The organism is Micromonospora cathayae (assembly GCF_028993575.1).
In the GTDB taxonomy this organism is placed as follows: Bacteria; Actinomycetota; Actinomycetes; order Mycobacteriales; family Micromonosporaceae; genus Micromonospora; species Micromonospora cathayae.
Window position 1 is genome coordinate 3,010,380 of the sequence record NZ_CP118615.1, and the last position, 56,280, is coordinate 3,066,659.

Sequence of the window (56,280 nt, forward strand, 5' to 3'; positions counted from 1 at the left end):
GCGTCACCCAGGTGATCAGCCAACGGATAAACCGGACCGACGGGGAGAACGAGCGGCTCGGCCGCAGCGAGGAGAATCGACAGTGACTCGGGAACGGCCGACGGCGCTCCTGGTGGATCTCGACGGCGTGCTGCGCCGCTTCGACCCGGCGGTCGCGGCCGGGGTGGAGCGGCGGCACGGGCTCACCCCGGGGGTGCTCACCGACATCGCGATGCACTGGGGGCGGCTCCAGCCGGTGCTGGTCGGGCAGGTCAGCCACGCCGACTGGCTGACCAGCGTGGCGGACGCGCTGGCCGGGCCGGCCGGTGACCGGGAGCAGGCCCGGGCGGCGGTGGACGAGTGGCAGGCGTACCGGGGCGAGGTGGACGCCGAGGTGCTCGGCTTCGTCCGCGAGGTACGGGCCGCCGGGATCCCGGTCGGTCTCGCCACCAACGCCACCGACCTGCTCGACGCCGACCTGGCCGCGTTGGGGCTGGCCGACGAGCTGGACGTGGTGGTGAACTCCTCGATCCTCGGGGTGCACAAGCCGGCGAAGGAGTACTTCCGGGCGGCCTGCCAGGCGCTGCGTACCCCGCCGGACCGGGTGCTCTTCGTCGACGACGACGACCGTATGGTCAGCGGCGCCCGGGTGGCCGGACTGCCGGCGTACCGGTGGAGCGGGCCGGCGGGGTTGCGCTACCTGCGGGCCGCGTTGGCGTACTGAACCGGGCGTCAGTCGCCGGTCACGCCGTCGAGGCGTTCCCGGATCAGGTCGGCGTGGCCGTTGTGCCGGGCGTACTCCTCGATCATGTGCAGGTACACCCAGCGCAGGTTGAACGTCCGGCCCTTCGGCCTGACCTCGGTGAACGTCTCGTCGAGCGACCGGCCGACCACGGCGGCCCAGGCCAGTTCCACCTCGCGGTGGAAGACGGCCAGGTCCGCCTCGGCGTCGGCGTCGGTGACGTCGAAGTCGGCGTCCGGGTTCTTCTCGGTGAAGTACGGGTAGTCGACCGTCTGCCGGGCGAAGTTCTCCCGGAACCACCAGGCTTCGACCTCGGCCATGTGCCGGACCAGTCCGAGCAGGGTCAGCCCGGACGGGGCGACGCTGGGTGTGCGGAGCTGCTCGGCGGTCAGCCCCGCGCACTTGAGCAGCAGGGTCTGCCGGTGGTAGTCGAGCCAGCCCTCCACCATGGTGCGTTCGTCGCCGACGTACGCCTCGGGGGTACGGGTGATCTGCGGTGCTGTCCAGGTCATCGGGTCATCCTGACGGCAGGGTCCGACAACCGGCGACCGGATTTCGCCCCGACGTCCCGGCGGCCCCGGCACGTCGCGGTGCTTCCGGCGTTCCGGTGCCCCAGTGCCTAGGGGACCACGACGACCGGCCAGCGGCCGGCCCGGACCAGCCGGGTGGCGACCGAGCCGACGAACCGGTGCCCGGCCTGCTCGGACGAGCCGACCACCACCAGGTCGGCCCGGGTCTCGTCGGCCGCCGCGCGCAGTTCGGCGTACGCGTCGCCGCGCCGGCACAGGAAGGTGACCGGCAGTCCCAGCTCCTCGGCACCCTGGCGGCACTCCGCCCGCAGGTCGGCGGCCAGCTCGTCCTGGGTGCGCTGGACCGCGCCGGCCACCACCCCGTCGGCCAGGGCGGTGTAGGGGGCCGGGGAGCTGACGAAGACCACCACCAGCGCGGACCCCTGCCGGCGGGCCAGTCCGGCCGCGTACGCGGCGGCGCGCAGCGAGGTGCGGGTGCCGTCCACGCCGACCAGCACCACGCGGGGGCCGTCGGTGCCGCGTTCGAACGGCAGCGGCCGGGCGCGCGGGCCGTACTCCTGCCGGTCCACCGGTGGTCCCACGGTCATCGTCGGCCCCTCAGCCGCGTTCGCCGGTGCGGATCACCGCCGCGCCCGCCCCGACGGCCACCGTCGACTCCTGCTCGACCTCGTCGGTCAGCGGGTCGGTGTGCCGCCGCAGCGGGACCTCCTTGATGAAGCTGACCGCGATCAGCGCGATCAGCGCGAACGGGGCGGCGGCCAGGAAGATGTCGCCGGCGCCGTGGCCGTACGCGCTCTCCACGACGGTCCGGATCGGTCCGGGCAGGGTGTGCACGTCGGGCAGGGTGCCGCCGTCGGCCGTGCCGGAGGCCGGGACGCCGAGCCGGGTCAGGCCGTCGGCCAGGTAGTCCTTCACCCGGTGGCCGAGCACCGCGCCGAGGACGGAGACGCCGACCGCGCCGCCGAGGCTGCGGAAGAACGCCACCACCGAGCTGGCCGCGCCCAGTTCGTGCGCGCCGACGGTGTTCTGCACGGCGAGCACCAGGTTCTGCATGGTCATGCCCAGGCCGACGCCGACGATCGCCATGTACGTGCTGAGCAGCCAGAAGTTGGTGTCGTAGCGGAGTGTGCCCATCAGCGCGAAACCGACGGTGAGCAGCGCCGAGCCGGCGACCAGGTACCGCTTCCAGCGGCCGGTCCGGGTGATCACCCGGCCGGTGACGGTGGAGGAGACCAGCAGGCCGAGGATCATCGGCAGGGTCATCAGGCCGGCCATGGTCGGGCTCTGGCCCCGGCTGATCTGGAAGTACTGGCTGAGGAAGACCGACGCGCCGAACATGCCGACGCCGACCGCGACGCTGGCCACGGTGGCCAGGGTGATGGTGCGGTCGCGGAACAGCCGGGGCGGGATGACCGGGTCGGCCGCCCGGGTCTCGACCAGGACCGCCGCCGCGCCGAGCAGCAGCGCCCCGACCACCATGACGGCGGTCTGCCAGGAGATCCAGTCGTACCTGTCGCCGGCGAGGGAGACCCAGATCAGCAGCACCGAGACGGCGGCGGTGATCAGGGTGGCCCCCCACCAGTCGATGGTCACCGGGCGCTTGACCACCGGCAGGCGCAGCGTCTTCTGGAGCACCACCAGGGCGGCGACGGCGAACGGCACCCCGACGTAGAAGCACCAGCGCCAGCCGAGCCAGGAGGTGTCGACGATGACGCCGCCGATCAGCGGGCCGCCGATGGTGCCGACGGCCATCACCGCGCCCAGGTAGCCGCTGTACCGGCCGCGCTCGCGGGGCGCGATCATCGTCGCCATGATCACCTGGGCCAGTGCGGTGAGACCGCCGGCCCCGATGCCCTGCACCACCCGGCAGGCGATCAGCTGCCCGGTGGACTGGGACAGGCCGGCCAGCACCGAACCCAGGACGTAGATCACCAGGGAGAGCTGGACCAGCATCTTCTTGCTGGTGAGGTCGGCGAGCTTGCCCCACAGCGGGGTGGTGGCGGTGATGGCGAGCAGCGTCGAGGTGACCACCCACGTGTACGCGGACTGCCCGCCGCGCAGCTCGGTGATGATCCGGGGCAGCGCGTTCGAGACGACGGTGGAGGAGAGGATCGCGACGAACATGCCCAGCAGCAGGCCGGAGAGGGCCTCCAGCACCTGCCGGTGGGTCATCTCGCCGCCGGTCGTCCGAGGGGGCGCGGCGGCCTGGGTCATCGTCACTACCTCCAACGGCGAGAAGTTGCTCGGGGCAACCGTAACTTTGGTTGCCTCGGGCAACAACTTCTGCGCTGGCGTCCCTGTTCCCGCCGTGGCCCAGGTCTCAGCCCGGCGGGGCGGGGCTCACCGCTCGGGCGTCCAGTTCTCGTTGAAGTGGTGCAGCAGCCGGGCGAACTCCGCCAGGTCGTCGGCCGACCAGCCGGCCAGGGACTGCTGCAACTCCTCCACCCGGCTGCCCCGGGCCGCGTCGAACCGGCGCTGCCCCTCCACGGTCAGGCTGAGCCGGGCGGCCCGCCGGTCCTCCGGATCCGGCTCGCGACGCACCAGGCCCAGCTCCTCCAGCCCCCGGATCTGCCGACTGAGCGTGCCCTTGCCGACCCCCAGCCGGACGGACAGGTCGGTCAGCCGGACCGCGCCGCTGCGCCGCAGCCAGAGCAGCAGCCCGTACGTGTTGGGCTCCAGGTGCGGGTGGACCTCCCGGACGACCCCCCAGGAGACCGCCCGGCCCCGGCGCAGCAGCGCGGTCAGCTCGTGTTCGACCGTCCGCAGCAGCTCGGGCAACTGGTTGTCCACGGCACCGAGCCTACGGGGCCCCGCCCAGTGCCGGGGTCGACGTCCCAGGCCGAGCCGGGGACCTCGACACGGGTCCTAGCCGCCGGCCGTCAGCCGCTGCTGCGCCACCGTGCGTAGCTGGCCGTCACCGGTGGTGCCCTCGATGGTCACCTCGGCGGCCCGGCCCCGGTGCAGCAGCGTGCCCACCGCGTTGCCGAAGTACGGGCCGGCCAGCTTCTTCCAGCGCACCGCCGACCGGCGCACCCCGGCCGACCGGGACAGCGCCCGGACCGCCGCCGACGGCCCGGCCGACCAGCCCAGCCGCATCAGCGGGCGCATCCCGGCCGGCACCTGGTTGTGGATCGGCGAGCAGGTCAACTGGTGCACCGGGGTCGCCATGCCCGCACCGAACCGGGCCCGGGCCACGTACGAGTGGTGCACGTCCCCGCCCAGCACGCTGATCGACGCCGGTGGCGCGTACGCCGGGCCGGCCCCCACCCGGTCACCGGGCGCGCCGGGCGTCCCCGACCCGATCCGGGCGAACAGCGCCCCGAGCGCCTCGAAGGAGCGCTGGAAGGCGGCCCAGTGTTCCAGGTCCAGCGCCCGGCGCAACTGCTCCGAGACCTTCGCCACCCAGGGGCGGCGGGACGCGGCGAGCTTCTCGTTCCACGCCTCGACGTGGTGGATGCCCGGCGGCAGCAGCCACGGCAGCGACGACCCGACCACCAGGTGGTCGTACACGCCGTGGGCCTGGTCGACGAACCAGGACCACTCGCCGGGCGGCAGCATCGCCCGCAGGCCCGGCTCCAGCACCCGGCTGCACCGGTTGTCCAGCATGACCAGCCGGGTGCGGCCGATGTCCAGCGCGTAGCTCCACTGGTACTGCACGGTGCGCCAGCGTTCGGTGTCGTGCGCCAGGTCGGACTCCTGGTCGACCCGGTGCCCGAACTCCTTGAGGATCCCGGTGGCGTCCCCGGCGGCGGTGACCTTGGCGTAGACCGGGTCGGCGGCGATCTCGTCCGGGTCCAGGTTGCCCAGGTGCTGGTAGACCCAGTAGGAGGCGAGCCCGCTGCCGATCCGCTCCGCCCACCAGGGCTGCTCGCGCATGTCCGCCCGCCAGGCGGCGGAGGTGTTCCAGTCGTCGATGATCTCGTGGTCGTCGAAGATCATCACGCTCGGCACGGTGGCGAGCAGCCAGCGGATCTCCGGATCCCGCCACGACTCCAGGTACAGCTTGGTGTACTCGTCGAAGCTCACCACCTGGTCCGCCGGGGCGCCCTTCGGCCGCCGCCGACGTCGACGCAGCAGCCGCCGCACGGTGGGCGAGGTCACGTCGGCGTAGACCTGGTCACCCAGCAGCACCAGCAGGTCGGGCCGGTCCGCGTCGTCCGGGTCGGCCATCAACCGCCGGGCGTACGCGTCGAGGGCGTCCGGGGGCAGCTTGCGGGTGGTGGCGTGCTGGGTGGTCTCCCGGCAGGAGCCGAAGACCAGGCGTACCGGCTGGTCGTGGTCGTCGGCCGCGCGGGTCCGGATCACGCTCGGCGGGTACGGGTCGCGCGGCTCCGGCCAGGCCACCTCGTCGTCGACCAGCACCTCGTACGTGGTGCTGCTGTCCGGGGTGAGCCCGTCCACCACCACCAGCGCGTAGTGGTGGTCGTACGCGGAGAAGGTGGACGCGCTGCCGGCGGCCCCGTCGGCGGTGCGGACCCGGACCACGGCCGGGGCGCTGGTCTCCACCCAGACGGTGGCCCGCGTGCCGACGACCCGTCGCAGCAACGGACCGATGAGCAGGCGGGGGCTGGGCATGGAGACCTCCGAGGCGAGAGCGGCTCACCATTTCTACCCTGTCGGCGCACCCGCCACCCACCGGACGATACCGGCGAAGTCGCAGCTCCACCGGCCATCGGGCGCGGTGGCTGAGCCGACCGCGCCGGCATCTGACAGGATTTCGTCCATGGCGGATTACCTCGTAGTCGCACTGGTCCTGCTCGGTGTGCTGCTCCTGTCGGTGGTGGGGCTGGTGGTGCCCAAGCTGCGCAAGCGGCCGGAGCCCCCGCTGCCCCGGACGCAGGCACCGACCCGGGTCGAGGAGCGCCCGACCGCCCCGCCGGCCGAGACGTCCGGTGCGGTGGTGGTGGAGCCGCCGGTGGTCGAGGTGCCGCCGGTGGTGGAGGCGCCCCCGCTGGAGGTCCCCGAGCCGACCGCCGGCCGGCTGGTCCGGCTGCGCTCCCGGCTGTCCCGTTCGCAGAACGCCTTCGGCAAGGGGCTGCTCGGCCTGCTCAGCCGGGACCGGCTGGACGAGGACGCCTGGGAGGAGATCGAGGACAGCCTGATCACCGCCGACGTCGGCATCGACGCCACCCGGGAGATCGTCGACCGGCTGCGGGAGCGGACCCGGGTGCTCGGCACCCGGGACACCACCGAACTGCGCGCGCTGCTCGCCGCCGAGCTGGTCAACGCGCTCGACCCGACGCTGGACCGGTCGCTGCGGACCGCCCCGAAGGAGGGCGCGCCGGCGGTGCTGCTGGTGGTCGGGGTGAACGGCGCGGGCAAGACCACCACCTGCGGCAAGATCGCCCGGGTGCTGGTGGCCGACGGGCGCAGCGTGCTGCTCGGCGCGGCGGACACCTTCCGGGCCGCCGCCGCCGACCAGTTGGAGACCTGGGGCGGCCGGGTCGGCGCGGAGACCGTCCGGGGCCCGGAGGCGGCCGACCCGGCCAGCGTGGCGTTCGACGCGGTCAAGCGGGGCATCGAGACCGGGGTGGACACCGTCCTGATCGACACCGCCGGCCGGTTGCAGAACAAGATCGGTCTGATGGACGAGCTGGGCAAGGTCAAGCGGGTGGTGGAGAAGCACGGCCCGATCGACGAGACGCTGCTGATCCTGGACGCCACCACCGGCCAGAACGGCCTGGAGCAGGCCCGGGTCTTCACCGAGGTGGTCAACGTGACCGGCGTGGTGCTCACCAAGCTGGACGGCACGGCCAAGGGCGGCATCGTCATCGCCGTGCAGCGCAAACTCGGCATTCCGGTCAAACTGGTCGGGTTGGGTGAGGGCAAGGACGACCTGGCCCCGTTCGACCCGGCCCAGTTCGTCGACGCGCTGCTCGGCACCGAGCCGCTCGCCCGGGACGCGTAACCTCGGGTGACCACTGACGACCGCGTCCACGCCGGCTGGCGTGACCAGCGCCATCCGGCACCGGGCCTGGGGAGACCGCACGTGACCGCACAGGAGATCCCGCTGCACGGCGGGAACGTCAGCACCGTCGTCAAGGTCGGCGACACGGTCCGCCGCAACGCCGGGCCGTGGACCCCGGCGGTACACGGCCTGCTGCGCCACCTGGAGTACGTCGGCTTCACCGGCGCGCCCCGGGCGTACGGCATGGACGAGCGGAACCGGGAGATCCTCTCGTACATGGAGGGGGAGTGCGGGGAGTACCCGCTCGCCCCGCACTGGGTCACCGACGAGGCGCTGGTCACCGTGGCGACCATGCTGCGGATGTTCCACGACGCCCAGTACGGCTTCGTCCCGCCACCCGGGGCGGTCTGGCGTTCGTTCGGCCCGCCCCCGCCGGACACCGAGGTGATCTGCCACCACGACGCCGCCCCGCACAACGTGATCTGGCGACCGGACGGCACCCTCGGGCTGATCGACTTCGACCTGGCCTCGCCCGGCGCGCGGATCTACGACGTGGCGTACGCGGCGTGGACCTGGGTGCCGATCTTCTCCGACCGGGACTCCTACACCCTCGGCTGGAAGCGGCCGGACCGGCCCCGTCGGCTGCGCCTGTTCGCCGACGCGTACGGGCTGATCCCCCGGGACCGGCACCGGCTGATCCGGACCATCCGCAAGCGGATCGTCGACCACGTCGAGGGCATCCGGCGGATGGCCGCCGCCGGCGACCCGGCGTTCGTCCGGATCGTGCACAAGGGGCATCTCCGGCGTCCGATGCGCGATCTGCGGCTGCTCGACTACGAACGGCACACCCTGGAATGGGCGCTGCGGTAAGTGCGCGTTTCTTCACACGTTCGAAACAACTCGTGACGGACCGGAAACCGGGCCGGGACCGAAGGCGAAACAGCCGGGGCGGAACCTTTCGCGCAACCGGCGTACGGGCGACGCTGCCCCGGAAGCCGCGAAGGAGGGAACCTCACCTTTAGGAGGCCAGCGTGCCTGAAGCACCGACGATCGATACCGGCAACACCGCGTGGTTGCTGATATCGAGCGCGATCGTGCTGCTCATGACGCCGGGTCTGGCGCTGTTCTACGGCGGTCTGAACCGGTCCAAGGGCGTGCTCAACATGATCATGATGAGTTTCTCCGCCATGGGGCTCATCAGCATTCTGTGGTTGTTCTACGGCTTCAGCCTCGCCTTCGGTGAGGACAAGGCCAGCGTGATCGGCGACGTCGGTCAGTACCTCGGCACCAAGACCTTCATGGCCGAGACCGACCTGTGGGGCGAGACCGGCATCCCGCTCTACGTGTTCATGGCCTTCCAGATGATGTTCGCGATCATCACCGTCGCGCTGATCAGCGGCGCGATCTCCGACCGGGCCAAGTTCTCCGGCTGGCTGATCTTCGCCGGGGCGTGGGCCACCCTGGTCTACTTCCCGGTCGCCCACTGGGTGTGGGGTGGCGGCTTCATCGGCGCCAAGCTCGGCGCGCTGGACTTCGCCGGTGGTACGGCGGTGCACATCAACGCCGGTGCCGCCGCGCTGGCCCTGGTGCTGGTGCTCGGCAAGCGACTCGGCTGGCCCAAGGAGGCCATGAAGCCGCACAACGTGCCGATGGTCGCCCTGGGCACCGGTCTGCTGTGGTTCGGTTGGTTCGGATTCAACGCCGGTTCCGAGCTGACCGCCGACTCGACCACCGCCATCGCGTTCCTCAACACCCAGGTCTGCACCGCCGCCGCGGTGCTCGGCTGGCTCGTCGTGGAGAAGGTCCGCGACGGTAGGCCGACCCTGGTCGGCGCGTCCTCCGGGGCCATCGCCGGTCTGGTCGCCATCACCCCGGCCTGTGCCTTCGTCGCCCCCTGGGCGGCGGTCCTGCTCGGCCTGGTCGCCGGTGCGGTCTGCGCCCTCGCCGTCGGCCTGAAGTACAAGCTCGGCTACGACGACTCGCTCGACGTGGTCGGCGTGCACTTCGTCGGCGGCTGGATCGGCTGCCTCTGGATCGGCCTCTTCGGCACCAGCTCGGTCAGCTCGCTCGTCGCCGACGAGGGCCTGTTCTACGGTGGCGGGGTCGCCCAGCTCGGCGTCCAGGCGCTCAGCGCCCTGATCGTCACGGTCTACTCCTTCGCGGTGGCCTTCGTGCTCGGCTTCGTGATCGAGAAGACCATCGGCTTCCGGGTCTCCAAGGAGGCCGAGGTCGACGGCATCGACATCGCCGAGCACGCGGAGAGCGGCTACGACCTGTCGCCGTCCACGGGCAGCGCCGGTGGGGCCTTCGCGATGGCCGGCATCGGCGGGACCGCACCGGCAGCGAAGCCGGCGGAGCCCACCACCCCGGTCAGCGAAAAGGTCGCCGGTTAACGTCTACGCGATGGAAGGGTTGGACATGAAGCTGGTGACCGCGGTCATCAAGCCGTACCAGCTGGACGCGGTGAAGGAGGCCCTGCACGCCCTCGGCGTGGCCGGCCTGACCGTCAGCGAGGTCCAGGGGTACGGCCGGCAGAAGGGGCACACCGAGGTCTACCGGGGTGCCGAGTACACGGTCGAGTTCCTGCCCAAGATCCGGGTCGAGGTGCTCACCGACGAGATCGACGTCGAGAAGGTCGTGGACGCCGTCGTCGGCGCCGCCCGGACCGGCAAGATCGGCGACGGCAAGGTCTGGGTGACCGCCGTCGAGGACGTGGTCCGGGTGCGTACCGGCGAACGCGGCCTCGACGCCCTCTGACCGGCGTACCGTCATGACCCCGTCGACCACGGAGAACGCGTCCGGAACCCCCGGACCCGACACCCCCGTGGTCGACGGGGTCGACGGCGTGGGGGAGGCGGCCCGCCGCGAACGGGCCGACCGGTACGACCGCTGGCTGTCCACCCTGCTGCCGGACCGGGACGGGGTGGCCCTGGTCGCCGTCGGCGGGCTCGGCCGACGGCAGTGCGCCCCGCACGGCGACCTGGACCTGGTCCTCGTGCACACCGGGGTACCCGGCATCGACGAACTGGCCGCCGGCATCTGGTACCCGGTCTGGGACGCCCGGCTCCGGCTGGACCACTCGGTGCGTACCGTCGGCGAGGCGCTCTCGGTGGCCCTCGACGACGTCAAGGTGTCCCTCGGCCTGCTCGACGCCCGGCACGTCGCCGGGGACCGACGGGTCGCCGACGAACTGGTCCGCACCGCCGCCGACCAGTGGCGACGCACCGCCGTCCGGCAGCTCCCCGCGCTGCGGGAGACCACCGAGAGCCGCTGGCAGGCCCACGGCGACCTGGCCTTCCTGCTGGAGGGCGACCTGAAGGAGGCCGCCGGCGGGCTGCGCGACGTGGGCATCCTGCGGGCCATCGCCACCGCCGGGCTCACCGACGCGCTGCGCCCCGCCGTCCGGGCCGCGCACCTGCGCCTGCTGGACACCCGGGACGCCCTGCACCAGCAGGTCGGCCGGCGGGTCGACCGGCTCCTCGCCCAGGAACGCGACGGCGTGGCCCGGCTGCTCGGACTGCGCCAGCCCCCGTCCGCCGGGCCCGACACCGGCGGCCACGACGGGGACGTCCTGCTCCGCCGGGTCGCCGGGGACGCCCGCACCGTCAGCCACGCCCTCGACGACGCCTGGCGGGCCGCGGACCGGCTGCGCGGCCGCCGCCGCGGCGGCGACCACCGGCCGGTCCGCCGCCCGGTCGCCCGGGACGTCGTCGAACACGACGGCGAGCTGGTGCTCGCCCGGACCGCCATCGGGGCCCGCCCCGACCCGGCGCTGTCGCTGCGGGTCGCCGCCGCGGCGGCCGTCACCCGGCTGCCGATCGCCCGCGCCACCTGCGAGTGGCTCGCCGCGTACTGCCCGCCGCTGCCGTCGCCGTGGCCGTCCGAGGCCCGCGCCGCGCTGGTCACCCTGCTCGGCGCCGGTCCCGGCCTGATCCCCGCCTGGGAGACCTGCGACCGGTACGGGCTGGTCGACGGCTGGCTGCCCGTGTGGCCCCGGCTGCGCAGCCTCCCCCAGCACAACCCGGTGCACCGGTGGACCGTCGACCGGCACCTGGTGCAGGCCGCCGCCGAGGCCAGCCGGTACGCCCGCGAGGTCGACCGCCCCGACCTGCTGCTGATCGGCGCGTTCCTGCACGACGTCGGCAAGGGGCTGCCCGGCGTCCCCGGCGGCCCGACCGACCACAGCACGCTGGGCGCGCCGGTCGCCGAGGCGGTGGCGACCCGGATCGGCCTGCCACCCGCCGAGGCGGCCCTGATCGGCACGCTGGTCCGGCTGCACCTGCTGCTGCCCGACGTGGCCACCCGCCGCGACCTGGGTGACCCGGTGACCATCACCCGGGTCGCCGAGGCGGTCGGTGACCCGACCACCCTCGACCTGCTGTACGCCCTGGTCCGGGCGGACGCGGCGGCCACCGGCCCGGCCGCCTGGTCGGACTGGAAGGGTCGGCTGGTCGCCGACCTGGTCACCCGGGTCCGTACCGCCCTGGACACCGGCGTGCTGCCCGCCCCGCCCGCCCCGGACCCGGCGCTGCTGGCCGAACCGCTGCCGGTGGTGCACCTCGACGGGGAACGGGTGGCGGTGGCCGCGGCGGACCGGCGCGGCCTGCTCGCCACGGTGGCCGGCTGCCTGGCCCTGCACCGGCTGGAGGTGCTCACCGCAGACGCCTCCATCCACGACGGGCGGGCCCTGGTGGAGTGCCGGGTGCAGCCCCGCTACGGGCTGGCCCCCGACCCGGTGGCGCTCGCCGCCGACCTGCGGCGCGCCCTGGTCGGCGACGTGTCGGTCACCCAGCGGCTGCGCGGGCGCGCCCTCGCCGCCCGGGCGACCGGCGCGGCCCCCCGGGTGGTCTGGCACCGGGACGCCGCCACCGACGCCGTGCTGCTGGAGTTGCGGGCCGCCGACGCCGCCGGGCTGCTCTACCGGGTGACCAGCGCGCTCGACGCGGCCGGGGTCGAGGTGCGGGCGGCCCGGATCTCCACCCTCGGTGGAGACGTGGTGGACGCCTTCTACCTGGTCGGCGGCTGGCCGGACGACGCCGAACGGGCCCGCCTGGAAGCCGCCGTCCTGGCCGCCGTGTGAGGCCCGGGGCAGGGCGGCGGCCGGTGTGCCTGGTGCCGGAAGCGGCCCGGGTGATCTCCGGACGCCGGCCCGGGCCGGAGCGCGGGCGCGGGCGGCGGGCTACCCTAGCGGTGCCGGCTGGCGTCCGTCCGGCCGGGTTGTGCCCGCCGTACCACCGACCAACGGGATGTTCGCGTGTTTGACACCTTGAGTGACCGCCTCTCCGGGATCTTCACCAAGCTCCGCGGCAAGGGCCGGCTCACCGACGCCGACATCGACGCCACCGCGCGCGAGATCCGGCTCGCGCTGCTGGAGGCGGATGTCGCCCTGCCGGTGGTCAAGGGCTTCATCGCCAACGTCAAGGAGCGGGCGCGCGGCGCGGAGGTCTCCCAGGCGCTCAACCCGGCCCAGCAGATCGTCAAGATCGTCAACGAGGAGCTGGTGAACGTCCTCGGTGGCGAGAGCCGACGGCTCCAGTTCGCCAAGCAGCCACCGACGGTGATCATGCTGGCCGGTCTCCAGGGCTCCGGCAAGACCACCCTGGCCGGCAAGCTGGCCCGCTGGCTCAAGACCCAGGGTCACCAGCCGCTGCTGGTCGCCGCCGACCTCCAGCGCCCCAACGCCGTCGGGCAGCTCCAGGTGCTCGGTGGCCGGGCCGGTGTCGAGGTGTACGCCCCGGAGCCCGGCAACGGCACCGGCGACCCGGTGCAGGTGGCGCGGGCCTCGATCGAGCACGCCCGGCGGGCCGCCCGGGACATCGTCATCGTCGACACCGCCGGTCGGCTCGGTATCGACGCCGAGATGATGCGGCAGGCCGCCGACATCCGGGACGCGGTCCAGCCCGACGAGGTCATCTTCGTCATCGACGCGATGGTCGGCCAGGACGCGGTCCGCACCGCCGAGGCGTTCCGGGACGGCGTCGGTATCACCGGCGTGGTGCTGTCGAAGCTCGACGGCGACGCCCGGGGTGGTGCCGCGCTGAGCGTCCGGGAGGTCACCGGGCAGCCGATCCTGTTCGCGTCCACCGGCGAGAAGCTGGAGGACTTCGACGTCTTCCATCCCGACCGGATGGCCAGCCGGATCCTCGGCATGGGCGACGTCCTCACTCTGATCGAGCAGGCCGAGCAGGCCTTCGACGCCGATCAGAAGGAGAAGATGACCGCCAAGCTGATGGGCGGCGAGCAGTTCACCCTGGAGGACTTCCTCGACCAGCTCATCGCGGTCCGTCGGATGGGTCCGATCGCCAACGTGCTGGCCATGATGCCCGGCATGGGGCAGATGAAGGACCAGATCGCCGAGCTGGACGACAAGCACTTCGACCGGGTCACCGCGATCATCCGGTCGATGACCCCGGGCGAGCGGACCAACCCGAAGATCATCAACGGGTCCCGGCGGGCGCGCATCGCCAACGGTTCCGGGGTCACCGTGATGGACGTCAACCAGCTGCTCAACCGCTTCGCCGACGCGCAGAAGATGATGAAGCAGATGGGCGGCATGATGGGCCTGCCCGGTGGCGGCCGGCGCAAGGCGACCAAGAGCCCGAAGAACAAGCGCAAGGGCACCAAGGGCGGCAACCGGCCGCGTACCGGAGCGGGCGCCGGGGCCGGAATGGCCGGTGGTTTCCCCGGCGGCATGCCGCAGCTCCCGCCGGGCCTGGACCCGAACGACCTGGCCGGCGGCCAGGGCCTGCCCCCGGGCTTCAAGCTGCCGAAGATCGACTTCAACAAGTTCGGCAAGGGCGGCGGCAAGCCGGGCTGACCCGGCGTGTCGACAGCGTAGGGTGACGGGATGAACTCTTGCGGTGATGGGGTTCCCTGGAAGGAGAACCCCATGACTGCGGCGCCGATCCTGCCGGAGCGCTCGGAGTGGACGGTCGACGACCTCGACGACCTGCCGAAGGACCTTCCGTACGAGTTGGTCAACGGAAGGTTGATCGTGCCGTCCCCCACGCCCCTGCACCAGTTCATCTGCGCCCGGGTGATGTTCGCTCTGGAACAGCACTGCCCGGACGACTACTTCGTCAGCATCGATCAGTCCCTCTCGGTGGACCGACGGAACGAGCCGCGCCCTGACGTGGTTGCGGTCCGCGTCGAACACGCGAACCGGTCACCGGTGCCGGTCGAGGCTGCCGTCCTCGCCGTTGAGGTGGCCTCCCCGGATTCCACCTTCCGGGACCGCTACGACAAGGCTCGGCTCTACGCCGCCGCTGGCGTACCCAGCTACCGGGTGATCGACCCGCTGCGCGAGAAGGTCACGCTGACCGAACTTCTCCTCAGCCCCAAGGGGGGCTACGAGCCGAGTGTCGAGACCGATGGTCTGATCACCATCGACCGGCCCTGGAAGACGACCATGGACCTGCCGGCGTGGACCGCGCGGCGGCGGTCGGTGCTGGAGCGCGCCGGCACCTGACCGACGTACGACCTGGGGCCCGGCCGGTCACGGCCGGGCCCCACACCGTTGCCCCCTCCGATCGGCCGAGGTCCGGGCGGGAAGAATGATCCCGACGGTCCCGGCGAGACGGAGGACGAATGGCCTGGCACGTACGTGGCGTGGTGCTCCCCGACGACGAGGTGCGCGACCTGTGGCTGGTCGGGGACCGGGTGACCTTCGACCCGGTGCCCGGCGCGGAGACCATCGCCGCCGACGGGTACGTCCTGCCCGGTCTGGTCGACGCGCACTGCCATCTGGGTATCGCCCGGGGCGGGGCCCCGGTCGGCTCGCTGGAGCAGGCCCGGCAGCTCGCCATCGTGGACCGCGACGCCGGGGTGCTCGCCATCCGGGACGCCGGTTCGCCGTACCCGTACCCGGAACTCGACGACGACCCGGACGTGCCGCGCCTGGCCCGCGCCGGCCGGCACATCGCCCCGCCGCGCCGCTACCTGCGCGACATCGGGGTGGAGGTGCCGGCCACCGAGGTCGCGGCCACCGTCGCCGCCCAGGCCCGCGCCGGCAACGGCTGGGTCAAGCTGGTCGGCGACTGGATCGACCGGGGCGTCGGGGACCTCGCCCCGGCCTGGGACGCCGCCACCATGACCGCCGCGGTCGAGGCCGCGCACGCCGCCGGGGTACGCGCCGCCGTGCACACCTTCTCCGAGGAGGCGGTGGCGGTCATGGTGCGGGCCGGGGTGGACTCGGTCGAGCACGGCACCGGGCTGAGCCTGGACCTGGTGGACGAGATGGCCCGGCGGGGCACCGCCCTGGTCCCCACCATGATCAACATTCAGACCTTCGGCGGCATCGCCGAGCAGGCCCGACCGAAGTTCCCCGGGTACGCCGACCACATGCTCGCCCTGCGCGACGGCTTCCCCGAGGTGGTCCGCGCCGCCCACCAGGCCGGCGTGCCGATCTACGTCGGCACCGACGCCGGCGGCGGGATCGACCACGGGCTCGCCGCCGAGGAGATGCTGCTGCTGCACGAACGGGCCGGCATGTCCGCCGAGGACACCCTCGCCGCCGCCTCCTGGCGGGCCCGTGCCTGGCTCGGCTTCGGTGGCCTCACCGAAGGCGGCCCCGCCGACCTGGTCGTCTACCCCGAGGACCCGCGTCGCGACCTGCGCGTCGTCCGCGCCCCCAGCCGCATCGTCCTGCGCGGCCGGGTGATCCGGTAGGCGCGGGAGGACCTGCGGCGGGGCCGGATGGTCCGGCGGGCCCGAGTCCGACGGGTCAGCGGGCCGACGAGAGGAGCCGGACCGCCAGCTCCGCCAGGGCGTGGGCGGTGCGTTCGGGAGACGCCGACGGCAGCACGATGTGGCTGACCACCAGCCGCACCACCGCGTCCGCGGCGAAGGCCAGCGCCGCCGGGTCGGCGTCGGGCAGCCGACCGGCCGCCCACTCCCGTACCGCACCGGCGGCCTCGGCGAGCACCAGCTCCGCACGGGTGGTCAGGTACGGCAGCAACTCGTCCGAGCCGCCCCGGGGACCGGACAGGATCGCCTTGATCAGCGGGTTGTCGGCCGCCTCGGTGAGGGTGTGCGCGATCGCCGCGTACGCCCCGGCCGGTACGTCGTCGTCGTGCCGGCGCAGCACCGCGCGGACCGCGCCGACGAACCGGTCGACCTCGCGCCGGGCGAGCGCCTCGGCCAGCCCCGCCCGGCTGCCGAACTCGTTGTAGACGGTCTGCCGGCTCACGCCCGCCGCCCTGGCCACGCCACCCATCCGGACGCTGTCCCAGCCCACGGCGACGGTCTGCGCGCGGGCGGCGTCCACGATCACGTCCCGCAGCCGCTGCCGCGCGGTGTCCCGGATCTCGGCCATCCGCTCGAAGTCTACGGTCGGCGCCGCCCGCCGTCCCCGGTGCGACGCCGCTGTCCCGTACCCGGTGCGTGGGCGGGACGCCGCCGGTGGCCGCCCGCGTGCCGGCGGGTCAGCCCCCGCCAGCGGGCCATCAGCACGGTGGCGTCGTCGGAGAGCACGTCGTTCTGATGGTCGAGGATGGCGTGCATCAGCCGGCGGGTCGTCTCCGGCGCGGGCAGGCCGTCGGTGAGCTCGGCCAGGATCGCGGTGGTCATCCCGGTCCGGTCGTGCGACCGGACCGCGTCGTCGATGTGGTGGTACGTCCCCACCAGCGACAACCCGAGCCGGCGCGCGTTGCGGTACGCGGCCAGCGCGATCGCGGCGAGCACCGCGGCCCGCAGGCCACCCTGCGTACCGTGCCCCACCGCGTCGAACAGCGCCCGGTGGGCCAGGTCGCCGTTGACCGCGTAGTCGAAGGCGTCCCCGCCCACGTCGTAACACGGCTCCAGCAGTCCGCTGATCACCAGCCGTTCGGTGGCGAAGGTCAACGGCGGCAACTGGGCCCGCAGCAGCTCGGCGGGGAGCCGCATCGGTGCCCGTCGCCGGATCAGCTCCAGCGCGTCGCCGTACTGGTCGCGGGAGACCAGCAACTCGGCCAGCAGGGTGGCGAACACGGCCAACCCGTCACGGTGCGCCCCGTCGAAGGGGCCGTCCCCGACCAGCTCCAGCACACCGAGCCGTTCGGTACCGTCGAGCAGCGGCAGCCACAGCGACCTGCCCTCCGACCCGGCGACCTCGTGGCTGGTCAGGACGCTGAACGACCGCCCGGCCATGGTGCCGGTGATCGGCACCGGCGGGCGGGACGGGGTGAGTCGGCCGGGCACCGGAACCAGCCACCGCTGCCGGTGGTCGACGAGGTAGATCACGGCGGCCCGGACGTCCACCAGCGGAGCCACCCGCATCACCAGGTCGGGCAGATCCTCCGGTCGGGCGTGGTGCGACTCACGCAGCAGGTGCCGCAGTGCCTGGGAAGCTCCACCGCACCCATGGTGGCAGAACGGCCGCCGACCCACCCGGCGACGGGACCGGCCCTGACCGGTCGCCGGCCCCGCCACCGGGGCGCATAGGATGTCCGGTCATGGCACGCGTGCTCACTCCCCGTGCGGAGGACTTCCCCCGCTGGTACCAGGACCTCATCGCCAAGGCGAAGCTCGCCGACAACGGGCCGGTGCGGGGCACCATGGTCATCCGACCGGCCGGCTACGCCATCTGGGAACGGATGCAGGCCGAGATGGACGCCCGGATCAAGGACGCCGGGGCGGAGAACGCGTACTTCCCGCTGTTCATCCCGGAGAGCTACCTCAAGCGGGAGGCCGAGCACGTCGAGGGCTTCTCGCCCGAGCTGGCGGTGGTCACCCACGGTGGCGGCAAGCAGCTCGCCGAGCCGGTCGTGGTCCGCCCCACCAGCGAGACGGTGATCGGCGAGTTCATGGCGAAGTGGGTCGACTCGTACCGGGACCTGCCGTTGCTGCTCAACCAGTGGGCCAACGTGGTCCGGTGGGAGCTGCGCCCCCGGATCTTCCTGCGCACCAGCGAGTTCCTCTGGCAGGAGGGGCACACCGCGCACGCCACCCGGGACGACGCCCGCGCCTACGCCCGCAAGATCCTGCACGAGGCGTACGAGGACCTGATGGTGAACGTGCTGGCCATCCCGGTGCAGGTGGGGCTGAAGACGGCCCGGGAGCGGTTCGCCGGGGCGACCGCCACCTACACCTGCGAGGGCATGATGGGCGACGGCAAGGCCCTCCAGCTCGGCACCAGCCACGAGCTGGGACAGAACTTCGCCAAGGCGTTCGACATCACCTACTCCTCCGCCGAGGGCGGCCGGGAGCACGCCTGGACGACCTCCTGGGGTACCTCGACCCGGATGCTCGGCGGCCTGATCATGTGCCACGGCGACGACAACGGGCTGCGCGTGCCGCCGAAGCTCGCGCCGATCCAGGCGTACGTGATGGTGGTCAAGGACGGCGAGGGCGTCGGCGCGGCGGCGGCCAAGCTCCGCGACGCGCTGCGCGACGCCGGGGTGCGGGTGGCGCTCGACGACCGGGTCGACACCCCGTTCGGCCGCCGGGCCGTCGACGCCGAGCTGCGCGGCTACCCGGTACGCGTCGAGGTCGGCCCCCGTGACCTGGCCGCCGGCAACGCGGTGCTGGTCCGGCGTACCGACGGCTCGAAGACCCCGACCCCGGTGGCCGACGTGGTGGGCGCGGTGCTGGCCGCCCTCGACGCGGACCAGAAGGCCCTGCACGACGAGGCGCTGGCCCACCGCGAGTCCCGCACGGTCGAGGTGACCACCCTGGCCGAGGCGATCGAGGCCGCCGCCACCGGCTGGGCCCGGGTGCCGTGGTCGGCGGTGGGCGTGGCCGGTGAGGCCGAGGCGAACGGCCAGGGCGTCACCGTGCGCTGCCTGCTCCGCGCCGACGGCTCCGTGCCCGACACCGAGGACGAGCCGGACCTGGTCGCCGTCCTCGCCCGCGCCTACTGAGCTGGCGGTATCCGGTGCCGGCCGGTACGGATCCCGGCGGACGCGGGGGTGATGTGTGGTGAGGTTCGAGCCGGGACGGCTGATCGTGCACCGGAACGTGCGGCGTGGGCGGATCGGCTGGGTCCGTCCGGCCCGGGTGGTCAGCGACGACGAGCGGGGCCTGCTGATCTGGATCGCCCGCGGCACCCCGGTGGCCGCCGAGATCCACGCCGACGGTCGGGGCATGCGGGCGATGCCGTTCGCCGAGTGGGTGACCGCGCCGTCGTACGGGCTGGGGGTCGGCCGGTGGAGCGGTCCGTCGCTGCTGAAGTTCCTGCCCACCGGGGCGGCCCACTCGGTCTGGTGGTTCTCCGACGAGCAGGGGCGCTTCGCCAACTGGTACGTCAACCTGGAGGAGCCCGGCGTCCGGTGGGACGACGGCACGCTGGCCGGGGTGGACGTGGTGGACCAGGACCTCGACGTGGTGGTCCGGCCGGACCGGTCCTGGCAGTGGAAGGACGAGGACGAGTTCACCGAGCGGCTGGCCTTCCCGGAGCACTACTGGGTGGCCGACGAGGCGGCGGTGCGGGCCGAGGGGAAGCGGGTGATCGCCCTCGCCGAGGCGGGGGAGTTCCCGTTCGACGGCACCTGGTGCGACTTCACCCCGCCGGCGGACTGGACGGCACCGCCGGCCCTGCCGCCGGGCTGGGACCGCCCACCGGTCCGCTGACCCGCGCGTCCGGGCCCGACCCGTTCCGACCCGGTGTGCAGGGGCGGCGGGAGGTCTGGCACAATAGCTGGCTGGTATCCGGCACGTGTCCGGCGCCCTCTAACCCGGGCACGATGCCAGTCCACCGAGCAGTCCCCGGCCCAAACCCCACTGTGCCGGTCGGCTCTCACCCGCCGCACCGCCCGTTCGGGCCGGTGAGAATCGCAACAGGAGCGAAAACACTGTGGCCGTAAAGATCCGGCTCCTGCGGATGGGCAAGATCCGCAACCCGCAGTACCGCATCGTCGTCGCCGACTCCCGCACCAAGCGGGACGGCCGGGCGATCGAGTTCGTCGGGATCTACCAGCCGAAGGAGGACCCTTCGGTGATCGAGGTCAAGTCGGAGCGGGTCCAGTACTGGCTGTCCGTCGGCGCGCAGCCGAGCGAGGCGGTGCAGCGACTGCTGGAGCTGACCGGTGACTGGCAGAAGTTCAAGGGCCTGCCGGCCCCGCCGCCGCTGAAGGTCGCCGCCGAGCGGGCCGACCGCCAGGCGGCGTACGAGGCCGAGGCGAAGGCCGCCGCCGGCCTGACCGACGCCCCCGCCAAGCCGGCGAAGAAGGCCGAGAAGGCGGACAAGGCCGAGGCGCCGAAGACCGAGGAGCCGGCTGCTGCCGACGCCGGCGGGCAGGGCTGACGTGGCACTCCGTCCGGCCCTGGAGCACCTGGTCAAGGGCATCGTCGACCACCCGGACGACGTGCGCGTCCGGCTGGTCGACTCCCGTCGGGGCAAGCGGCTCGAGGTCCGCGTGCACCCGGAGGATCTGGGCACGGTGATCGGGCGGTCCGGCCGGACCGCCAAGGCGCTGCGCCAGGTGGTCGGCTCCATCGGCGGACGCGGGGTACGCGTCGACATCGTCGACTCGTACTGATGCTGCTCGTCGTCGGCAGGGTCGGCAAACCGCACGGTATCCGCGGTGAGGTCACCGTCGAGGTGCGGACCGACGAGCCCGAAGCACGTTTCGCCCCGGGCATGGTGCTGCGCACCGAGCCCGGGGCGACACCCCCGGCGAACCCGGCGCCCGGCCCCGGGGTGCCGTTCCGGGTCCCCGAGCGGTTGGTCGTCGAGGAGGCCCGCTGGCACCAGGGCCGCATGCTGGTGGCCTTCGAGGGGGTGCTGGACCGCGACGTCGCGGAGGCGTTGCGCGGCACGCTGCTCGTGGTGGACAGCGCCGAGGTCGACGCCCCGGACGACCCGGAGGAGTTCCACGACCACCAGTTGGTCGGGCTCACCGTGGTGACCCCGGCCGGGGAACGGCTGGGCGAGGTGTCCCGGATCGACCACGCGCCCGCCTCGGACCTGCTGGTGGTGCGCCGCCCCGAGGGGCGTACCGCGCTGATCCCGTTCGTCAGGGCGATCGTGCCCGAGGTCGACCTCGCGGGCGGTCGGGTCGTCGTCGATCCGCCCGGTGGTCTGCTCGACCTCTGACGTCCGCTGCGGCCCGTGCCGCCGGTCGCACCTGGGCCCGCTGCGGCCGGTGGTGCCCGTCGACCTGTGACGCCCGCTGCTATCCCGGCAGGAGCACCCCACCATGCGTGTCGACATCGTGTCGATCTTCCCGGAGTACCTCGCCCCGCTCGACCTGTCGCTGATCGGCCGGGCCCGCGCCAGCGGGCTGCTCCGGCTGGCCGTACACGACCTGCGGAGCTGGACCCACGACGTGCACCGCACGGTCGACGACACCCCCTACGGCGGCGGGCCGGGCATGGTGATGCGGCCGGAGCCGTGGGGTGAGGCGCTCGACGCGCTCGCCCCGGCGGAGGCCCCGCAGCCCCGGCTGCTGGTGCCCTCCCCGGCCGGTACGCCGTTCACCCAGGCGATGGCGCACGAGCTGGCCGCCGAGGAGCGGCTGCTGTTCGCCTGCGGCCGGTACGAGGGCATCGACCAGCGGGTCCTGGAGCACGCCGCGGCCCGGATGCCGGTGACCGAGGTGTCCCTGGGCGACTACGTGCTCTTCGGCGGTGAGGTGGCGGTGCTGGTGATCCTGGAGGCGGTCACCCGGCTGCTGCCCGGGGTGCTCGGCAACGCCGGCTCGTTGGACGAGGAGTCGCACGCGCACGGGCTGCTGGAGGCCCCGGTCTACACCAAGCCGCCGAGCTGGCGCGGACACGACGTGCCGGAGATCCTCCGCTCCGGCGACCACGGCCGGATCGCCCGCTGGCGGCGGGACGAGGCGCTGCGCCGGACCGCCGCCCGCCGGCCGGACATGCTGGCCGCGCTCGCCGACGACCTGGACAAACGGGACGTGGCGGCGTTGGAGCAGGGCGGATTTCCGGTGCCGACCCGGGGTGTGGCAGAGTAGGGAGGTTGCCGTCTCCGCTCACACCGTGGGTGGAGCCGAGGATCCCCGACCGGGGTCGCCGCGCAGGTCCCGACCGGGGGTGCCGCCGACCACCACCCGGGGATCAGAATCACCCGTTCGCGTGCCGACCACCGGCGCGCCGTGAGCCTTACGAGGTTGCAGCGATGAACATCCTGGACGCTCTTGACGCCCAGTCGAAGCGGACCGACCTCCCCGACTTCCGCGCCGGTGACACCGTCAAGGTGCACGCGCGGGTCGTCGAGGGCAACCGGTCCCGAGTGCAGATCTTCCAGGGCGTGGTCATCCGCCGCCAGGGTGACGGTCTGCGGGAGACCTTCTCCGTCCGCAAGATCAGCTTCGGCGTCGGGGTCGAGCGGACGTACCCGCTCAACAGCCCGGCCATCGACCGGATCGAGATCGTGACCCGCGGTGACGTCCGGCGGGCCAAGCTCTACTACCTCCGTGAGCTGCGGGGCAAGAAGGCCAAGATCAAGGAGAAGCGCGAGAAGCTGCCGAGCTGATCTCGGTCGCCACGCCACCGACCGCCAGCGCGCCCATCGAACCCGGGCGAACTACTCTGGTCGGGCGGGCGCAGCCGGAGTGACGATCTCCACTACCGCCCGTGGGGCCTCGACGAGAGGCTCCCGGGCGGTAGTCGTGTCTGCGCAACCGGGGAGTGGGCGTGGTGCAAACAGTGGACGAGGACGGCGCGGCCGACCCGTGGCGGCGTCGGCCCCGGCGGTCCCGTCGGCAGATGCCGCTCTGGCAGGAGCTGCCCCTGCTGCTCATCGTGGCCTTCTGCCTTGCCGTCCTGATCCGTACGTTCCTCCTCCAGGCGTTCTTCATCCCGTCCGGGTCGATGGAGGACACCCTGCTGATCGGGGACCGGGTCCTGGTCAACAAGGTCGTCTACGACGTCCGGGAGCCCCGGCGCGGCGAGGTGGTGGTCTTCCGGGGCACCGACCGCTGGGCGCCCCAGGTGGAGGCCGGCCCGGAGCCGGGCTTCCTGGGCAAGCTCGGCCAGACCCTCGGCGACCTGGTCGGGGTGAGCCGCCCCGGCGAGAAGGACTTCATCAAGCGGGTGATCGGCGTCCCGGGGGACCGGGTGGCCTGCTGCGACGAGCAGGGCCGGGTCACCGTCAACGGTGTCGCGCTCGACGAGACGTACGTGCTGCGGGACTCCCCGCTGGACCTGCCGCCCAACGCCCGGGAGTGCCGGTCCCGCCGGTTCGACGAGGTGGTGGTCCCGTCCGGCCAGCTGTTCGTCCTCGGCGACCACCGGCTGGTCTCCCAGGACGCCCGCTGCCAGGGGCCGGTGCCGATCGACAACGTGGTCGGCCGGGCCTTCCTGATCGTCTGGCCCTCGGCCCGCTGGACGTCCCTGCCGGTGCCGGAGACGTTCGCCCGGTTGGACGCCCCCTCGGCCGCCCCCACGCCGGTCCGGACCGTCGGCGGTCTGCTGCCGCTCGTCCCACTGGCCGGGGCGGGCTGGCTTCTCGCGCGTTCCGGTCGATCGATGCGCGTCGGGCGACGTAGGCTCCACTCGTGATAGACGAGCAGACGGACAAGCCCCGCAGTTCCTTCTGGAAGGAGCTGCCGGTCCTCCTGGGTGTGGCGATCCTGGTCGCGGTGCTGGTACGCGCCTTCGTGCTGCAGACCTTCTTCATCCCCTCCCCGTCGATGGAGAACACTCTCAAGATCGATGACCGGGTGCTGGTCAACAAGCTGGTCTACGACTTCCGGGAGCCCCGGCGCGGCGAGGTGCTGGTCTTCAAGGCGCCCACCGAGTGGAGCGGCAACCCGGACGGTGAGGACTTCATCAAGCGGGTCATCGGCGTCGGCGGCGACCACGTGGTCTGCTGCGACGCGCAGGACCGTCTGATGATCAACGGCAGGTCGCTGGACGAGCCGTACATCTACTCGGCCGACGGTCGTCGGGACAAGCCGGCCGACCAGGAGTTCGACATCACCGTCCCGGCCGGCCGGCTGTGGGTGATGGGCGACCACCGGTCCGCCTCCGGCGACTCGCTGGAGCACTGGGAGCGGCTCCAGGACATCGACCAGGCGACCATCCCGGTGGACGACGTGGTCGGCCGGGCGTTCACCGTGTTCTGGCCGTTCAACCGGGCCACCTGGCTGTCGGTGCCGGACTCCTTCGAGGGCATCCCGAACCCCTGACCGGAGGGGCCGGCGGCACCTCGGACGGTCCCGGGTACCTGGGTCGGGCGGCGGCCGGGGCCTCGGGTGGGCGCGGGCACCTCGGACGGTCGCTACCGCCTCGGGTGGTCGCGGGCACCTCGGGTGGTCGCTACCGCCTCGGGTGGTCGCCGGTCCGCCGGACCGGTCTGGCAGGCTGGAGAGGTGACCGTCCACACCCCCCGACGCGCCGCGCGCGTCCTGCTCGTCGACGCGGCCGGGCGGGTCCTGCTCTTCCACGGCGTCGACCCGGCCCGCCCCGACTTCCGGTACTGGCTGACCCCTGGTGGTGGCCTGGACGCCGGGGAGGAGCCGGCGGCCGGCGCGGCCCGGGAACTGGCCGAGGAGACCGGGCTGCGGCTCACCCCGGCCGAACTGGGGACGCCGGTGTGGCGGGAGACGGTCGAGTTCCCCTTCGCCGGGGTCTGGTACCGGCAGGAACAGGAGTTCTTCCTGGTCCGGATCACCGCGTGGGAGGTGGACACCACGGGCTTCAACGACATCGAGCGGGCCAGCGTCACCGGCCACCGCTGGTGGCCGCCGGAGGAGTTGGCGACCACCACCGAGCGGTACTACCCGGTGGACCTGCCGGCGGTGCTGACCCGGGTACTGGGAGGTGAGGCGGCGTGCTGACGCCCCCGCGTACCGTCGTGCGCCGCGACGGCGGCCTGTACGCCCTGGAACGCGCGTTGCAGCGGCGTGGCTTCCGGTACGTCGCCGGTGCGGACGAGGCCGGCCGGGGGGCGTGCGCGGGGCCGCTGGTGGCCGCCGCCGCGGTGCTCCCCGAGGGACGGCGCGGCGAGATCGACGAGCTGGCCGACTCCAAGCTGCTGACCGCCGCCGCCCGGGAACGGGTGTACGACGAGGTCGTGGCCCGCGCCCTGGCGTACGCGGTGGTGGTCGTCCCGGCCGACGAGGTCGACGCCCGGGGCCTGCACGTGTGCAACCTGGCCGCGATGCGGCGGGCGCTCGCCTCGTTGACCACCCGGCCGGAGTACGTGCTGACCGACGGGTTCGGCGTGGACGGCCTGGAGGTGCCGGGGCTGGCGGTGTGGAAGGGTGACCGGGTGGCGGCCTGCGTGGCGGCGGCCAGCGTGCTCGCCAAGGTCACCCGGGACCGGATCATGGTGGCGCTGGACGCCGAGTTCCCGGCGTACGGCTTCGCCGAGCACAAGGGGTACATCACCGCCGAGCACACCGCGGCGCTGCGCGAGCACGGGCCGTGCCCGGAGCACCGGTTCTCGTACGTCAACGTGGCGGCGATCTCGGGCCGGGACGGCCGTCCGCCCCGCGCCCGGCGTCCCGCGCGGGTGCCGGGTCACGAGCCGATGGAGCGTTCGGGGCGGTCAGGGGGTACCGTCGGCGTGGCGTTGGGCGAGCAGCCTCGACCGCCGGCACCGGTGGGGGAAGATGTGGTCATGGAGGGCGGAGTGCGATGAGCGCGGAAGATCTCGAAAAGTACGAGACCGAGATGGAGCTTCAGCTCTACCGGGAGTACCGCGACATTGTCCGTCAGTTCTCCTACGTGGTGGAGACGGAACGCCGGTTCTACCTGGCGAACCAGGTCGACCTGCACGTGCGCAACTCCGACGGCGAGGTCTACTTCGAGGTGGAGATGCACGACGCGTGGGTGTGGGACATGTACCGTCCTGCGCGCTTCGTCAAGAATGTCCGAGTGATGACGTTCAAGGACGTCAACGTCGAGGAGTTGGAGAAGCCGGACATCTCCCTCCCCGCCGACTCGGGCTTCGGCGGCTGACGCCAGCCACGGCCCCACCGTCCCACCCCGGCCGGAGCGTGCCCGAGCTGCATCGCCCAGCCGTCGCCGTCCAGGATTCCGCCGTCCCGTCGCCGTTCGTGTCGTCGCGCCGTCTCCTCGGCCCGTCCCGCCGTGCTCCCCGCGCCGTGGTGCCCGCGCTGTCGTGTCGTGGTGCTGTCGTCCCGTCGGCTCGTCGGTGCGTCGTGTCGTTGGCCCGTCGTGCCGTGTCGCCGGCGTGGGCGCTTGCGGTTTCGGCCCCTGCGGCGGCGCTCAGCTCAGTCCGCCAGGACCACCACGTCCACCCGCTGCACCAGGTTGTTCGCGAAGCCGCCCCGGTTCCACGGCGGCTCGACCGGCTGGCTGCGCCCTGACGCGTCGGTGGCCCGCGCGCCCAGCACGTACCGCCCCGGCTGCGGCGTCCAGTCGTACCACCAGCGCCGCCAGGCCCACTCACCACCGACCGGATCGTCCAGCCTGGCCGGTGCCCAGGTGTCGCCCCCGTCCGTGGTCACCTCCACCGACACCACCGGGCCGTACCCGGACCAGGCCCGTCCGTCCACCGTGCACGGACCGGAACGCAGCACCCGGACCCGGGACATGAAGTCCGGGACGCCGGGCGGCCGGACCAGGGCGCGCGGCGCGATCCGGGTCACCGGTACCCCCGGGTCGTCGGGCTCCTGACGCAGCCGGTACGCCACCGCGTTCTGGTAGCCGTCGAAGGTCCGGGTGAGGACCGTGATCCGGCGCAGCCACTTCACGTGGGCCATGCCGTACCAGCCCGGCACGATCAGCCGTAGCGGCGCGCCGTGCTGCGGCAGCAGGGGAGCACCGTTCATCTCGTACGCCAGCAGGACCTCCCCGCGCAGCGCGTCGGCGACCGGTAGGGCGCGCTGGTAGTCCTGCTCGACCCCCCGTTCGAACCCGTGGTCGGCGCCGGTGAACACCACGTCCACGGCGTCGGCGTCCAGGCCGGCCTCGCGGAGCAGCGGCGCCAGCGGCGTACCGGTCCACTCGGCGTTGCCGACCGCCTCGACCAGCCAGGGCTGACTGACCGGCCGGGGACGCAACAGTGCCCGGCCGTTGCCCGCACACTCCAGGGTGACCCGGTGGGTGACCCGGGGACGTTCCCGCAGAGCGGCCAGGTCGACGGTGAGCGGCGTGGCCACCGCTCCGTCCACGGTCAGCGTGTGGGCCGCCGCGTCGAGCACCGGGATGTCGTAGTGGATGAGCAGATAGTGCAGACCGGCCGGAGTGACGTCGTAGCTCAGCGCCTCCAGCGGGATGCCGTGGTTGCGGGCGGCGAGCTGGAGTTCCTCATGACTGATCCCCTCGTCCGGTCCGGCGACCCGGGACGGCCGGCTGGCATCCTCCACAGTGCTCATCGCGAACGCCCCCGTCGTCGGTCCTGGTGTCGCTGCCGGTCCTGGCATGGCTCTCGCTGCCGGTCTCGGTCTCTGTCTCCGGTCTCGGCGTCGGTCTCGGTCTCGGCGTCGGTCGCGGTATTGGTCTCGGCGTCGGTATTGGTCTCGGTATCGGTCTCGGGTGGGCCGCCGGACCGGTCGGACTCGACGAAGCGGAACATGGTGGCCCCGCGCGACAGCGGCCGGCAGGGGCCGGTGAGGCGGTGCGCCCCCACCGCGCTGCGGACCTGCGGATCGGTGAGGGAGAGCAGCTCGAAGCTCTCCTCGGCGAACCACCCGCAGATCGTCGGGACCAGATCCGGTGCTCCCCGGTGCCGGGTCCAGACGACCGTGCCGCCGGTCGCGCAGAGCTCCCCGCAGTGCCGGATCACCGACCGCACGTCGGCGTCACCCATGTTCCCGAAGAGGCCACAGACCAGGACGAGATCGGCGGGGACGAGATCGGCCCACACGTCGGTCCGGGCGGCGTCGGCCCGGACCACCTCGACACCGGTGAGTCCGGCGGCCCGGACCGCCTCGCCGGCCAACTCGGCGTTGCGGGGATCCAGCTCCACCAGCCGGGCCGTGACGTCGGCCCGCCGAGGGTGTTCGGCCAGTACGGGGACCAGGTCCCGGCCCTGGCCGGCGCAGAGACTGACCGCCCGCAACGGACCGGCCGGAGCACGGTCCAGCGCCGCGCCCACCTGCCGCCGCACCTCGGCGAGCCGGCGGGCCAGGGCGGAGTCCGGGTGGTCGTAGTCGGCATGCCAGGCGTACCAGTCGCGGGCCACCAGGCCAGCTTAGAGAGCGGCGGCCCCCCGTGCTTGCCCAGTGGTCTGCGGTGGTGGTCCGGGGCCTCTCGTGCTTGCCCAGCGGTCTCCGGTGGTGGTCCGGGGCCTCCCTTGCTGGGGCCCGGCGGTCGCCGCCGGTTGGAACCGCGTTTGCCGGTGACCGATCGGCCGGGGCATCGGCCCTGCTCCGGCCTGGTGCGTCGGCTGACCGTATAGCAGATCATCGGACGGCGCGGGTGGTCGTCCACAGGCTTCTCCGCTGTCCACAGCCGAGCTGATCGGAGTGGCCCGTCGGGGCACGGTCGGGACACGCTGCGCTCTGTGGCGGAGACAGGGCGTCAGGGAGTGGCGCGATCGTGCGGGGTGCTGGTGTTGGCGTTGGCGGCGTTCGCCGGAGTGACCGTCGAGCTGGTCGGCGGGCCGGTCGCCGCAACCGGCCGGGTCGCCGCTCCGGCGGACGCCGGGTCCGGGCTGGTCTTCCGATGGCCGGTGGACGGCCCGGCTCGTCCGGTCCGGGCCTTCGATCCACCTCCCCGGCCCTGGCTGCCCGGTCACCGGGGCGTCGACCTGGCTGCCGCGCCCGGTGCCCCGGTCCGCGCGGCGGGGAACGGGGCGGTGCTGTTCGCCGGCATGGTCGCCGGCCGGCCGGTGGTCACCGTGGGGCACGCCGATGGTCTGCGCACCACCTACGAGCCGGTCCACCCGACGGTACGCGCCGGCACCCCGGTAACCGCCGGCGCCGTCCTGGGTGAACTCGCGGCCGGGCACCCAGGCTGTCCCGTGCCGGCCTGCCTGCACTGGGGGTTGCGCCGGGGCGCGGAGTACCTCGATCCGCTCGCGCTGCTCGGGCCGGTCCCGGTCCGGCTGTTGCCCGTCGCCGATCCGGCGATCCCGGCGACCGTGGTCCCAGTGGTCGGTTGCCCACCGACCGTCCGCCCACCGACCGTGTGCCCGGCGACTGTGCTCCCGGTGGCCGTCTTCCCGGCGGTCGCTGTCCTGTCTGCCCGCGTGCCGGTCGGGGTCAGCGTTGGGCGAGCAGCGGTGGCAGGCGGACCGCGAGCCGCTCGTACTCCTCGGCGGAGTTGTAGACCTGACCGCAGAGGCGTAACCAGCCACGCCCACCCCACGCCATCACGGCCACCTCGGCGGCGAGCCGGTCGGCGATCCGGTCCCGCAGTGCCCTCGCCCCGTCGACGGTGGTGGCCGTTCCGGGCGGCAGCGGGACGAGTCGCATCGCCACCGCCGGTCCGCCGGGGTCGGGCAGGTGGGCCGGGGCCACCCCGAGGGCATCGCCCACCACCCGTTGTCCGTACGCGGCGAGCGCGGCGTTGTGTGCGCGTACCCGGTCGACACCGAGGCAGCGCAGCGTGTAGAGCCCCACCGGTGCGGCCAGCCACGCGGTGTAGTCCAGGGTGGCCTGCCACTCGACCCGGGCCGGGAACCCGCCCTCCTGCTCCCAGGAGACCGTCAGTGGATCGATCCGTTCCCGCCACGGCTGCCGGACCGCAAGGAGGGCGGTGCCGCGCGGCGCGTACCCCCACTTGTGGAGGTTGCCCACCCAGAAGTCGGCACCGATGCCTGCCACCGTGACCGGCAGCATGCCGGGTACGTGCGCCGCATCGACCAGGACCGGCACGCCCTGCTCGCGGGCGACGCCGACGATCGCGGCGACCGGGAGGAGGCGGGCGGTGGCGGAGGTGAGCTGGTCGACGACGAGCAGCCGGGTACGCCCCGGGCGCAGGCCGGCACGGACGATCTCCACGATCTCCTCGTCGGTGGCGGAGATCGGCATCGGCAGCACCCGCGACGAGGCGCCGCTGCGCCGGCACTCCCGGTGGATCGAGAGGGCGACCGCGCCGTAGCAGTGCTCCGTGGTCAACACCTCGTCCTCCGGGCGCAGCCCCAGCGACTGGAGTACCACCGCGACGCCGGTGGTGGTGTTGCCGACCAGCGCGCTGCCGTCCGGGTCCGCACCGAGAAACCCGGCGAGGTGTCGGCGGGCGTGCGCGATCCGGTCCACCAGACCCCGGTCGAAGAACCGGTGCGGGTTCGCCTCCATCTCGTCCCGTAGCCGCTGCTGGGCCCGTTGCACCGGGAGCGGCACCGCGCCGAACGCACCGTGGTTGAGATGACTGACCGCCGGGTCGAGGGTGAAGGCCAGCCGGGCACCGGGGATCGGGTCGGGCGGCCGGGGGACGGTCATTCCGTGATCGTAGCTGTCGGGCCCGCCCGGTTCGCGGGTTCGACGACGGCCCAACTGGGGCGCAGGCCGCACGGTTCCGGGACGGCGCATCACGGTTGGCGGACGACGCGCTGCCAGATTTCCCGAACGAAAGGTGCCGATCACCCACAATTGGTGCTCATGACCTCTCGCGTCGAACTGCTCTGGCCCACCACCGTCGACCGGCAGCTCCGCGCCGACGTGCACCGGGTGGTGCACGCGGTCGTCGAGCGGGGTGGTGCCGTCGGCTACGTCGTCCCGCCGACCCGTACCGAGACCGATAGCTGGCTGGACGAGATCATGGCGCTGGTCGGGACGGGTGACGCCGCGCTGGTGCTGGCCGTGGTGCAGGGACGGGTGGCGGCCACCGGGTCGTGGCGACGCGGAAGGAAACCGGTCTTCGGGTACTCCGCCGAGATACAGAAGGTGATGGCCCACCCGACCGCGCGTGGGCTCGGGTTGGGCCGGTCGGTGATCGAAGCGTTGGTCGACGATGCCCGCAAGGCCGGCATCGAGACCCTCACCCTCGGCGTACGGGGCAACAACCGCGGTGCGATCGAACTGTACGAGCAGTGCGGCTTCCGGGAGTGGGGCCGGCTGCCGAACGTCATCGCGGTCGGCGACGAGCGGTACGACGACGTACGAATGGTCCTGGACCTGGGGCGGGGACCTGACGTGGTGCTGCGTGGCTCATCGGCCGGTGGGCCGGGCTCCTCACCACGGCGCGGCTGACTGTCCACCCCGGTCCGGGGCGCCGCGCGGCTCGGCGGCCCCGTCCCGTTCCTGTCCCGCGCGACGACCTGGATCTGCGGGCCCTGGTCCGCGGCGCACTCAGGGCCACCCGGGCCGCTCCGTCTCCTGGCCTGCGCGATTCCGGCCCCCCAGGTTGGTCCTCTCCCGGCCCGATTCCCCGTCTGGGCCTGGTCGCTCCGTTCCTGGCCTGCGCGATTCCCCGTCTGGGCCTGGTTGGTCCGTTCTTGGCCTGCGTGCTTCCGTCCGGCCCTGGTTGGTCCAGCCCTGTCCGGTGGGGTTCGTTCCGGCTCAGGCGCGGGGGTGGGCCTGCCGGTACGCGGCCCGGAGCCGCTCCACCGAGACGTGCGTGTAGATCTGGGTGGTCGACAGTGACGAATGCCCCAGAATCTCCTGCACCGCGCGCAGGTCCGCGCCGCCCTCGAGCAGATGGGTGGCGGCCGAGTGACGAAGGCCGTGCGGGCTGGTGTGCGGAAGCCCGGCGGCCTCGGCGTACCCGGCGAGGACACGTCGGGCGATGGTGGGGTGCAGACGTCCGCCCCGTGCGCCGAGCAGCAGGGCATCACCGGACGCGGAGCCGGCGAGGACGGGTCGGCCCCGACGCAACCAGCCGTCGAGGGCCCGTTGGGCGGGTACGCCGTACGGCACCGACCGTTCCCGGCCGCCCTTGCCGAACACCCTGAGCAGCCGGCGACCATGATCGACGTCCCGGGTGTCCAGTCCGCACAGTTCGCTGACCCGCACTCCGGTGGCGTAGAGGATCTCCAGCATGGCCTGGTCGCGTAGTACCAGCGCTTCGCTGTCTCCATCCACTACGCTGCCGCGCCCCGTGGATGCCGCGCCGTCTCCCTCGGGCCCACCGTGGTCTTCCGCAGCCCCGTAGCCGTGTTCCTCGAACCCGCTGTCTCTCTCGGACCCGCCGTCTCCCTCGGAGACGTCGCGGTGTCCCTCGGGCACGTCGCCGTCTCCCTCGGGCACGGGAGACGAACCCGGTGCCGGGCCTGCCGGCGGGGCGGTCCGGTGCCGGCGGGGGGCGTCGAGCAGAGCGGCGGCCTGGTCGGCCCGGAGCACCGTCGGCAACTCCTGATGCGGCTTCGGGCTGGACAGCGGGGCGGCCACATCGGTCGGGAGCAGACCGGACCGGTGTGCCCAGGCGCTGAAGGTGCGGGCCGACGCGGCTCGCCGGGCCAGCGAACTGCGCGCTGCGCCAAGGGTCCGCTGCTTCGCCAGCCAACTCCGCAGCATCGTCAGGTCGAGATCGGCCGGTGTGCGCCCGCCCATCCGGACGGCATGGTCGAACAGCGAGACCAGATCGGTGACGTACGCCCGGACGGTGTGCGGAGAGTGGCCGCGTACCTGCGCCAACTGGCGGGCGAACTCGTCCACCGCGTCGCGTAACGCCTCGGGCAGCGCCTCGTGCCGGGCACGGGTGCTGTCGCTGCGGCGGCTCATCGCGTCGCCCCATGGTCGATGGGCTGGCTCATCGCGTCGCCCCATGGTCGATGGGCCGGCTCGGCAGGTGGCCCCGATGGGATCTGGTTGTCCCCGGCACCGGTACAGCTTACGGTCGGTGCAGGCGGGTGGCAGCGCGGCGGACCCGCCGGCCCCGACTCGACGGGCGTGCCGGGCGGGCACGCGTGACGTCGGTGCAGGGCCGTCCCGGCTCGCCCGGTGGCGTGGTCGTCGTGCCCGACGACAGGTCTGTCCGGTGGACCGGTCCGGTACGGGTGAACAGACGTCGACGGTGGAGGCAGCCGGATGGGACTGGATGTCGTGCTCTACCGGATGATCCGGTCCGGTGCCTCCTCCCGTCGGTCCTCGTACGTGCCGGTCGAGGTGGTCGACGACTCCGACGACGTGCTGCTGCGCCTGTTGACCCGGGTGCGCGGCGGGGGCCGCACGCCGCTGCTGGACCGGTTCGACCCCTGCGGGGAACTGGTGGTCAGCGCGCGGGAGGCACCCCGTCTCCTGGCCGAGTTGCGTTCCCTCGCCGAGGCGGCCGGCACCCCTGTCGAAGCGGCCCGGGTCCGCAGCCTGGCGGCGCTCACCCGCCGGTGCATCAGGGATCACGACGTGGAGATCCGGTTCGAGGGCGACTGACCCCCGCCCGGAGAGCAGCCGGACGGTCTCCCGCAGGATCAGCCGCCGTCCGATCTCCGGCAGGATCGGCCGCCGCCGTCGGATGTCCCCCAGGATCAGTCGGATGTCCCGCAGGTTCAGCAGCCGCCGTCGGAGCTAGCGCGGGATCAGCCGCCGGCCGGAGCGTGGGGACGGCCACCGGACCGCCGGAGCGGGCGGCCGGCTGCATGATGGCGTAGCCGCCGTCCCGTCGTCGCACCAGACGCAGCTCCTCCAGCAGGGCGAGCTTGCGCAACGCCGTGCGGACCTCCACCCCGGCCCGGACGGCGAGCGTGTCCGGACCGACGACGCCACGCCGGGGCATGGCGTCGAGCAGCAGCGCCGCCTCGTCGTCCAGCCCGTCGGTCGGACGATCCGGCCCCCGGACCGGCGGGGCCAGGTCGTCACCGATGCGCCCCACCTCCTCCAGCACGTGCGGCACACCGGTGACGAGCCGCGCTGCCGGGTACTCGCGCAACAGCTCGTGCGCACCGACCGACATGGCCGAGGTGACCGGGCCGGGTACCACCATCGCCGGCCGGTCGATGGCGAGCGCCCGCCGCATCGTCTGCGTCGCACCGCTGCGCGCGGACGCCTCCACCAGGACGCTGCCCCGGGTGCTGCCGGCGATGACCCGGTTGCGGACCAGGAAACGGGAACGCAGCGGCTCCGCACCCGGCATCCACTCGCTGACCAGCAGGCCGGTCTCGGTGATCCGGTCGAAGAGAGCGTTGTTGCCGATCGGGTAGGGCCGGTCCACCCCGCAGGCCAGCACCGCCACCGTCACGCCTCCGGCGTTCAGCGCGCCCCGGTGCGCGGCGGCGTCTACACCAAACGCCCCGCCGGAGACCACCGTCCAGCCCCGCTCGGCGAGGCCGTACCCGAGCTCGGTGGCGACGTGCACACCGTACGACGTGGCGGCCCGCGCACCGACCACCGCGACCGAACGTTCCAGCGTCTCACCGAGCGGCCATCCGCCGCGCACCCAGAAACAGAGCGGCGGAGCGGTCTCGGTGTCCACCCGCCGTGACGCCCCGGAGAGAACCAGCCGGCACAACGCGCCCACCTGGGGCGGCCACTCGGCGTCGACCGGGGTGACCAGGCGGGCACCCAACCGCTCGGCGCGGGCCATCGCCTCGGCGGCGACCAACCGGGGATCACCGGCGTTCAGCCGGGCGGCCACCGCCCGTCGCAACCAGTCGTTCGGCGCGCCCCCGTCGATCAACAGGTCGAGCGCGGCGTCCGCACCGAGGCCGTCGACCAGCCGGTACACCGACCAGGTGCCGGGCTCGGCGAGCCAGGTCAGCGCGACGCGGGCCAGCCGGTCCTGGATGTCGTCGCTCACAAGCCTTCTCCCGTCCGGAGGCCGATCGCCTCCCGTACGTCCTCCCGGTCCGGCCGGACCCGGCCGTCCAGGTCGGCGATGCTCCACGCCATCCGGATGATCCGGTCGAAGCCCCGGGCCGACAGTGATCCGGTGTCCAGCCGGCCCCGCAGTTCGGCGGTGTCGCGGGGCGGCAGCCGGAACGGCGGTCGCCGCAGCAGCGGACCGGGCAGCTCGGCGTTGAGCCGGTGACCGACCGTCGCCCAGCGCTCGGCCGCCGCCGAACGGGCCGTCGCCACCCGGGCGGCCACCACAGCCGACGACTCGCCGGCGTCCGCCCCCATCAGCTCCGCCGCCCGGACCGGCAGCATCGTCACCTGGACGTCGATCCGGTCCAGCAGCGGACCGGAGAGCCGGCCGAGGTAGCGACGACGGGTCAACGGGCTGCACTCGCAGGCGGTGTCCCCGGCCGGCCGGGCGCAGGGACAGGGGTTGGCGGCCAGCACCAACTGGGTGCGGGCCGGATACTCCGTGCCGCCCCGGGCCCGGGCCAACTGGACCCGACCGTGTTCCAGGGGTTGGCGCAGTGCCTCCAGCGCGGTCTTGCTGAACTCGGGGGCCTCGTCGAGGAAGAGCACCCCACGATGGGCCAGCGACACCGCGCCCGGCCGGGCCAGCCCGGATCCGCCACCGACCAGCGCGGGCACGGTGGCCGTATGGTGCGGGGCCTGGAACGGTGGCCGGCGCAGCAGTCGGCCGCTCGGCGGAAGCAGCCCCGCGATCGAGTGCAGGGCGGTGACCTCCAGGGCGGACTCGTCGTCCAGCTCCGGCAGGATCGACGGCAGTCGCTCGGCCAGCATGGTCTTGCCGGTGCCCGGCGGCCCGAGCAGCGCCACGTGGTGTCCGCCGGCCGCCGCCACCTCCAGCGCTCGGCGGGCGTACCCCTGCCCGGCGACGTCGGCCAGGTCGGGGCCGGTGGGTGGGCTGGCCGGTTCGGGGGCCGGCGGGTCGATCAGCGGGCTGCCCTCCCGGACGAAGGCGACCAACCGGTGCAGGGTGTCGACGGCCCGGACCCGCACGCCGGGGATGGCCGCCGCCTCGGCCGCGTTGGGCTCCGGGACGATCACCCGGTCCAGCCCGGCGCGGGCTGCGGCGGCGACCATCGGCAGCACCCCGCGCACCGGCCGGACCGTGCCGTCGAGCCCCAGTTCGCCGAGGATCACCACCCGTTCCAGGGGGAGCAGCGGCAACTCACCGGCGCTGCCCAGCAGCGCCGCCGCGATGGCCAGGTCGAAGGCGGAGCCGAACTTCGGCAGGGTCGCCGGGAGCAGGTTCAACGTGATCCGCCGGTTGGGCCACTTCTGACCGGAGTTGACGATGGCCGCACGGACCCGGTCGCGGGCCTCGTGCAACGTCGTGTCGGGCAGACCGGAGATCGCGATGGCGGGCAGCCCCGGCGCGAGATCCGCCTCCACCTCCACCACGTGCCCGGCCACCCCGACCAGTCCGACGCAGAGCACCCGGGCGTAGCTCACCGGGCACCCATCTCAGAACGCCCCCTTGAGGTGCTCCACCCGGGCGGCACCGGCCCCGGACAGGTGGACCGAGAGGACGTCGAAGCGCAGCTCGTCGGCGGTCGTTCCGGTCTCGGCCAGCCAGCGGACGGCGAGCCCGCGGAGCCGGCGGACCTTCGCCGACACCACAGCCTCGGCGGGAGTGCCGTACCCGTCACCCCGGCGGGTCTTCACCTCGCAGAAGGCGAGGACGTCGCCGTCCCACGCGACGATGTCGATCTCGCCGTCCGGGCACCGCCAGTTGCGGGCGACCGGTCGGAGCCCCGCCCCGATCAGATGTCGGACCGCGCACCGTTCGCCGTACGCGCCGACCGCCTGGGTTCGTCTCGTCATGCCGGCAGGGTGTACCGGGGCGGGGGTCTTCCGCAGGTACCGACCGGCCAGCTGTGGACAACGAGGGCGGTTGTGGACAACCGGACGATCATGCCCCGTACGTGGTATGGCCGGGAGTCGGCCGGCGCGGACGACTCGTACGGAGAGTGATGGGAGTGATCGCTCGAGGTGACCTCGGTGCGGCGAATGGCGCGGGCTGGCATCTGTCACATACCGTGCCCGTCGTGGACGGACGACGGAGCTTCCCCGAAGATCAGGAGTCGAGCTGGTACTCCGGTGACCGTGGCTACGGCGACCCAGAGTGGCGTGGCAACGGTGAGGACCGTTATCGAGGGGACGACTTCAGGGCCCCCGAACAGCGGGTCGACACCGGTGAGCGCCGATACGGGGACCTGACCGATCCTCCGGCGAGCCGGTACGCCGACTCGGGTCGTTTCGGAGTGGACGACCCACTGGCAGTCGACCGGCCGGAAACGGAGAGTTACCGAGCGTCTCGTTCCCGGCGGGCCGAGACGAGCGCCGGCGACGTCACTGGGAGTGATCTGCGCGGCGACCGGGTCTCCCGGGCAGCGCGTGAGGCCCGGTCCGTCGGCGAGGCGGAGCCGCTGACCTCCTTCCGTGACGGCGACCCTTTCCGCGACGGCGACTCCTTCCGTGAGGGTGACTCGTTCCGGAACGGGGACTCTTTCCGCGACGGTGACTCCTTCCGGGACGAGGCCGACGCGCCGCTGCGGACGCGTGGCGTTGATCCCGGTCGACCGTCACCGCTCGGTGGGTATCCGATCATCGAGCCCTCCCGGAACGGTGACGGTGGCCGGACCGCCGCCGCCCGCGGTGCCGATCCGGGGCGCGGGACGGATCTCGGGCATGGGCCGGAGCACGGGCGCGGGGCCGAACTCGGGCATGGGCCGGAGGCCGGTCGTGCTGCCGAGGGAGTGCTCGGCCCGGACGCTGGCCGGAGCGTCGAGGTGGTGCTCGGCCCGGACCCCGGTCGAGGTGCCGACGCGGGCCCGATCGACGGCCGGCCCCATCCGTTGGAGATGCCGACCGGGCCGATGCCGCCGGTCGGTCCGCGGCCGGACCTGCCGCCACCGGGCGGGGATCCGCTGGCGTTCCCCCCGGCGGGGACGCTGGGCCGTCCCGGCCCGGCGACCGGGGACGGCGTCTACCGGACCCGACGCCCCGCTCTCGCGGTGCTCATCGCCCTGGTCGTGCTGATCTTCGAGATCCCGGCCCTGCGCGTGCTGCTGCACGGACTGACTGCCGACCCCGTCCCGGTGGCACACGCCGTGGTGGGGATCTTCCTGGTCGGCGGACTGCCGATCTTCGGTGTCGGCCTCTACGGTCTGCGCACCGGTGGGCTCGCGCTGGCCGACGGCAGCCGTGGCTGGCTCCGTCCGCCCACCGCCTACCTGACGGTCGGCCTGGTGCTCTTCGTGGCCGCGGCCCTGGCGGCGCGCTGACGACCCGACCCGACCCGCCCGACCCCGGCCCGGTCCGGGTCGTCGGCGGGTGGTTCGCGAACCCCGGGGCTGCGGTGCCGGGTGGGGGCGTACACTTGTCGACTGGCGACCGCCTCGTGCGGTCGACTTCGCGCGTCCTCCCCATGATCAACCGTGGGGCGACGGTCCCCTGGTCCCGACAGTGGTCGGGCCCACCATGACCGGCGACCAGACGCCAGGACGCCCGGCCGCCGGCCGGGCGTGACAACCAGGGATCCTCGAGGAGTACCCCACCATGGCCGTCGTGACCATGCGTCAGCTGCTGGAAAGCGGTGTCCACTTCGGGCACCAGACCCGCCGTTGGAACCCGAAGATGAAGCGCTTCATCATGACGGAGCGCAACGGCATCTACATCATCGACCTGCGCCAGACCCTCGACTACATCGAGAAGGCGTACGACTTCGTGCGCAACACGGTCGCCGAGGGCGGCAGCATCCTGTTCGTCGGCACCAAGAAGCAGGCCCAGGAGGCCATCGCCGAGCAGGCGACCCGGGTCGGCCAGCCGTACGTCAACCACCGCTGGCTCGGCGGCATGCTGACCAACTTCCAGACGGTGTACAAGCGGCTCCAGCGGATGAAGGAGCTCGAGGCTCTGGGTGACCTGAGCGGCACCGCCGCCGGCTACACCAAGAAGGAGACCCTCCAGCTCTCCCGCGAGAAGATCAAGCTCACCAAGACCCTCGGTGGTCTGCGGGACATGCAGAAGCTCCCGGCCGCGGTCTGGATCGTCGACACCAAGAAGGAGCACATCGCCGTCGACGAGGCCCGCAAGCTGAACATCCCGGTCATCGCGGTGCTCGACACCAACTGCGACCCGGACGAGGTCGACTTCCCGATCCCGGGCAACGACGACGCGATCCGCTCGGCCGAGCTGCTGACCAAGGTCGTGGCCGCCGCCGTCGCCGACGGTCTGATCGCCCGTTCCGGCCGGCGTCGGGGTGCCGACGAGAAGCCCGAGGCGGGCCAGGTCGCCGCCGACGAGCCGCTGCCCGAGTGGGAGCGCGAGCTGCTCGAGGAGCCGAAGAAGGCCGACGAGGAGCCGAAGGCCGAGCAGCAGCCGGCGGCCGCCGCCGCCGAGTGACCGCTCCGTCGCCTCCCGCCGGCCGTGTCGTGCGGCCGGCGGGAGACGGCGGGTACGCCGGTCAGCTCCGGCCCGGTTCCGGGTGACCGGCACCGCACAGACCATCCCACCGAGCCTCAACACCGAAGAGAGAGCCATGTCCAACTTCACCGCCGCGGACGTCAAGAAGCTCCGCGACCTGACCGGCGCCGGCATGATGGACTCCAAGAAGGCGCTGACCGAGGCCGAGGGCGACTTCGACAAGGCCATCGAGATCCTGCGCGTCAAGGGTGCCAAGGACGTCGGCAAGCGGGCCGGCCGGACCGCGGCCAACGGCCTGGTGGCCCACTCCGGCAAGGCCCTGCTGGAGCTGAACTGCGAGACCGACTTCGTGGCGAAGAACGAGGCCTTCATCGCCCTGGCCCAGCAGCTCGTCGAGCACGGCGAGGCCAGCGGGGCCAGCTCCGCCGAGGAGCTGCTGGCCAGCAGCATCGACGGCAAGAGCGTCGCCGACCTGGTGCAGGAGCAGTCCGCCAAGATCGGTGAGAAGCTGGTGCTGAACCGCTTCGGCACGCTCGCCGGCACCACCGCCGTCTACCTGCACCGCAAGAGCCAGGACCTGCCGCCCGCGGTGGGCGTGCTGGTCGAGTACAGCGGCAAGAGCGACGAGGCCGCCGACGCCGACGCCCGCGGCGTCGCCATGCAGATCGCCGCGATGCGGCCGAAGTACCTCACCCGGGACGAGGTGCCGGCCGACGTCGTCGAGTCCGAGCGCCGGATCGCCGAGCAGACCGCCCGCGAGGAGAACAAGCCCGAGGCCGCGCTGCCGAAGATCGTCGAGGGCCGGGTGAACGCCTTCTTCAAGGACTTCGTCCTGCTGGAGCAGGCGTCGGTCGCCGACAACAAGAAGACCGTCAAGCAGGTGCTGGCCGAGGCCGGCATCGAGGTGACCCGCTTCCTGCGGTTCGAGGTCGGCCAGGCCTGAGCCGGTGACCGGGTGTGACGACGCCCGGCTGGCAGGAAACGTCGAGGGGGAGGCCGCAGGTGTACGTGACAGGCACCGCGGCCTCCTCGTCACATAGGGTCGACATCGGCAGATTCGCAGGACGCGGCGTACCGGACGTGCGCGAGGGAAGGGCGGGCGGATGACGCAGGTTGTGAGTGACCGGAGCCGGGCACAGGACGATCCGACAGCCCCACCGCCCGGCCGGGCCCGGCGGGTCGTGCTGAAGCTTTCCGGCGAGGTCTTCGGTGGCGGCGCGATCGGCGTCGACCCGGACGTCGTACAGGCCATCGCCCGGCAGATCGCCACCGTGGTCCGCCGTGGTGTGCAGGTCTCGGTGGTGGTCGGCGGCGGCAACTTCTTCCGGGGCGCGGAGTTGCAGAAGCGTGGCATGGACCGCGCGCGGGCCGACTACATGGGCATGCTGGGCACCGTGATGAACTGCCTGGCGCTGCAGGACTTCCTGGAGAAGGAGGGCATCGAGACGCGGGTGCAGTCCGCGATCACGATGGCCCAGGTCGCCGAGCCGTACATTCCGCTGCGGGCGATCCGGCACCTGGAGAAGGGGCGCGTGGTCATCTTCGGCGCGGGCGCCGGTATGCCGTACTTCTCCACCGACACGGTGGCCGCCCAGCGGGCCCTGGAGATCCGGGCCGACGTGGTGCTGATGAGCAAGAACGGCGTGGACGGTGTCTACACCGCCGACCCGAACCTCGACCCGACCGCCAGCAAGATCGATTCGATCACCTTCTCCGAGGCGCTGCGCCGCAACCTCCGGGTGGCCGACGCCGCCGCGTTCAGCCTCTGCATGGAGAACGGCCTGCCGATGCTGGTTTTCGGCGCCCAGGGTGAGGACACCATCATCCGTGCGGTGGCCGGCGAGCGGATCGGCACCCTGATCACCGCCTGACCGGCCAGCCGGACCCGACAGACCACGACGAAGCAGAGAAGGAGGCGAGGGGACAGGTGATCGACGACACCCTCCTCGAGGCCGAGGAGAAGATGGAGCGGGCGGTCGAGCACGCCAAGGAGGAGTTCGGCGCGATCCGTACCGGCCGGGCCACTCCGAACATGTTCTCCAAGGTCATCATCGACTACTACGGCAGCCCCACGCCGCTGACCCAGATGGCCTCGGTCGCCGTCCCGGAGCCGCGGATGGCGATCATCAAGCCGTACGACAACTCGCAGCTCGCCGCGATGGAGAAGGCGATCCGGGACTCCGACCTGGGCGTCAACCCCAACAACGAGGGCAACCAGCTCCGTATCCTGCTCCCGCAGATGACCGAGGAGCGCCGCCGCGACATGATCAAGGTCGCCCGGCACAAGGGTGAAGAGGCCAAGGTGGCGATCCGCAACATCCGCCGCCGGGGCAAGGAGGAACTGGACCGCATCGTCAAGGACGGCGAGGCCGGCGAGGACGACGGCCGCCGCGCCGAGAAGGAACTCGACGACCTGACCCAGCGCTACGTCGCCAGCGTCGACGAGCTGGTCAAGCACAAGGAAGCCGAGCTGCTCGAGGTCTGAGCGGTCAGGGCGGCACCCGCCGCCCGTACGCTCCGGCGGGCCGCGCTCTCCGGCACCGGTGTACCGTCCGCTCCGTCAGCGGTCGGGCACCGGTGCCGTCGACTGTCCGGCGCCGGGTGGCCGCACCCGGAGTGCGGCCGGCCTCGTCTGCGGAAGTGCGCGGCCATCACGTGCAGTAGGCTCGGCTCGATTCGCCACTACCGCACCGTGAACAGTGGGAGTCTCCCCGCCATCGGCGGGCGAACCGGACGGACAACAGTCGCGTGCAGGGGATGGTCTTGGTCTTGCGTCTTGTGGTGGAAGTCGCCTCGCACCCGTTCGGTGCGTGATGTCCCACCTCGACTCCTACGGCAGCATCGAACCTCGCGGACGGGACCGCACGGCCCGACCCGCCGCTCTCCCGTGGCCGGAGCGCGAGCTGGAGCCCGGTGCCCGGGTGCGGCACGCGTACGCCGACCAGCCCGTGGCGACCTGGACCCCGCAGGAGTACGACGACGGGGCCCGCCCGGACGACCAGCCCACCCTCGTGCCCGGCCATCCGGACTTCGAGCGGGCCTGGTCGACCGACCCGGTGTCACCGGTGACCCCCGACCCGTACCGTCAGCCGCCGCAGGCGGACCCGAACCCGCCGTATCCGGCGGACCCGGACCCGGACGGCGACCCGGGGCAGCGCGCGGCGGGGCCGGTCCCCGCACCGCAGCGGCCCCCCGGCCGCTGGCGGGGCCGACGGCGGCCGGTCCGGGGCGGCGGCTCCTCCGCCGGGCACGGCCGACCCAGCCGGGCGGGACGGAACCTGCCGGCCGCGATCATGGTCGGGCTCGCCCTCGGCGTACTGATCGTCGTGCCGCTGTTCCTCTCCCTCGAGGCGTTCGTCGTGGTGCTGGCGGTCGCGGTGGCGATCGGCATCTGGGAGATGGTCCGCGCGGTACGTGCCGCGGACGCCCACCCGCCGATGGTCCCGCTGATCGCCGGCGGGGTGATCACCATCGGGTTGGCCTGGTGGTCCGGTCCGGACGCGTTGACCCTCGGGTTGCTGGTCACCCTGCTGGCGACGGCGGTGTGGCGACTCGCCGACGGGTTCGCCAACCTCGGCCGGGACCTGGTCGCGGCTGCCATGATCGCCGTCTACGTGCCGTTCCTGGCCGGGTTCGCGGCGCTGCTCGCCGCGGTGCCCGACGACGGTCACCTGCGGGTCGTGGTCACCCTGGTCGCGGTGGTGCTCTCCGACACCGGCGGGTACGCCGCCGGGGCCAACTTCGGCAAGCGCCCGATGGCTCCCACCATCAGCCCGAAGAAGTCCTGGGAGGGCTTCGCCGGCTCGGTCACCGCGGCGGCGCTCGGCAGCGCCCTGCTGCTCTGGCTGCTGTTCGACGTGGCTCCCTGGTGGGGTGCGCTGTTCGGGATGGCGGTCTCGGTCGCGGCGGTCCTCGGCGACCTCGGCGAGTCGATGATCAAGCGGGATCTCAGGATCAAGGACATGAGCAACCTGCTCCCCGGGCACGGTGGCCTGATGGACCGGCTGGACTCGATCCTCTTCGCGGTCCCCACCGCCTATCTGCTGCTCGCCGTGTTCGTACCGGTGGTGGGCTGAGGCATGGATCACGGCGTCGGGGCGTCCTGGTCAGAGCCCCGGGAGCGTTCCCGGTCCCGTCGGACGGGCCGGGTGCGGCGCGGGCGTGGAAGACTGGACCAGCCATGACGAGTCTGCCCATGATCCCGGTCGATCCGGACGCCGCCGCTGCCCGCCGCGCCTCGATGCCCCCTCGCCACCTCGCCGACCTCGACCTGCCGGGCCGGCAGGCGCTCGTCGCCGAGCTGGGGGAGCCGGCGTTCCGTGCCCGACAGATGTCCACCCACTACTTCGGGCGGCTGGTCCGCGATCCCGCGCAGATGACCGACCTGCCCGCCGCCGCCCGGGAGCGGCTGACCGACGCGCTGCTGCCGAGACTGCTCACCCCCGTACGTGAGCTGGCCTGCGACGACGGGGCCACCCGCAAGGCGCTCTGGCGACTGCACGACGGCTCCCTGGTGGAGAGCGTGCTGATGGGTTACCCGGACCGGGTCACCGTCTGTATCTCCAGCCAGGCCGGCTGCGGCATGGCCTGCCCGTTCTGCGCCACCGGCCAGGCCGGGCTGACCCGTAACCTCTCCACCGCCGAGATCGTCGACCAAGCCGTCTACCTGGCCGGGGTGGCCGCCTCCGGCGTGGTGACCGGGTCACCGTCCCGGCTGTCCCACGTGGTCTTCATGGGCATGGGGGAGCCGCTGGCGAACTACGCCCGGGTGATCGCGGCGATCCGCCGGCTGGTGTCGCCGGCCCCGGAGGGTCTCGGGTTGTCCCAGCGGCACATCACCGTCTCCACGGTCGGCCTGGTGCCGGCAATTCGCAGGCTCGCCGCTGAAGACCTGTCGGTGACCCTTGCGCTCTCCCTGCACGCCCCCGATGATGAGCTGCGCGACGAGCTTGTGCCGGTCAACCAGCGCTGGAAGGTCGCCGAGGTGCTGGACGCCGCATGGGACTACGCGGCGCGCACGGGCCGTCGGGTGTCGATCGAGTACGCGATGATCAGGGACGTCAACGACCAGCCCTGGCGGGCCGACCTGCTCGGCCGGCTGCTGGCCGGCAGACTGGCGCACGTGAACCTCATCCCGCTCAACCCGACCCCCGGCAGCCGGTGGGACGCCAGCCCGAAGCCGGTCGAGCGGGAGTTCGTCCGGCGGTTGCGCGAGGCCGGGGTCTCCACCACCGTCCGGGACACCCGGGGGCGGGAGATCGACGGCGCGTGCGGGCAGTTGGCCGCTGCCGAGGAGAAGGACCACGACGCGCCCGACGGGGCGACGGCGTGACGGGGCGTAGCGAACTGAACCAGGAGACATAGTGGCGAGTCAGGGTCAGCGTTTCCGGCGAAAGGCGCTCCGCCGGGGCTACAAGGTCGACGAGGTGGACGCCTTCCTGGACCGGGTCGAGGCGACCCTCGCCGGTGAGCCGGTCGGCGCGCCCGTGGCCTCCCAGGAAGTCCACGACGTCGTCTTCCGGGTCCGTTTTAACGGCTACGACGAGTGGCAGGTCGACCTGCACCTGGACCGGGTGGAGCGGCAGCTCGCCGAGCTGGAGGAGCGCGGCGGCACCGTCCCCGGCCGTGGCGGCGACCCCCGACTCGGCGACCGGATGGGCCCCCCTGACCGCCCCGGCCCGCCGGACCGCATGGGCCCCCCCGACCGTCTCGGCCCTCCAGACCGCATGGGCCCGCCCGATCGCATGGGTCCCCCCGACCGGATGGGTCCGCCCGATCGCATGGGTCCTCCTGACCGTCTCGGCCCGCCCGATCGCATGGGTCCGCCGGATCGTATGGGCCCGCCGGATCGCATGGGTCCCCCGGACCGGATGGGTCCCCCGGACCGGATGGGTCCGCCGGACCGGATCGGTCCTCCCGATCGCATGGGCCCGCCCGATCGCATGGGCCCGCCCGACCGGATGGGTCCCCCCGACCGGATGGGTCCGCCGGATCGGATGGGTCCGCCGGACCGCATGGCGCCGGCTATGCGGGACGAGCGGGGAATGCCGGTGCCGCCGCCGATGCCGCCCCGGCCGATGCCCAACCAGCCGGGTCCACCGGACCGGTACGGCCGGTACGACGAGCCGACCGGAGGCTTTCCGGGCGGCTACGACGGTCCGCCGCCCCGTGGCGGGTACGACGGCCCGCGCAGCCACGCCGCTCCGCCGCCCGGCCCTGGTGGTCCGCCGCCGCGTGGTCTGCCCGCCGGACCGGGCGGATTCGGCCCGGACGACCGGTTCGACGGCTTCGAAGCCGGGCGACACGGCCGGGCCGACATGACCGCCGAGATCCGGATGCCTGAGCGTGAGCTACGCGGTCGAGGTCCGGCGGGTCCCCCGCCGGTCGGCGGCCCGCCCCCGGGGATGCCTCCGGCACTGCCACCGCAACCGTCCGGTCCGCCGATGGGCGCTCCGCCGATGGCCGGGCCACCCGGGAGCGATCTGCACCGGGTCGACCAGATTCGGCGCGGTTTCCAGGTACGGCGGTTCGGCAGCGGGTACGACCCGGACCAGGTGGACCGCTTCTTCGACAGTCTGCTCGGTGGCATGTCGGGTCGCGGGCCGATGCCGGTGAACCCGAAGGAGTTGGACGCGATGCGCTTCCCGCTGGTGCCGGGAGGCTACTTCGAGGCCGAGGTCGACGCGGCGCTGAAGGACGTCCAGGACATCCTGCTCGGCCGCTGAGGCGGGCACGATGTCAGCGGGCGACGACGCGTCCCACGCGACCAACCGGTAGTTCCGAGGACGGACACAGTCGAGGGCCCGCCCCTGATGGATGGGGGGCGGGCCCTCGGCACGTCGTCCGGTCGGCGTCTGGTGCCGGGCCGGGCCGGATCAGGAACGCAGGCCGCTGCGGCGCAGCACCACGTCGCCGATGACGATCAGCAGCAGTATCGCCGCACCGGCGATCAGGAAGATGTCCTCGACCCTGCCCTCGTGGTTACCGCAGATCATCGCCAGCAGCGACAGCGCGACGACGACCGCGCCGATCTGACCGGCTTTGCGATGCCCCGGCTTGTGCTGATCTGGCGACGTTACCGGCTCGCTTCCTGCCACTGTCGGTCCTTCCCTCGGATCGGATCTCCGGTTAGTCTGGCACGCCCCGCGTCGGCCGTGGCGCTGGGTCCGGCCGTACGGGGGTTGACGGGTGTCCAGCACCACCAGTCGGGAGCTGCTGAGGCGGGCGTACGAGGCGTGGGACGCCGAGGACTGGTCGGTCGCCGGGGAGTCATTGGAACAGCTCGCCCGTCGGCATCCCGAGCACTCCGGAGCGCCGACCTGGTTCTACGACGCGGCACTGGCGTACAAGTTCCTGCGCGACTGGACCAGGGCGTACGAGCTGGGGCGGGAGGCGGCGGCGCGGGCCGCGCGGGACACCCAGGACCCGGCGTTCTGGAACCTGGGCATCGCGGCGACGATCGTGGGGGACTGGACGACGGCCCGGGACGCCTGGCGTGGCTTCGGGCTGTCGGTGCCGGACGGGTCGGGGGAGATCGTCGCCGACTTCGGGCCGACCCCGATCCGGTTGGATCCGGACGGCCGGGCGAGGTGGTCTGGGCACAGCGGCTCTGCCCCACCCGGGCCCGGGTGCTCAACGTGCCCACCCCCGAGTCGGGCCGCCGGTTCGGTGAGATCGTGGTACACGACGGCGCACCGAACGGGGAGCGCGAGGTCGACGGGCATGCCTACCCGGTCTTCGACGAACTGCTGCTGTTGCGGGCGTCGCCGCTGCCGACCACCGTCGTCGACGTGACCGCGGCGCGCACCGCCGACGTGCACGCCCTGGTGGAGCTGTTCACCGAGCGGGGTTACGGGGCGGAGCCGGCCAGCGGCACCCGACTGCTCTGTGCCTGTTGCAGCGCGGGCAACGTCCAGCAGGACCGGGACCATCAGACGGCCGGGACGCAGCAGGTGCACCTGGCGGCCCCACCGGACGAACTGCCCGAGCTGGTGGAACGCTGGCGGGCGGCGGATCCTGATCACCGGTCCTGGTCGCCGCCCGCGTAGCGCCGGCCCGGCCACCCGCCCGCCTCACCACGCCCAGTCAGCCGCCCGCCCGCCTCACCATGCCCCGCCGCCCGGGCCGGGCCCGGCTGCCGACCCCCGCACCCCCCCCGGCTCACCAGGCCCGGCCCGACCGGCCTGGCGCCGCCCGGATCACCGAGCCGGGCCGGTCCGGACCCAGGTCCCGGGCTGCCGGGTCGGAGGGCACTAGCGGCGTCGCGGTTCGGCCGCCACAGTCACTCCGGTAGCGTTCGTCGTGGAACTGGATTGTCGCTTTGAGGGGGACTGTGCGGTGCGAGTGACCGGTACGGGGCATGCCAGCATGCGAATCGACACGGCCGCGGGCAGCATCCTGTGCGACCCCTGGGTGAACCCGGCGTACTTCGCGTCGTGGTTCCCCTTCCCCGACAACTCCCAGCTCGACTGGGAGACCCTCGGGCAGGTCGACTACCTGTACGTCTCCCACCTGCACCGGGACCACTTCGACGCCGCCCACCTCAAGCGGTACGTGTCGAAGAAGGCCACCGTGCTGCTCCCCGCGTTCCCCACCTCCGAGATGGAGGACGAGCTGCGCGAGCTGGGCTTCACCCACTTCCTCAAGACCCGCAACGAGGAGGTGCACGAGCTCGACGGCGGGTTGAAGATCATGATCCAGTCGCTGACCAGCCCGACCGACGGTCCGATCGGTGACTCGGCGCTCTGGGTCGAGTACGACGGGGTTCGCCTGCTCAACCAGAACGACGCTCGCCCCACCGACCTGAGCGTCTTCGCCGAGCTGGGGCACGTGCACGCGCACCTGCTCCAGTTCTCCGGGGCGATCTGGTATCCGATGGTGTACGAGCTGCCGCAGGCGGCGAAGACCGCGTTCGGCAAGCAGAAGCGGGACCGGCAGTTCGACCGGACCTGGCGGTACATCGACGACCTGAAGGCCGACCACGTCTTCCCGATCGCCGGCCCGCCGTGCTTCCTCGACGACGAGCTGTGGCAGTTCAACGACATCCACGGCGACGAGGGCAACATCTTCCCCGACCAGTCGGTCTTCCTCTCCGAGTACGCCAAGGTCGGCGGCACCAACGGGGTGGTGCTGCTGCCGGGCAGCGTCGCCGAGCTGACCACGGAGAGCTGCGAGACCTCCCACCCGGTGCCGGTGGACGAGTTCTTCGCCGGCAAGGTCGCCCATCTGGAGGAGATGCGGGACCGCAAGCGTCCGGTCATCGAGGCGGAGAAGGCCACCTGGCGGCACCCGGAGATCGACGTCCTGAAGGAGATGAAGCGGCGGATCGAGCCGCTGCTGGAGGAGTCGATCTACCTGGCCAAGGGGGTCGGCGGTCCGGTCCGCTTCGACCTGGTCGGGTACGACGGCGAGAGCGTCGAGTCGATCGTGGTGGACTTCCCCGGCCAGGAGGTGCGGCCGTACGCGGACGAGAAGGTCCGGTACCGGTTCCGGACCGAGCGGGCCCTGGTGGAGCACCTGCTGCACACCGGCGAGGTGGACTGGGTCAACTCGCTCTTCCTCTCCTGCCGCTTCTCGGCGGCCCGGATCGGGCAGTACAACGAGTTCGTCTACTCGTTCTTCAAGTGTCTGTCCCGGGAGCGCCAGCAGTACGCCGAGGGCTGGTACGACGAGCACGAGCGCAGCAGCGACGCCGAGGACGTCACCCTGGGTGACTGGGTGGTGCAGCGCCGCTGCCCGCACCTGAAGGCGGACCTGACCCGGTTCGGCATCGTCGAGGGCGACCAGCTCACCTGCCAGCTGCACGGCTGGCGGTTCGACCTGGCCTCCGGCCGCTGCCTCACCAGCGTCGGTCACAAGATTCGCGCGCACCGCGCCGACGCCCCGGCCGCCACCCCGTCCACCTGAACCGTCCGCCGCTCGGTCGACCTGATCCGGCGGTCACCCCGTCGACCGACCCGACCCGACGCGTTGCGGAGGGCCCCGCCCGCACACCGGGCAGGGCCCTCCGCGTACCGCCGGTCAGGCCAGGTCGGCCAGGATGCGGCGGGCGGCGTTGTGGCCGGCGGCGCCGATGACGCTGCCGGCCGGGTGGCAGCCGGCGCTGCCCGCGTACAGGCCGTCGACACCGGTGGCGTACGGCATCCGGTCGGTGAACGACACGGTGTTGTCGACGTGGTGGATGTGCCCGCCGGTGATGCCGAAGTGCGCCTCGATGCCGGGCGGGGCGAGCGGCACCGCGTCGGCGATCAGGTCACCGGTGCCCGGGGCGTACCGTTCGCAGATCGCCACGAGCTGGTCGACGTACCCGGGCAGGGCTTCGTCCCAGGTGGTGCCGGCCAGCTCGTACGGCACGGACTGCACGAACAGCGCCGACGAGTGGTGCCCGGCCTCGTCCTGCAACGACGGGTCGACGGTGGTGTGCAGGTACCACTCGATGGTCGGCTCGGCGGGCAGCCGCCCGGCCCGCACGTCCGCCCACATGCCGCGCAGCGCGGCCATCGGGGACTCGGTGCCGCCGCCGACCAGCGAGGCGGACCCGGGCAGCAGGTGGATGGTGGAACCGAACGGGCTCGGCGCGTCCGCCGGCAGGCAGGAGAAGCGGGGCAGCCCGGTCAGCGCCAGGTTGACCTTGAGGGTGCTGCCGGGGCGGCGGGCCGCCGTCATCCGCTCGGTGAGCGGTGCCGGCAGCGCGCCGTCGGGCACCAGCTCCATCAACCGGTACGGGTCACAGGCCCCGAGCACCACCGGGGCGTGCACGGTACGCCCGTCGGCGAGCGCCACCCCGGCGACCGTACCCCCGTCCAGCAGCACCGAGGCGACCGGCGTACCGGCGGTGATGGTCGCCCCGGCGGCGCGGGCGGCCTCGGCGAAGGTCCGGGAGACGGTGCCCATCCCGCCCTGGGCGATCATCCAGGTGCCGTCCGCGCCGGGCAGGCGGCACATGTTGTGTACGAGGAAGTTGTGTCCGGTGCCCGGGTCGTCCGGGCCGGCGTTGAGCCCGGACAGGCCGTCGGTGACCGCGTACATGCTGACCAGCAGCTCGGAGCGGAACTCGAAGCGGGCCAGGTAGTCGGCGACCGAGCCGCGTACCAGGTCGACGAAGACGTCCCGCAGCGCCGGCCGGACGTACCGCTGCGCGGTCTCCTCGACGGGCAGCGGCTCGGTGAGCCAGGCGGGGGCGAGGTCCTCGCGCAGCGCGGCCAGTTCGGCCTGCATGGCGTCGTCGGCGGCCACGTCGGCGGGGGAGAAGAACTCGGTGAGCTGCCGCCGGGTGGCCGCCCGGTCGCTCCCCATCAGCAGGTACGGCGAGCCGGCCCCGCCCGGGGTGGGCAGGAAGTAGTGCGGGTCGCGGCGCAGCACCGGGATCGTCACGTCGAGGGTGGCGAGCAGTTCGGGCGGCATCAGCCCGAGCAGGTACGAGCCGGTGGAGTGGCGCAGGCCGGGGACCTTGGGGAACGGGTTCTCCGTCCGGGTGGCCCCGCCGATGGTGTCGGCGGCCTCCAGCACCACCACGGTCAGGCCGGCGCGGGCCAGCAGGACGGCGGAGACCAGACCGTTGTGCCCGGCTCCGATGATCACGACATCGGCACGGGTCGGCAACTCGGGTGTCATGCCCGGGCAGCCTAGTGCGCCCCGGCCCGGTACGGGTCAGGGTCGGGTGGTGTCGGCCGGGTCCGGGGTCGGGGTGAGCTGGGTGACGAACGCGGCCAGTTCGGTCTCGAAGAGCGCCTGCGGTTCGCTGACCGCCCAGCGGAGGTGGTCGAAGACCTCCATGGCGACCAGCCCGTAGATCCGGGCCCAGCCGCTGAGGAAGACGTACGCGATCTCCAGCGACAGGTCGCCCTGACTCTGCCGCAGCGGGCCGAGCCGGTCGCCGAGGTGCCGTTCGAGGAACTCCGGTGGCGGGGTACGCAGCCCGGTCCGTTCTGCGAGGGTGGTGAGGGGACCGACGAAGACGGCCCCGAGGCGCGCGCCGGGGTGGTCGTCGTCGCCGCAGGCGTCGGTGAACTCCTCCAGCCCCGGCACCGGGTTGCCGAAGATCAGGGTGAACTCGGCCCGGTTGCCGACGCCCCACCGGCGGAACGCCCGGGCCATGGCGAGCAACTGGTCGAGCGGGTCGGCTCCGGCGGCGTCCCGGGCCGCCTCGACGGTCTCGCGCAGTTCGTCGTAGAAGTCGGCGGCCAGGGCGGCGACGAGCGCCTCCAGGCTGGGAAAGTACCGGTAGATGGCGGGGGCGGTCATGCCCATGTCGCGGGCGATCGCGCGCAGCGAGACGGCTTCCAGCCCGCCGCTGACCAGCAACCGTCGCGCGCCGTCCTTCAGCTCGGCGACGGTCGCGGTACGGAGGCGTTCGCGCCGGCTCGGTGCGGTCATCCCGGGTACCCTTCCTTGACCTGAGCGAACACCGTTGCGTAAGTTAACGGCGTTCACGTCAATTATCGGTGGTTAACAGCCTACGACCTTAGTGGGTCGGTGAAAGGGGACGCGATGTTCGCCTGGTGGGGACGGGCGGTGGTACGGCTGCGCTGGGCGGTGCTCGCTGCCGCCCTGGTCCTGGTCGTACTCGGCTCGACCTGGGGCGCGGCGGTCTTCGGCCAGTTGACCGGGGGCGGCTTCGACGACCCGGCCAGCGAGTCCAGCCGGGCGGCCACCCGGATCACCGAGGAGCTCGGCCCACAGGGCGCGGACGTGATCGTGCTCTTCTCCAGCGACGCCGCCACGGTCGACCAGCCGGCCTTCCGGGACCCGGTCGCCACCACCCTGGCCCGGCTGCGCGCCCACCCCGAGGTGCGCCAGGTGACCAGCTGGTACGAGACCCAGGTGCCGAGCCTGCTCGCCACCGACCGCCGGTCCACGTACGCCCTGGTGCAACTGCGGGCCGCCGACGAGGACGCCAAGACCGCCGCGTACGCCGAACTGCTGCCCACCCTCGACACCCCGGGGGTACGGACCGAGACCGGCGGCAACGTGCCGTTCCTGCACGTGGCGAACGAGCAGACCACCCGGGACATCACCCGGGCGGAGATCCTTTCCATGCCGGTGCTGCTGGTGCTGCTCATCCTGATCTTCGGTGGTCTGGTCGCGGCCACCACCCCGCTGCTGATCGGCGGCCTGGCCATCCTCGGCGCGTTCATCGCGGTCCGGCTGCTGAACATGGTCACCGACGTGTCCATCTTCGCGATCAACGTGATCACGCTGATCGGGCTGGGCATGGCGATCGACTACTCGCTCTTCATCGTCAGCCGGTTCCGCGAGGAGCTGGCCGCCGGCCGGGACGTCCGCGCGGCCATCGCCCGCACCATGGCCACCGCCGGCCGTACCGTGCTGGTCTCCGGTCTGATCATCGCGCTCGCCATGTCCAGTCTGCTGATCTTCCCGATGGCGTTCCTGCGGTCCATGGCGCTCGGCGGGGTGGCCGCCGTCCTGATCGCCATGCTGGCCGCACTGACCGTGCTGCCGGCCCTGCTCGTGGTGCTCGGCCCCCGGATCAACGCGCTGCGCGTACCGCTGCCGTGGCGCCGCCGACGCGCGAACCCGGCGGCTACCGGTGGCCCCGGTCTGGCGACCGGCGGCCCGGGTCTGGCGACCGGCGGCCCGGCGGCGACCGGTGGTCCGGGTCTGGCGAGCGGCGGTCCGACCCCGGCGGCCGGTGGCGGCGCGTGGGCCCGGATCGCCCGGAGCGTGATGCGCCGCCCGGTGCCCTACCTGCTCGGCGTGGTGGCGATCCTGGTGGTGCTGGCGGTGCCGTCGCTGCGGATGGAGTTCGGCGGGTTCGACGAGCGGGTGCTGCCGGCCGGGTCGGAGCCCCGGGTGGTGGCCGACCGGATCGCCGCCGACTTCCCCGGCGGCACGGTCGCCCCGATCGACGTGCTGGTCTCCGGCGCTCCGGTCGACCGGGTGCAGCCGTTCGCCGACCGGGTCGCCGCCGTGGACGGGGTGACCGGGGTGACCGTGGCCGCCAACCAGGGCACGTCCACCCTGCTCAGCGTCACCTACACCGGTGAGCCGACCGGCGACGTGGCCCAGGACGCGGTCCGGGCGATCCGTGACCTGCCCGCGCCGGACGGGGCCGAGGTGCTGGTCGGTGGGCGGCCGGCCGCCGACCGGGACCTGCTGGACGCGCTCTCCGCCGGGCTGCCCTGGATGGCGCTGCTGATGGCCACCGCCACATTGATCGTGCTCTTCCTCGCCTTCGGTTCGGTGCTGCTACCGATCAAGGCGGTGCTGATGAACCTGGTGTCGATCGGCGCGTCCTTCGGCGTGGTGGTCTGGATCTTCCAGGACGGGCACTTCGCCGACGCGCTCGGCTTCACCGCGACCGGTTTCATCGAACCCAGCAACCCGATCTTCATGCTGGCGGTGCTGTTCGGCCTGGCCACCGACTACGAGGTGTTCCTGCTGTCCCGGGTACGCGAGGAGTGGGACCGCACCGGCGACAACACCGCCTCGGTGGCGGCCGGCCTCCAGTACACCGGGCGGATCATCACCGCCGCCGCGCTGCTGCTGATCGTGGTGGTGGCCGGTTTCGCCACCGGCGGCATGGCGTACATCAAGCTGGTCGGCATCGGCATGATCGTGGCGATCGTGGTGGACGCGACGCTGGTCCGGGCGTTGCTGGTGCCGGCGAGCATGCGTCTGCTCGGCCGCTGGAACTGGTGGGCCCCCGGGCCGCTCGGCCGGGTGTACCGCCGTTACGGCATCCGCGAGTCGGAGTCCGGGGAGGCCGACCCGGCCCCGGCCGACGACCGTCACCCCGCGTTCACCGGGTAGGGGGTGCGATCAATGCCCCGGTGGCCGTAGCGTCATCGGGGCATCGACCGCCATCTCTGGGAGGTTTCCCGTGGAGCGTCGTACCGTCCTGCGCGCCGCCGTCCTCGGCGCGGGCACCGCCGCGTTCTCCGGCGCGCTCTGGCAGCAGGCCTTCGCCGCCGTCGCCCAGCCCGGCCCCAGCCCGTACGGGGAACTGCGCCCCGTCGACGCCAACGGCGTCGAACTCCCCGCCGGGTTCACCAGCCGGATCGTCGCCCGCTCCGGCCGGCTGGTCCCCGGCACCGGGCACCTCTGGCACCCCGCCCCGGACGGTGGCGCGTGCTTCCCCACCTCCGACGGCTGGATCTACGTCTCCAACTCCGAGGTCCCGCTGGTCGGCGGGGCGTCCGCGATCCGGTTCCGGGCCGACGGTTCGGTCGCGTCGGCGTACCGGATCCTCGGCGGCACCAACGTCAACTGCGCCGGCGGCGCGACCCCGTGGGGCACCTGGCTCTCCTGCGAGGAGGTGCCGCTCGGGCGGGTCTTCGAGACCTGGCCGGACGGCAGCCGGGACGCCGAGGAACGTACCCGGATGGGCCGGTTCACCCACGAGGCCGCCGCCTGCGACCCGGACCGGAAGGTGGTCTACCTGACCGAGGACGAGTCGGACGGCTGCTTCTACCGGTTCGTCCCGGACACCTGGGGGGACCTGCGCACCGGCCGGGTACAGGTGCTCTGCGCGCCCGCCGACCAGGTCGCCGGCCCGGTCACCTGGGCCGACATCCCCGACCGGGACGGCTTCCCGGTCGCCACCCGCAAGCAGGTCGCCGCCGCCAAGCGCTTCGCCGGTGGCGAGGGCTGCTGGTACGACCGGGGCGTCTGCTACTTCACCACCAAGGGCGACAACCGGGTCTGGGCGTACGACGCGGCGCGGCAGCGCCTCGACCTGGCGTACGATGACTCCCTCGTACCGGCCGGCACCGCCCCGCTGACCGGCGTCGACAACATCACCGGCACCCGCTCCGGTGACCTGTACGTGGCCGAGGACGGCGGCAACATGGAGATCAACGTGATCACGCCCAGCGGTGTCGTCGCCCCCTTCCTCCGCCTCCCCGGCCAGTCCTCCTCCGAGATCACCGGCCCGGCCTTCTCCCCGGACGGCAGCCGCCTCTACTTCTCCTCCCAGCGCGGCCCGAGCGGCAACATCGCCGGCACCGACGGCATCACCTACGAGGTACACGGCCCCTTCCGCCCCTAACCCCCCTGCCCCCCTGCCCCCCTGCCCGGCCCCGGTTTCGCCCCGTTGATCATGAAGTTATTACCCGCGACACGCCGTCACGAGGACAACAACTTCATGATCAACGGGGCGAGACCGGGTGGGGGCGGTGGGTGCGCCAGTGGGAGAGGGCCAGGGTGGCGGAGTAGCCGGCCAGGACGATCACGTGGAAGAGGTACAGCCAGAGCATGACGGCGACCCCCGCGCCGATCTCGTCGAAGCCGCCGAACGGCACCCCGAGGTCGATCGGCAGGCTGGCGAACAGCACGAAGCCGTGCAGGAAGCCGGACAGGTTGGCGGCGGTGAACGAGCCGACGGCCAGCGTGGAGAGCCAGTCCGGGCGGGCCGGCCCGACCACCCGGAACACCCACAGCAGCACCGGGGTGAGCACCAGCCAGACCGACAGGAACGACAGCACCACACCGAGCGCGCCGATCCAGCCGCCCTGCCGGACCAGCCGGGTGGTCAACGGCAGCGCCACCAGGATCGACAGCAGGAACGCCGGGGCGGGGGCCAGCAGCGGCAACAGCAGCAGCCGGCCGCGCCAGCCGACCAGGGACTCGTCCGGGCCGGGCCGGATGGCGACCGAGACGAACGCCCGGCGCAGCCCCTCGCCGTACAGCGACGCCGGCAGCAGGGAGGCCAGCGCGAAGACCGGGGTCAGTTCCAGGCCGCCCTCGACCAGCGCGGCCACCGCCCGGTTCGCACCGATCTCGGTGGGCAGCGTCTGTACCGCGTACGAGGTGAGCCGGCGTACCCGGTCCGCCCCGGCGACCAGCCCGGTCAGCCAGATCGCCAGCAGCGCGACCGGCACCACGGCGATCGCCCCGTAGAAGGTTATCGCCGCGGCGTGCAGCGACAGGTCCCGCCCGCGTACCGGCCGGAAGGCCGCCCGGGTGATCCGTTTCGTCCGCTGCCATCCGTTACCCATCGCCGGCTTATTCCCCGCGCCGCCGCCCGGCACGCATTACGCTGCCCGGTCATGGCGGTGATCACCGAAACCGGACGGCTGCGGGTGCGGGAGTGGACCGAGGAGCCGACGGATCTGGCCCGGTTCTACGACATCTACTCCCGGGTGGAGGTGGTGCGCTGGTTCGGTGCCGCGCCCAATCTGCCGCTCACCGACCCGGACCAGGCGG

At 72.9% G+C, this 56,280-nt stretch carries 55 protein-coding genes and 2 pseudogenes (2 of these 57 running past the window's edge); 38 read left to right on the forward strand and 19 right to left on the reverse strand.

The genetic code is table 11. From position 1 onward, the window contains the following. Together smc and PVK37_RS13940 are read left to right on the forward strand one after the other, a co-directional pair. Positions 1-86: the 3' portion of a chromosome segregation protein SMC gene (gene smc, locus PVK37_RS13935; protein ID WP_275034357.1), read on the forward strand. The gene continues 3,532 nt to the left of window position 1, outside the view; only the last 86 of its 3,618 coding nucleotides appear in the window; its start codon lies off the left edge, out of view; its stop codon occupies positions 84-86. Further along, positions 83-703, forward strand: coding sequence for an HAD-IA family hydrolase (locus tag PVK37_RS13940; RefSeq protein WP_275034358.1), 621 nt, complete (start codon positions 83-85; stop codon positions 701-703). The genes smc and PVK37_RS13940 overlap by 4 nt, the downstream gene beginning before the upstream one ends. Positions 704-711: 8 nt before the next feature. Here PVK37_RS13940 and PVK37_RS13945 read toward each other — a convergent pair whose 3' ends face one another. From PVK37_RS13945 to PVK37_RS13965, 5 genes are all read right to left on the reverse strand, one after another. Next, a complete protein-coding gene (locus PVK37_RS13945) occupies positions 712-1,233 on the reverse strand; it encodes a DinB family protein (RefSeq protein ID WP_275034359.1) in 522 nt (173 codons plus the stop codon). Positions 1,234-1,340: 107 nt separating this feature from the next. After that, positions 1,341-1,838 carry a universal stress protein gene (locus PVK37_RS13950; RefSeq protein WP_275034361.1) on the reverse strand — a complete coding sequence of 166 codons (498 nt, stop codon included), beginning with the start codon at positions 1,836-1,838 and terminating at the stop codon, positions 1,341-1,343. Between the two features lie 10 nt (positions 1,839-1,848). Then, positions 1,849-3,465 (reverse strand): MDR family MFS transporter, encoded by a 1,617-nt coding sequence (locus PVK37_RS13955; protein WP_275034362.1) that lies wholly within the window; start codon positions 3,463-3,465, stop codon positions 1,849-1,851. A gap of 126 nt (positions 3,466-3,591) precedes the next feature. After that, positions 3,592-4,041 carry a MarR family winged helix-turn-helix transcriptional regulator gene (locus PVK37_RS13960; protein WP_275034363.1) on the reverse strand — a complete coding sequence of 150 codons (450 nt, stop codon included), beginning with the start codon at positions 4,039-4,041 and terminating at the stop codon, positions 3,592-3,594. Between the two features lie 75 nt (positions 4,042-4,116). After that, positions 4,117-5,826 carry an alkaline phosphatase D family protein gene (locus PVK37_RS13965; protein WP_275034365.1) on the reverse strand — a complete coding sequence of 570 codons (1,710 nt, stop codon included), beginning with the start codon at positions 5,824-5,826 and terminating at the stop codon, positions 4,117-4,119. A 148-nt stretch (positions 5,827-5,974) separates the two neighbouring features. Here PVK37_RS13965 and ftsY point away from each other — a divergent pair, with 148 nt between their 5' ends. The 8 genes from ftsY (at position 5,975) to PVK37_RS14005 (ending at position 15,826) form a co-directional block, all read left to right on the forward strand. Then, positions 5,975-7,159 carry a signal recognition particle-docking protein FtsY gene (gene ftsY / locus PVK37_RS13970; RefSeq protein ID WP_275034366.1) on the forward strand — a complete coding sequence of 395 codons (1,185 nt, stop codon included), beginning with the start codon at positions 5,975-5,977 and terminating at the stop codon, positions 7,157-7,159. 6 nt (positions 7,160-7,165) lie between these two features. Continuing rightward, positions 7,166-8,029 carry an aminoglycoside phosphotransferase family protein gene (locus tag PVK37_RS13975; protein WP_275034368.1) on the forward strand — a complete coding sequence of 288 codons (864 nt, stop codon included), beginning with the start codon at positions 7,166-7,168 and terminating at the stop codon, positions 8,027-8,029. 161 nt (positions 8,030-8,190) lie between these two features. After that, positions 8,191-9,552, forward strand: coding sequence for an ammonium transporter (locus PVK37_RS13980; protein ID WP_275034370.1), 1,362 nt, complete (start codon positions 8,191-8,193; stop codon positions 9,550-9,552). 25 nt (positions 9,553-9,577) lie between these two features. Continuing rightward, on the forward strand, positions 9,578-9,916 hold the full coding sequence (locus tag PVK37_RS13985; protein ID WP_341483446.1) for a P-II family nitrogen regulator: 339 nt from the start codon (positions 9,578-9,580) through the stop codon (positions 9,914-9,916). A 13-nt stretch (positions 9,917-9,929) separates the two neighbouring features. Further along, positions 9,930-12,239 (forward strand): [protein-PII] uridylyltransferase, encoded by a 2,310-nt coding sequence (locus tag PVK37_RS13990; RefSeq protein ID WP_275034373.1) that lies wholly within the window; start codon positions 9,930-9,932, stop codon positions 12,237-12,239. 174 nt (positions 12,240-12,413) lie between these two features. Next, positions 12,414-13,976 (forward strand): signal recognition particle protein, encoded by a 1,563-nt coding sequence (gene ffh, locus PVK37_RS13995; protein WP_275034374.1) that lies wholly within the window; start codon positions 12,414-12,416, stop codon positions 13,974-13,976. 72 nt (positions 13,977-14,048) lie between these two features. Further along, positions 14,049-14,627, forward strand: coding sequence for a Uma2 family endonuclease (locus PVK37_RS14000; RefSeq protein ID WP_275034377.1), 579 nt, complete (start codon positions 14,049-14,051; stop codon positions 14,625-14,627). 119 nt (positions 14,628-14,746) lie between these two features. Then, on the forward strand, positions 14,747-15,826 hold the full coding sequence (locus PVK37_RS14005) for an amidohydrolase family protein (protein WP_275034378.1): 1,080 nt from the start codon (positions 14,747-14,749) through the stop codon (positions 15,824-15,826). A 55-nt stretch (positions 15,827-15,881) separates the two neighbouring features. Here the strand turns inward: PVK37_RS14005 and PVK37_RS14010 are convergent, their stop codons facing one another. Both PVK37_RS14010 and PVK37_RS14015 read right to left on the reverse strand, forming a co-directional pair. Then, the gene (locus PVK37_RS14010; RefSeq protein WP_275034380.1) at positions 15,882-16,472 is read right to left on the reverse strand and encodes a TetR/AcrR family transcriptional regulator; all 591 of its coding nucleotides are present in this window, start codon (positions 16,470-16,472) and stop codon (positions 15,882-15,884) included. Between the two features lie 11 nt (positions 16,473-16,483). Next, positions 16,484-17,524 (reverse strand): hypothetical protein, encoded by a 1,041-nt coding sequence (locus PVK37_RS14015; protein WP_275034382.1) that lies wholly within the window; start codon positions 17,522-17,524, stop codon positions 16,484-16,486. Between the two features lie 65 nt (positions 17,525-17,589). Here PVK37_RS14015 and proS point away from each other — a divergent pair, with 65 nt between their 5' ends. The 12 genes from proS (at position 17,590) to PVK37_RS14075 (ending at position 25,999) form a co-directional block, all read left to right on the forward strand. Next, positions 17,590-18,996, forward strand: a complete 1,407-nt coding sequence (gene proS, locus PVK37_RS14020) for a proline--tRNA ligase (protein WP_275034384.1) — start codon at positions 17,590-17,592, stop codon at positions 18,994-18,996. A gap of 58 nt (positions 18,997-19,054) precedes the next feature. Next, positions 19,055-19,705 (forward strand): ribonuclease FAU-1 family protein, encoded by a 651-nt coding sequence (locus PVK37_RS14025; protein ID WP_275034386.1) that lies wholly within the window; start codon positions 19,055-19,057, stop codon positions 19,703-19,705. Positions 19,706-19,928: 223 nt separating this feature from the next. Beyond that, positions 19,929-20,378, forward strand: coding sequence for a 30S ribosomal protein S16 (gene rpsP / locus PVK37_RS14030; RefSeq protein ID WP_275034388.1), 450 nt, complete (start codon positions 19,929-19,931; stop codon positions 20,376-20,378). Continuing rightward, a complete protein-coding gene (locus PVK37_RS14035) occupies positions 20,353-20,613 on the forward strand; it encodes an RNA-binding protein (RefSeq protein ID WP_275035108.1) in 261 nt (86 codons plus the stop codon). Before rpsP ends, PVK37_RS14035 begins: the two co-directional genes overlap by 26 nt. Before the next feature lie 2 nt (positions 20,614-20,615). Further along, a complete protein-coding gene (gene rimM / locus PVK37_RS14040; protein WP_275035109.1) occupies positions 20,616-21,170 on the forward strand; it encodes a ribosome maturation factor RimM in 555 nt (184 codons plus the stop codon). A 103-nt stretch (positions 21,171-21,273) separates the two neighbouring features. After that, positions 21,274-22,044 carry a tRNA (guanosine(37)-N1)-methyltransferase TrmD gene (trmD, locus tag PVK37_RS14045; protein WP_275034390.1) on the forward strand — a complete coding sequence of 257 codons (771 nt, stop codon included), beginning with the start codon at positions 21,274-21,276 and terminating at the stop codon, positions 22,042-22,044. Between the two features lie 164 nt (positions 22,045-22,208). Continuing rightward, the gene (gene rplS, locus PVK37_RS14050; protein ID WP_275034392.1) at positions 22,209-22,565 is read left to right on the forward strand and encodes a 50S ribosomal protein L19; all 357 of its coding nucleotides are present in this window, start codon (positions 22,209-22,211) and stop codon (positions 22,563-22,565) included. Between the two features lie 161 nt (positions 22,566-22,726). Then, the gene (gene lepB / locus PVK37_RS14055; protein WP_275034393.1) at positions 22,727-23,593 is read left to right on the forward strand and encodes a signal peptidase I; all 867 of its coding nucleotides are present in this window, start codon (positions 22,727-22,729) and stop codon (positions 23,591-23,593) included. Then, positions 23,590-24,222 (forward strand): signal peptidase I, encoded by a 633-nt coding sequence (lepB, locus tag PVK37_RS14060; RefSeq protein WP_275034395.1) that lies wholly within the window; start codon positions 23,590-23,592, stop codon positions 24,220-24,222. The genes lepB (PVK37_RS14055) and lepB (PVK37_RS14060) overlap by 4 nt, the downstream gene beginning before the upstream one ends. A gap of 183 nt (positions 24,223-24,405) precedes the next feature. After that, complete coding sequence (locus PVK37_RS14065; RefSeq protein ID WP_275034397.1) at positions 24,406-24,873, forward strand: NUDIX hydrolase; 468 nt, start codon at positions 24,406-24,408, stop codon at positions 24,871-24,873. After that, positions 24,867-25,679, forward strand: a complete 813-nt coding sequence (locus PVK37_RS14070; protein ID WP_275034399.1) for a ribonuclease HII — start codon at positions 24,867-24,869, stop codon at positions 25,677-25,679. Before PVK37_RS14065 ends, PVK37_RS14070 begins: the two co-directional genes overlap by 7 nt. Continuing rightward, positions 25,676-25,999 carry a DUF2469 domain-containing protein gene (locus tag PVK37_RS14075; RefSeq protein ID WP_007075222.1) on the forward strand — a complete coding sequence of 108 codons (324 nt, stop codon included), beginning with the start codon at positions 25,676-25,678 and terminating at the stop codon, positions 25,997-25,999. Before PVK37_RS14070 ends, PVK37_RS14075 begins: the two co-directional genes overlap by 4 nt. 275 nt (positions 26,000-26,274) lie before the next feature. Here PVK37_RS14075 and PVK37_RS14080 read toward each other — a convergent pair whose 3' ends face one another. Both PVK37_RS14080 and PVK37_RS14085 read right to left on the reverse strand, forming a co-directional pair. Beyond that, complete coding sequence (locus PVK37_RS14080; RefSeq protein ID WP_275034405.1) at positions 26,275-27,381, reverse strand: sulfite oxidase; 1,107 nt, start codon at positions 27,379-27,381, stop codon at positions 26,275-26,277. Continuing rightward, positions 27,378-28,190, reverse strand: coding sequence for a class I SAM-dependent methyltransferase (locus PVK37_RS14085; RefSeq protein WP_275034406.1), 813 nt, complete (start codon positions 28,188-28,190; stop codon positions 27,378-27,380). The genes PVK37_RS14080 and PVK37_RS14085 overlap by 4 nt, the downstream gene beginning before the upstream one ends. Before the next feature lie 312 nt (positions 28,191-28,502). On the opposite strand from PVK37_RS14085, the pseudogene PVK37_RS14090 reads away from it, so the two are divergent. Beyond that, positions 28,503-29,066, forward strand: a pseudogene (locus PVK37_RS14090) (M23 family metallopeptidase); the annotation flags it as partial. Between the two features lie 145 nt (positions 29,067-29,211). On the opposite strand, the gene PVK37_RS14095 reads toward PVK37_RS14090, so the two are convergent. Further along, the gene (locus PVK37_RS14095; protein WP_275034407.1) at positions 29,212-30,393 is read right to left on the reverse strand and encodes an aminotransferase class V-fold PLP-dependent enzyme; all 1,182 of its coding nucleotides are present in this window, start codon (positions 30,391-30,393) and stop codon (positions 29,212-29,214) included. A 159-nt stretch (positions 30,394-30,552) separates the two neighbouring features. Here PVK37_RS14095 and PVK37_RS14100 point away from each other — a divergent pair, with 159 nt between their 5' ends. Continuing rightward, complete coding sequence (locus PVK37_RS14100; protein WP_275034408.1) at positions 30,553-31,143, forward strand: GNAT family N-acetyltransferase; 591 nt, start codon at positions 30,553-30,555, stop codon at positions 31,141-31,143. Between the two features lie 309 nt (positions 31,144-31,452). Here PVK37_RS14100 and PVK37_RS14105 read toward each other — a convergent pair whose 3' ends face one another. Then, positions 31,453-32,613: a tyrosine recombinase XerC gene (locus tag PVK37_RS14105; RefSeq protein WP_275034409.1), complete on the reverse strand. Its 1,161-nt coding sequence runs from the start codon at positions 32,611-32,613 to the stop codon at positions 31,453-31,455. A 306-nt stretch (positions 32,614-32,919) separates the two neighbouring features. On the opposite strand from PVK37_RS14105, the gene PVK37_RS14110 reads away from it, so the two are divergent. Further along, positions 32,920-33,261, forward strand: a complete 342-nt coding sequence (locus PVK37_RS14110; RefSeq protein WP_275034410.1) for a hypothetical protein — start codon at positions 32,920-32,922, stop codon at positions 33,259-33,261. A gap of 208 nt (positions 33,262-33,469) precedes the next feature. Here PVK37_RS14110 and PVK37_RS14115 read toward each other — a convergent pair. The 3 genes and pseudogenes from PVK37_RS14115 to PVK37_RS14125 all read right to left on the reverse strand — a co-directional run. Further along, positions 33,470-34,624, reverse strand: a pseudogene (locus tag PVK37_RS14115) (DNA-processing protein DprA); the annotation flags it as partial. Then, complete coding sequence (locus PVK37_RS14120) at positions 34,621-36,138, reverse strand: YifB family Mg chelatase-like AAA ATPase (RefSeq protein ID WP_275034411.1); 1,518 nt, start codon at positions 36,136-36,138, stop codon at positions 34,621-34,623. The gene PVK37_RS14120 and the pseudogene PVK37_RS14115, both read right to left, overlap by 4 nt. Positions 36,139-36,150: 12 nt before the next feature. Beyond that, on the reverse strand, positions 36,151-36,510 hold the full coding sequence (locus PVK37_RS14125; protein ID WP_275034412.1) for a YraN family protein: 360 nt from the start codon (positions 36,508-36,510) through the stop codon (positions 36,151-36,153). A gap of 149 nt (positions 36,511-36,659) precedes the next feature. Between PVK37_RS14125 and PVK37_RS14130 the strand changes: the two genes are divergently transcribed. The 8 genes from PVK37_RS14130 (at position 36,660) to PVK37_RS14165 (ending at position 45,839) form a co-directional block, all read left to right on the forward strand. After that, positions 36,660-37,973: a hypothetical protein gene (locus PVK37_RS14130; protein ID WP_275034414.1), complete on the forward strand. Its 1,314-nt coding sequence runs from the start codon at positions 36,660-36,662 to the stop codon at positions 37,971-37,973. A 274-nt stretch (positions 37,974-38,247) separates the two neighbouring features. Further along, positions 38,248-39,093: a 30S ribosomal protein S2 gene (gene rpsB / locus PVK37_RS14135; RefSeq protein WP_275034416.1), complete on the forward strand. Its 846-nt coding sequence runs from the start codon at positions 38,248-38,250 to the stop codon at positions 39,091-39,093. A gap of 136 nt (positions 39,094-39,229) precedes the next feature. Next, positions 39,230-40,057 carry a translation elongation factor Ts gene (tsf, locus tag PVK37_RS14140; RefSeq protein ID WP_275034418.1) on the forward strand — a complete coding sequence of 276 codons (828 nt, stop codon included), beginning with the start codon at positions 39,230-39,232 and terminating at the stop codon, positions 40,055-40,057. A 160-nt stretch (positions 40,058-40,217) separates the two neighbouring features. Continuing rightward, complete coding sequence (gene pyrH / locus PVK37_RS14145) at positions 40,218-40,985, forward strand: UMP kinase (RefSeq protein WP_275034420.1); 768 nt, start codon at positions 40,218-40,220, stop codon at positions 40,983-40,985. A gap of 56 nt (positions 40,986-41,041) precedes the next feature. Further along, positions 41,042-41,599, forward strand: a complete 558-nt coding sequence (gene frr / locus PVK37_RS14150) for a ribosome recycling factor (protein WP_275034421.1) — start codon at positions 41,042-41,044, stop codon at positions 41,597-41,599. A gap of 328 nt (positions 41,600-41,927) precedes the next feature. Next, positions 41,928-43,190, forward strand: a complete 1,263-nt coding sequence (locus PVK37_RS14155; protein WP_275034422.1) for a phosphatidate cytidylyltransferase — start codon at positions 41,928-41,930, stop codon at positions 43,188-43,190. A gap of 104 nt (positions 43,191-43,294) precedes the next feature. Further along, positions 43,295-44,446: a dual-specificity RNA methyltransferase RlmN gene (rlmN, locus tag PVK37_RS14160; protein WP_275034423.1), complete on the forward strand. Its 1,152-nt coding sequence runs from the start codon at positions 43,295-43,297 to the stop codon at positions 44,444-44,446. Positions 44,447-44,477: 31 nt separating this feature from the next. Then, on the forward strand, positions 44,478-45,839 hold the full coding sequence (locus PVK37_RS14165; RefSeq protein ID WP_275034425.1) for a DivIVA domain-containing protein: 1,362 nt from the start codon (positions 44,478-44,480) through the stop codon (positions 45,837-45,839). Positions 45,840-45,989: 150 nt separating this feature from the next. Here PVK37_RS14165 and PVK37_RS14170 read toward each other — a convergent pair whose 3' ends face one another. Continuing rightward, positions 45,990-46,211: a DUF2631 domain-containing protein gene (locus tag PVK37_RS14170; RefSeq protein WP_275034426.1), complete on the reverse strand. Its 222-nt coding sequence runs from the start codon at positions 46,209-46,211 to the stop codon at positions 45,990-45,992. 228 nt (positions 46,212-46,439) lie between these two features. Then, positions 46,440-46,562 (reverse strand): hypothetical protein, encoded by a 123-nt coding sequence (locus PVK37_RS14175; RefSeq protein ID WP_275034427.1) that lies wholly within the window; start codon positions 46,560-46,562, stop codon positions 46,440-46,442. Between the two features lie 141 nt (positions 46,563-46,703). Between PVK37_RS14175 and PVK37_RS14180 the strand changes: the two genes are divergently transcribed. Continuing rightward, entirely contained in the window at positions 46,704-47,162 is a 459-nt protein-coding gene (locus PVK37_RS14180) for a hypothetical protein (protein ID WP_275034429.1), read from the forward strand. A gap of 289 nt (positions 47,163-47,451) precedes the next feature. Then, positions 47,452-49,020 (forward strand): Rieske 2Fe-2S domain-containing protein, encoded by a 1,569-nt coding sequence (locus PVK37_RS14185; RefSeq protein ID WP_275034431.1) that lies wholly within the window; start codon positions 47,452-47,454, stop codon positions 49,018-49,020. Between the two features lie 114 nt (positions 49,021-49,134). Here PVK37_RS14185 and PVK37_RS14190 read toward each other — a convergent pair whose 3' ends face one another. After that, entirely contained in the window at positions 49,135-50,727 is a 1,593-nt protein-coding gene (locus PVK37_RS14190; protein ID WP_275034433.1) for a phytoene desaturase family protein, read from the reverse strand. A 36-nt stretch (positions 50,728-50,763) separates the two neighbouring features. Further along, complete coding sequence (locus PVK37_RS14195) at positions 50,764-51,489, reverse strand: TetR/AcrR family transcriptional regulator (protein WP_275034435.1); 726 nt, start codon at positions 51,487-51,489, stop codon at positions 50,764-50,766. 114 nt (positions 51,490-51,603) lie between these two features. On the opposite strand from PVK37_RS14195, the gene PVK37_RS14200 reads away from it, so the two are divergent. Together PVK37_RS14200 and PVK37_RS14205 are read left to right on the forward strand one after the other, a co-directional pair. Continuing rightward, positions 51,604-53,886 (forward strand): MMPL family transporter, encoded by a 2,283-nt coding sequence (locus PVK37_RS14200; protein ID WP_275034436.1) that lies wholly within the window; start codon positions 51,604-51,606, stop codon positions 53,884-53,886. Positions 53,887-53,956: 70 nt separating this feature from the next. Beyond that, positions 53,957-55,123, forward strand: a complete 1,167-nt coding sequence (locus tag PVK37_RS14205; RefSeq protein WP_275034438.1) for an alkaline phosphatase PhoX — start codon at positions 53,957-53,959, stop codon at positions 55,121-55,123. 100 nt (positions 55,124-55,223) lie between these two features. Here the strand turns inward: PVK37_RS14205 and PVK37_RS14210 are convergent, their stop codons facing one another. Then, on the reverse strand, positions 55,224-56,072 hold the full coding sequence (locus PVK37_RS14210) for a YihY/virulence factor BrkB family protein (protein ID WP_275034440.1): 849 nt from the start codon (positions 56,070-56,072) through the stop codon (positions 55,224-55,226). 51 nt (positions 56,073-56,123) lie between these two features. Here PVK37_RS14210 and PVK37_RS14215 point away from each other — a divergent pair, with 51 nt between their 5' ends. Continuing rightward, positions 56,124-56,280: the 5' end (the start) of a GNAT family N-acetyltransferase gene (locus PVK37_RS14215; protein ID WP_275034442.1), read on the forward strand. It continues 404 nt past the right edge of the window; only the first 157 of its 561 coding nucleotides appear in the window; it begins with the start codon at positions 56,124-56,126; its stop codon lies off the right edge, out of view.

What these genes read in the sequence shown, in the direction of transcription:
- PVK37_RS13945 (WP_275034359.1), bottom strand. Translation starts at nt 1,233, where the DNA reads ATGACCTGGACAGCACCGCAGATCACCCGTACCCCCGAGGCGTACGTC.
- PVK37_RS13950 (WP_275034361.1), bottom strand. Translation starts at nt 1,838, where the DNA reads ATGACCGTGGGACCACCGGTGGACCGGCAGGAGTACGGCCCGCGCGCC.
- PVK37_RS13955 (WP_275034362.1), bottom strand. Translation starts at nt 3,465, where the DNA reads ATGACCCAGGCCGCCGCGCCCCCTCGGACGACCGGCGGCGAGATGACC.
- PVK37_RS13965 (WP_275034365.1), bottom strand. Translation starts at nt 5,826, where the DNA reads ATGCCCAGCCCCCGCCTGCTCATCGGTCCGTTGCTGCGACGGGTCGTC.
- ftsY (WP_275034366.1), top strand. Translation starts at nt 5,975, where the DNA reads ATGGCGGATTACCTCGTAGTCGCACTGGTCCTGCTCGGTGTGCTGCTC.
- PVK37_RS13985 (WP_341483446.1), top strand. Translation starts at nt 9,578, where the DNA reads ATGAAGCTGGTGACCGCGGTCATCAAGCCGTACCAGCTGGACGCGGTG.
- PVK37_RS13990 (WP_275034373.1), top strand. Translation starts at nt 9,930, where the DNA reads ATGACCCCGTCGACCACGGAGAACGCGTCCGGAACCCCCGGACCCGAC.
- PVK37_RS14000 (WP_275034377.1), top strand. Translation starts at nt 14,049, where the DNA reads ATGACTGCGGCGCCGATCCTGCCGGAGCGCTCGGAGTGGACGGTCGAC.
- PVK37_RS14005 (WP_275034378.1), top strand. Translation starts at nt 14,747, where the DNA reads ATGGCCTGGCACGTACGTGGCGTGGTGCTCCCCGACGACGAGGTGCGC.
- PVK37_RS14010 (WP_275034380.1), bottom strand. Translation starts at nt 16,472, where the DNA reads ATGGCCGAGATCCGGGACACCGCGCGGCAGCGGCTGCGGGACGTGATC.
- proS (WP_275034384.1), top strand. Translation starts at nt 17,590, where the DNA reads ATGGCACGCGTGCTCACTCCCCGTGCGGAGGACTTCCCCCGCTGGTAC.
- trmD (WP_275034390.1), top strand. Translation starts at nt 21,274, where the DNA reads ATGCGTGTCGACATCGTGTCGATCTTCCCGGAGTACCTCGCCCCGCTC.
- rplS (WP_275034392.1), top strand. Translation starts at nt 22,209, where the DNA reads ATGAACATCCTGGACGCTCTTGACGCCCAGTCGAAGCGGACCGACCTC.
- PVK37_RS14075 (WP_007075222.1), top strand. Translation starts at nt 25,676, where the DNA reads ATGAGCGCGGAAGATCTCGAAAAGTACGAGACCGAGATGGAGCTTCAG.
- PVK37_RS14080 (WP_275034405.1), bottom strand. Translation starts at nt 27,381, where the DNA reads ATGAGCACTGTGGAGGATGCCAGCCGGCCGTCCCGGGTCGCCGGACCG.
- PVK37_RS14095 (WP_275034407.1), bottom strand. Translation starts at nt 30,393, where the DNA reads ATGACCGTCCCCCGGCCGCCCGACCCGATCCCCGGTGCCCGGCTGGCC.
- PVK37_RS14100 (WP_275034408.1), top strand. Translation starts at nt 30,553, where the DNA reads ATGACCTCTCGCGTCGAACTGCTCTGGCCCACCACCGTCGACCGGCAG.
- PVK37_RS14105 (WP_275034409.1), bottom strand. Translation starts at nt 32,613, where the DNA reads ATGAGCCGCCGCAGCGACAGCACCCGTGCCCGGCACGAGGCGCTGCCC.
- PVK37_RS14110 (WP_275034410.1), top strand. Translation starts at nt 32,920, where the DNA reads ATGGGACTGGATGTCGTGCTCTACCGGATGATCCGGTCCGGTGCCTCC.
- PVK37_RS14125 (WP_275034412.1), bottom strand. Translation starts at nt 36,510, where the DNA reads ATGACGAGACGAACCCAGGCGGTCGGCGCGTACGGCGAACGGTGCGCG.
- PVK37_RS14130 (WP_275034414.1), top strand. Translation starts at nt 36,660, where the DNA reads ATGGGAGTGATCGCTCGAGGTGACCTCGGTGCGGCGAATGGCGCGGGC.
- rpsB (WP_275034416.1), top strand. Translation starts at nt 38,248, where the DNA reads ATGGCCGTCGTGACCATGCGTCAGCTGCTGGAAAGCGGTGTCCACTTC.
- tsf (WP_275034418.1), top strand. Translation starts at nt 39,230, where the DNA reads ATGTCCAACTTCACCGCCGCGGACGTCAAGAAGCTCCGCGACCTGACC.
- pyrH (WP_275034420.1), top strand. Translation starts at nt 40,218, where the DNA reads ATGACGCAGGTTGTGAGTGACCGGAGCCGGGCACAGGACGATCCGACA.
- PVK37_RS14155 (WP_275034422.1), top strand. Translation starts at nt 41,928, where the DNA reads ATGTCCCACCTCGACTCCTACGGCAGCATCGAACCTCGCGGACGGGAC.
- rlmN (WP_275034423.1), top strand. Translation starts at nt 43,295, where the DNA reads ATGACGAGTCTGCCCATGATCCCGGTCGATCCGGACGCCGCCGCTGCC.
- PVK37_RS14175 (WP_275034427.1), bottom strand. Translation starts at nt 46,562, where the DNA reads ATGCCCAGGTTCCAGAACGCCGGGTCCTGGGTGTCCCGCGCGGCCCGC.
- PVK37_RS14190 (WP_275034433.1), bottom strand. Translation starts at nt 50,727, where the DNA reads ATGACACCCGAGTTGCCGACCCGTGCCGATGTCGTGATCATCGGAGCC.
- PVK37_RS14195 (WP_275034435.1), bottom strand. Translation starts at nt 51,489, where the DNA reads ATGACCGCACCGAGCCGGCGCGAACGCCTCCGTACCGCGACCGTCGCC.
- PVK37_RS14200 (WP_275034436.1), top strand. Translation starts at nt 51,604, where the DNA reads ATGTTCGCCTGGTGGGGACGGGCGGTGGTACGGCTGCGCTGGGCGGTG.
- PVK37_RS14210 (WP_275034440.1), bottom strand. Translation starts at nt 56,072, where the DNA reads ATGGGTAACGGATGGCAGCGGACGAAACGGATCACCCGGGCGGCCTTC.